The following is a 56,698-nucleotide window of genomic DNA, read 5'->3' as shown; positions in this document are numbered from 1 at the left end:
GGCCGCGGGATGATGGGCGGGATGGGGATGCCCAGTTTCGGCGGTGGTGGTGGCGGTATGCCCACCGGCGGTGGCGGTGGCGGGATCCCCGGCCTCAACGCCTTGGCCGGCCTAACCTCACTCGGCCGCGGCCAGAATGGTCACCGCGGCGCATCCGGTGCCGAACAGCAGGTCAATGCACTGTTCGGCCAGGGTCGCGCGCCCAACGGGACCATCGAGCGAGCCATTGCGTTCGCCAAAGCTCAGCTGGGTGAGCCGTATCGTCTGGGCGCGAATGGTCCTGATGTCTGGGACTGCTCGTCGTTGGTCCAAAAGGCCTATGCGAGTGCGGGGGTTTCGTTGCCGCGCACGACATATGAGCAGATTGGTGTTGGTATGCCGGTGTCGCGCAGCGATATACGAGCCGGGGACATCATCCTGCAAAATTTCTCGGCGCCCGGCGTTCCTGAGCATGTGGCGCTGGCCGTATCGCCGACGATGCAGATTGAAGCGCCGAATTCGCGCGAGGTAGTGAAGTACTCGCCGATACCCTCGGGCCCCATCGTGGTCAAGCGGGTCGCCTGACACCGATCAGCCTCGGTCACTGGGCGCAGTGATCGGGCGGGATTCGATGGATTTTGGTGTGGTTGAGGGTGCTGGCCACCGTTAGTTTGGGGATACGCGAATGCGTTCGCCTGGGCGGACGGGGAGGTAGACGGGGTGGCTGAGCAGCAAGAACCGGATCAGAACGCGACTTCAGGTGGGTCGCGGTGGCGGGGCCGCGGGCTGGGCTATGCAACTCGTGTGCAGGTGACCGCGCACCAGTTCAATGCGCGGCGTGCCGTCACAGCATTGACCCGCTGGTATGTCGGTATGGAGTCCGATCAGCATCGCAGGCAGTCGATGGCTCATCTGGCCGGTGCGACCGTCGTGGTGGTGATCTGCCTGGGTGCCTTGTTTTGGTCGTTTCTGCGGCCAGCGGGATCGGCGGGGCAGTCCAAGATCATTGCCGACCAGAACACGAACGCGCTGTATGTGCGGGTCGGCGACACCTTGCGTCCTGTTCTGAATCTGGCGTCGGCGCGGTTGATCGCGGGATCTGCGGACAATCCTGTGCGGGTCCGCAACAGTGAGATCGAGTCGCGGCCGCGGGGAACACTGGTGGGTATCCCCGGCGCCCCGGACCAGCTGGCTGTGACCTCGCCGCCCAAATCGTCGTGGCTGGTGTGCGATGCGGTCACGAAGGCGTTCGGCGCCGGCGCCCCAGAGCCTGTGACTGTGACCGTGATTGACGGTCAGCCTGACCTATCTGACCGCCGGCGGGTGCTCGACCCGCAGGATGCGGTGCTGCTGCGCTATGACGACGGTGTGTGGCTGATCCGCGACGGCCGCCGCTCCAAGGTTGACCCTGCCCAGCGCCCGGTCCTGCTGGCGCTGGGGGTGAGCGCCGACAACATCTCCTCGGCGCGGCCGATGAGCAAGGCGTTGTTCGATGCGATCCCGGTCGGATCGGCTCTGTCGGTGCCGATGATTCCCAAACTCGGTGAGCCAGCGGGCTTTCCGAAGGCCCCGGGCCCGGTGGGAACGGTGGTGTCGACTCCGCAGGTCGGCGGTGACCTCACGTACTCGGTGGTGCTGGCCAACGGAATGCAGACCGTCTCGCCGGTGGTGGCGCAGATCTTGCAGAACGCGAACGGAACGGGCGCGGGGATGCCGGTCCTGGCCGGCCCCGCGCTCGCTGACCTTCCTGTCACCGACAGCTTGGATGTCTCGGCCTATCCGGATCAACGGTTGCGGCTGGTGGACACCGAGGCGAACCCGGCTACGTGTTGGTGGTGGCAGAAGACGATCGGGGAGGGCCGTGCGCAGACGTCGCTGGTGTCGGGCCCGACGGTGCCGATCGCGGCCGACAAAGTGGACAGGGTCGTGGCCAGAGCCAAGCCTGATCCGTCCGGCGCATTGGCCGACAAGGTGTACTTCGGGCCGGATGCGGCGAACTACGTGGCCTCCACGGGCAACGATCCCGCCGCGGCAACCGTGGAAACGCAGTGGTTCATCTCGGAGTGGGGTGCCCGTTTCGGGGTGCCCCGCGATCAGGAGACAGAGCGCGCGCTGGGATTTGGCACAGCGACCATCCCGGCTCCGTGGGTGGTTCTCAAGTTGTTGACGCTGGGCCCGGTGTTGTCGAAAGCGGATGCGGCGGTAACCCATGACATTTTGCCGACAGATCAGCAGCCAGGGGAATTGAGGCAGCCGAAGTGAAAAAGAGTTTTGGTCGCGAAACGGTTCTTGAGGCCCCGCGCAAAATCACGCCCAGGCAGATCAATCTGCTCGCTCCGTTGAAAGTACCTGTGCCCGAGGGCAAGCCGTGGTGGCTGGTCGTGGTGGCCATCGGCGTCATCGGCTTGGTCGGTGGCATCGTGGTGGTCTCGTTCGCTAGCGGTGCAAGAACCTTCAACGGGGTAGGTGCGCTGTTTCCGATCATGATGGTCGGCGGCATCATCGCGATGCTGTTCGGTAGCCGGTTCGGCGGGGGCAACCAGATGTCGCGAGGCAAGATGGATGCCCTACGCGCCCAGTTCATGGTGAAACTTGATGACCTGCGGCGCGACTCGGACCGGGCCGCAGATGATCTGGATGAGAACTTCCGCTGGTATCACCCGCCGACGTCGACGTTGGAAGCCGCACTCGGTGGACGCAGGATGTGGGAACGCAGCCCGGCCGGACGCGATACCTGGTTCGGCGTCATTCGGGTGGGTGTGGGTATGACGTCGTTGAAGCAGGCGCAAGCGGTGTCCTTCGCCGAGCCGGCCGACATGCCCACCGATATCGAGATGGAGCCCGCGACCGGGGTTGCGCTGCAGGAGTTCGTTCGCGCCCAGCAGGTCACCTATGGAACACCGGCGTTGATTTCACTGCTCGTCGAGCCGGGTTGGCGGCTGGATGGCGATCGTGAGCGCGCGCTGGCGTTGATGCGGGCCATTGTGTGCCAGATGGTGTTCTCTCATGGGCCCGATCACCTGCAGCTGATCGCTGTCACCGATGACGTCGAGGAGTGGGATTGGCTCAAGTGGCTTCCCCATGTCGCCGACAACCGCGTCCAGGACGCCGCCGGCGGGTTGCGGATGGTCTACCCGTCGGTGCGGGACTTCTACGATGCGCAATACGGTGCTGTTCTGCAGGGCCGCGACCGGTTCAATCCGCGCCACGGCGCGGCCAAAGATCAGATCCAGCCGCTTCCGCACACAGTCATCATCAGCGACGTGTCCGATGGGTCCACGTGGAGCTCGTTGATCAACCCTGATGGTGTCGCGGGTGTCACGGTATTCGACCTACGCGGCGTGGTGCCCACGAGCGCAAATCCGCAGCGGCTGCTGCGGGTGAGTCCGACCGGCGATGTCGACGCGGTCCCGCGCGATCTCAACACCTTCGCCCCCGAACTCGACAACGAGCCGACATTCTTCGCCCGCGCCGACCAGATGAACCGGGAAGAGGCAGAGAATTTCGCGCTTGGCATGGCGCGGCAGCGGCTCTCTCAGGCGTACGAAATGATCGATGTCGCTGAGGATCCGAGCAACGGGCCGGCTCGCGACATCCTCAGCTACTACGACATTGATGACCCCGCGAACATCAACTTCAACGCGTTGTGGGGTTCGCGCAGAGACATCTTGTCCGAGGACCGGATGATCGCCCCGTATGGCACGCGAGCAGACACCGGGGAGCTGCTCACACTCGACATCAAGGAGACTGCCGCTGGCCCACACGGAATCATGGTCGGCACAACAGGGTCCGGCAAGACCGAGGGCCTGAAAACGTTCCTGCTCAGTTTGATTCTGGGTCACTCGCCGGAGATTTTGCAGCTGGTTCTGGCTGACTTCAAGGGCGGGGCGGGTGTGAAGCCGTTTTTCGGTGCACCTCACGTGTCATGTGTGATGACCGACCTTGAAGATGACCAAACGCAGCTGGGCCGGTTCGTCGACGCCCTGTTCGGCGAGATCGCCCGACGCAAGAAGATGTGCGATGACATCAATGCCGGAGATGCGGAGGACTACAACCGCCGTCGAGCCGACGCGGCCCGCAACCCTAACGGTCCTCAGCTGGATCCGATGCCTCGATTGTTCGTTGTGGTCGACGAGTTCACCGAGGGCTTCAAGATGGACCCGAACTTGCCGGTCATCTTCGACCAGATCGTGCGCCAGGGCCGCTCGCTGTGGGTCCATCTTCTGCTGGCCAGCCAGGAAGTGGACTCCCGAGCTGACAAGCTGACGACCAACATTCGGTATCGGCTGGCTCTGCGAACCGACTCAACGGCCAGTGCAGCTGCGTCCGGAGTGCCGGCGTCGGCGAACCTGCCGAACAAGAAGGGACTGGGCTATCTGCGTGTCGGGCTGACGGACGATCTGACCAAGATTCAGTTCGAGTACATGTGGCGCGACTACCGCAAACCCGGCGCGGTCAAGGATGACGACGGCGATACCGATCTGTCGACGAGCTCGCTGGAATACTTTGAGCCGCAGCTGTTCACGGTGGCACCGATCATTGTCGACGAGCCCGCCGTGGACGAGGGTACGGCGCAGCTCGTCGAGACCGACATCCCGCCGTCGTCCTCTTCCGACGACGACAGCGCTATTCGTAAGCCCAAGGTCGGTGAAGTCATCATCGACCAGCTCCGCGCGATTCCGTTCGAACCCCATCGGTTGTTCGGTCCGCCGTTGGACAAGCCGAGCACGATCGACGAGGTCGTCGAGATGTATCTGGGCCGACCGTGGGACGAGCGCTACGCTGCCCAGCCCGACCTGGTGTTTCCGATCGGCGTCATCGACAGACCGTTCAAGCAGGACCAGCAACCCCTATTGGCAGATGGCACAGGCAATTTGATGGTGCTGGGTGGACAGAGCTCAGGTAAGACCACCACGCTGGTGGACCTCATCTGCGCCGCGGCGATGACGCATACGCCAGAACAGGTGCAGTTCTACGTTCTGGCCTTGTCGGGCACCTCCCTGGCGGCGAGCGTGCGCGACTTCCCGCACGTGGGCCGGGTCGCGACCATGCTGGAAGAAGACGCCATTCGACGGACTGTGGCAGAACTTCTGGAGCTGCTTACCGTGCGTCGTCGCGGATTCCTCGAGTGGGGTGTGACCTCGATGGAGGAGTTCCGCAACCGCAAAGCCGCTGTGCGCCGGCAAGCGGGGGAGCAGGCCTCCGACGATCCGGTGGCCCAGGACCGGTTCGGCGATGTCTATTTGGTCATCGACAACTTCGCAGCCCTGACCGATCAGGCGTCGACATTCCGCGGCAAAGAGGTTCTCGTCGACGAGATCAACAAGTTGATCCGCGAAGGTGGCAGCTTCGGCATCCACGTGGTGGTGGCGGTGAGCAAGCCCCAGGAGTTGTCGCCCCAGATGCGTGACTTGTTCAACGAGGGTCGTATCGAGTTGAAGGCTGACGAGACGAACGTGCGGCTGGTGAAGTCCTCGGAAGCCAAGAAGGTTCCCAGTAACCGCCCGGGCCGCGGCATGGTTCAGCAGAACTATCTGCGAGAGGGGTGGGATGTGGTCGGCCTGCACACCATGATGGCGCGCCCAGCGTTGCGCGGAACTGGAGAGCGGGTGTTCGAAGCACAGAGCGTGGTGGCGAGGGTGTCCCAGCTGGCCGAGGGTTACCGGCCTGCCCCGCGTGTGCGCCAGCTTCCCAATCGCGTCGAGCTCGCGCAGCTGCGCAAGTCCGCCGCATCTCATAACCATGCTGGTGCGGTGTGGGCGGTCAACGAGTTCTCGCTGCCAGTGGGGTTGGATAACGCTCGCTCGCCGTTCCTGGTGGTCACGGGCAGCCGGCAATGTGGTCGCACGACGACATGTGCGGCGATCATGTCCGAGATCGGCCGGGTTTATGCGCCCGGTTCATCGAAAGCGGTGCGGGCTGCTGACGACACCCGGCCGTCGGCGCAGGTCTGGTTGATCAGTCCGAGTCGTGAGCTGCTGCGGGTGCTCGATGACAGCTATGTGGAGGTCTTCTCCTACCGCACCGACACCACTGGACAGCTGGCCGAACGTCTCAGCACGGTTTTGGCTGACCGGCTCCCGCAGGCTGACCTGGCGATGGATGCCACGTTCGAGAAGTCTTGGACGGGCCCGGAGATCTTCCTGGTGATCGACGATGCCGAGCGCCTGCCGGCGGGTTACAACCACGTGTTCACGCCGTTGATGGAGGCGGCGAACGCCGCCGAAGATGTCGGACTTCACATCATCTACAGCCGTCAATTCGGTGGCTGGATGAGCGTGGCGGGACGCGATCCCCTGCTAGCAACAATGATGCAAGCAAACGCAGATTTGCTGGTGATGGATTCCGATTCGGACGAAGGGTTCGTCCGCGGAAGGTGGAAAGGTCATCCGATGCCTCAAGGGCGCGGATTCTTGATGGGTACCGGCGGATCGGGATCATACGTGCAGGTGGGATGGGTTCCGGTGGGTACTGAGAATGGTTGATTTTGGCTACGGCGCAACCTGCAGACCGCCGTTATGCTGAGTCTCACATCGTGACGTCGGGAGGAAATTCATGTTTGTCAACACCAGTCCGGCAGCAATGCTGGCAACCGCCGGAGAACTGCAGGGACTCGGCTCGACCATGACGGCAGCCAATGGCGCCGTCGCCGCTCCGACCACCGGTGTTCTCCCGCCGGCGGCCGATCCCACCTCGGCGCTGCTTGCGCTGTCGTTCGCCACTCATGGCGGGGTGTACCAGGCGGCAGGTGGGGTGGCGACGGCGGTCAATGAGATGTTCGTGACCACGATGGGTGTGGGGGCCGGCAGCTATGAAGCCACCGAGGCCCTCAACGTTCTTGCGTCGATGTAGCAGCGGCGAACCTTCGATCTGACTAGCAGATGACTGATTACGGTGGTCTTCCTCCGGAGATCAACTCCGGCCGGATGTATGCCGGACCTGGTTCGGGCGCGATGGTCGCGGCCGCGACGGCCTGGCACACTCTGGCCGCGGAGCTGGGCAGTGTCGGCGCGGCTTATCAGGCTGTCGTCGATGCCCTGCTGACCACCTCCTGGCAGGGACCGTCGTCACTGTCGATGGCGACCGCGGCCGCACCGTACGTGACGTGGATCTTGGCCACCGCGGCACAGTCAGAGGCGGCAGGTCTGGCCGCAACTCAGGCCGCCGCGGTGTTCGAAACCGCCCGGGCAGGAGTGGTTCCACCAGCGGCGATCGAAGCCAACCGCAATGCCCTGCAGACCCTCATCGCCACCAACTTCATGGGCGTGAATAGCGGCGCGATCGCGGCCACCATCGCGGCTTACGACGAGATGTGGGTGCAGGACGCCACGGTCCTCTACGGATATTCCGCGGACGCCGCGGGGGTGTCTAGTGGTCTGGCGGCGACGCCGTTCATCCCACCGCCTCCGAACACCAACCCGGCGGGCCTGGCCGCGCAGGGCTTGGCGGTCACAGAGGCGGGCGGGAAGGCGGCCGGCAACGCCAGCGAGAAAGTCGCCAACGCGAGCCTGCAAACCACCTCGATGCCAGGCAACATGGATGCCCAGTCCATGCTGTCCATGGGCCCACAGTTCATGAGCATGATTCCGCAAGCGCTGCAAGGGCTTTCCCAACCTGCGACCGCACCGCTGCAGAGCATGGGCCAGTTTCAATCGCTGCTGAGCCCGCTCATGGGGGCGATGAACAACCCCGGCTTGACCAGCGCCGTCAACGCCTCAGGCATCACCGCCGCGCCTACGGGCGCCCTTTCGGCGCTCAGCGGCGGGGGTGGGGGCCTGGTCAGCGGGGGCGCGGGTCCGGTGTCAGCGGCCCTTGGGCGCGGCGGCAGCATCGGTGGGCTGTCGGTGCCGGCGACGTGGGCGGCCGGCACCCAGAACGGTGCGACGACGAACACCACGGTGGTACCAGCGTCGGCGACCACACCGACCGGCGCGGTGCCAGCATCCGGGAGTACCGGCATGGCCGGCGCCCCGGTGGGTGCGATGGGAGGCCGTGACGGCCAGGGGGACGGCGGGCAGCCCCGCTACGGGTCGGTGGTACGGGTTCTGCCGGATCCGCGATGACGAGCAGGCAAACTCGATCCTATGTGATTGACACAAAGAGGGGGTCAAAGATTTTTCCAACCAATTTCTTTTGACCGTTGCAGTGGCATATCCCGCCACTAGACTTCGAATTGCGGACAGCAAACACGAATTTGAACTGCCATTTCCGACAAGGAGATACACATGAGCACGGTGGCAAACTTCCTCAGCGATCCCGCGGCGATGCGCGACTACGCCGGCCGGTTCCACGGAAACTCCCAGACGATCGACGCCGAGTCGAAGAAGGCCTGGGCTTCGGCGACCGGGATCACCGGCGCAGGCTGGACGGGCAACGCCAATACGACGTCGACGGGGACGCTCGAAGAAATGATGCGGGCATTCCGCAACATCGTCGACATGACGCAGGGCGTCAGCGACAAGCTCAATCGCAGCGCCGACGAGTACGAACAGCGCGAGCACGAGTCGACGCAGATTCTGTCGAGCTAACGACAACCCGGCATCCCTGAGGAGAAATCAACCATGTCACAACCGATGAAGTACGGATTCGAAGATGTCGACCATCACGGCATGACCCTGGCCGCCCAGGCCGGGCAGTTGGAGGCGGTGCATCAGGCCATCCTGCGTGACGTCGAAGCGTCCGCGGAATTCTGGGGCGGCGCGGGCAGCAACGCTTACCAACAGTTCGTCACCGAGTTGGGCCGCAACTTCCAGACCATCTACCAGTCGCTGAGCGAGCACGGAAACAAGGTGCGCACAGCCGGCAACAACATGGCGCACACCGACAGCGCCGTCGGCGGTTCGTGGATCTAGGCCCACGCCCAACGACTCATCGCGGCGAGAAGCGGCGGCACCCTGCGACATGGGTGCCGCCGCTTTGCCGTATTAACGACATCGAGAAACGAGAGCAACAATGAGCGCGACACGCGAGTCTGCGGCCGACGTGACCGTCAACATGCCAGCCCTGTGGGTGCTGCAAGCGATGCTCGGAATCCCACGTCTGGCACCGGAATTGGAGGCGTGGCCCTACGGCGCCGCCCGCAGCGACGAGTGGCTCAACGGCCATCCCGCGGTCGAAGGCCTACGCGAGCAAGGCATGGTCGGCCCTGACGGACGTGTCATCGAATCACTGGCCCGGCGGCTTCGCGTTCTGGCGGTTCCCGACGTCGAGGTGGCAGTTCAGGTGGGCCCGGGCGCGCGGCAACAGTCCATTCCCGATCTCGACGATCCGAGCACATGGCGATCGATCCCGGACGGGGAGTTGAGGGTGGTGATCGCTCGACAGGACGGACACTGGGTGTCGGCCGTTCGCGCTGGCGACGACGTGACGATCGACGACGTCGACGGCGGCGGCGATGCTCGATGGCTGGCCGGCCTGGTCGTCGGCCTGCTCGACACTGTGCATCCTTGTGGCCCGTCACGGATGACCGCGATCAATGTGCCGTTGGAGGAGATCCTGACGGCCGCCGCCGAACGAGCCGGGCTTGAAGCGGATTCGCCGCAGCGTGACACCGCGTTGCGCACCATGGGCGTGCGGGCGGCCGACCTCGCCGAGCTCGGCGAGCTCATGGATGCGCCGGTGGCCGAGGCGGTGCTGTATGCGCGCGCCTACGACGAAGCGGCAGTACACACCAGTTCCTCCACGCTGGACGTCCGCGACAGCGATGCTGGCAGGGTTGTGCTCTATCAGTTGCCCTCGGTCCGCGGGGCTGCGGAGGAATGGATGACGATCGCCCCGGGCAGCGCAGCCCAGATCGAGCAGGGGGTTAAGACGGTGCTGACAGGGGTGGGGGTTCGGTCATGGGAGACGCATCGCCGCGCATGACATGCGAGCGGATAACAGCTGGTCATGGTGGACAAAGCACGATCGGGCAAATGGATCACGGAAAGTCACGGTTGACCGTCGCTAAGCGGTATTTGCGGGCCATAGGATTGGTGCAGAGCCCGTCACAGTGAGCAATTGGGGTGGATTAAGAAATGGACAACCAGGATTTCGCAACGCGCTATTTCAGCGATCAAGCCGGTAGCAGCGACAGCGCGGACGAGGCGGCCGAGGGGAAGAAGGATCCGTTGACCGAACCCGCCCTGCCTCCCGAGCCCGAGGTCAGCGAGCCCAGTCGGCCCGTTGTCGACGACCCGACGATCGTCGGCCCGATGCCGGCCGAGGTCGCTGAGGTGATCGCGCGGCACGCGGCTCAACCAGACGCGGCCCGACGAGCCGACCAACGGCAGAACGATGCTCCAGCGAGCCGGCATCTACCAGCGCCATCTGCCAATGCCGAGGCTGCCCCGTGGCAGTACCAGCAGCCACCGGTGCAATATCAGCACCCGGGCCAGCACCAGCCCGTCAACGGGCAGCAGCCACAGGCGAATCAGAGCTCCCAGACCGGGCAACAGTGGCACGCACGACAGCCGTACCCCGATGCCCACGGTGTTGCGGTCGCACGGCCCGGATCCGACAGTGAATCCTCAGCGCCGCTGCAGATCGCGAGTTGGGCGGCGGCCAGTGAAGGATCACTGACGCCGGCCTGGGCCACCGAGGCAACCCGTCATCTTCGTCACGACGATCTGGTCAAGACCCGCCGGATACCACCTGAGGAGGGCTGGCGGCACGCGGTGTACGTCGGCAGCGGGCACGTAGTGAATCTCGGAGCGGGGCCGGCCGAGCGACTGCAGCTGGAGCGCCAAGCCCAGATCGCGGGCAACATTCCGGGCAACTACCAAGTTGCGGTGCTCTCGATCAAGGGCGGTGTCGGCAAGACACGCACGACGGCGGGGATCGGCACGGTGTTCGCGACGTACCGCAATGAGCCGGTAATCGCCATCGATGCCAATCCGACCTACGGGGCGCTCGGCCGCGTGGTCGATCCCCGTGCCACCTCGACCATCCGCGAGTACTTCGCCGACGGCGAGGAGATCGCGAAGCGCAATTACACCGACACCTATCCGCAGTCGCGCGCACGCACAGGCCAGAACCCGCAGGGTCTGGAAGTTCTTGCCGGAAACCAGAATGTAGCCAACCCGTTGGGGTTGACCTCGGACATGTTCAACACGACGCTCGCTCGTACGCGCCGGTTCTATCAGCTGGCGTTGATCGACTGCGGCGCCAATGTCGAGCACCAGGTGATGCCAGCGGTGTTGCGTGCGGCCAACGCATTGGTGATCGTCGGAACGGCGAACTTCGACGGTGCCGCGGCCGCCGAACAGACCATCGACTGGCTCACCGCCAGGGGTAAGCATGACCTGCTCCGCCGGTCGGTGGTGGTGCTCAACGACCTATACGACTGCGCTGAAAAGAAATTCGTCACCGCCGTCACTCACTCGCTGGAACAGCGGGTCGGTGCGGTGAAGTTCGTTCCGTTCGACGAGCACCTTCGTGACGGGGCGGTCCTGGACTTCGATGCCCTGCGTAAGCCAACTCGGTTGGCCTACACCGAAATTGCCGCATGGGTGGCGGAAGGCTTTCCCACTCCCGGTGGGGTGAGCCCGCGATGACGGCTGTGCAGCCACACGTGAGCGGGGTGGCGGCCGACCCATCGCCTTCGGCCAACCGGGTCCAGGTGGCGTTGATGGTCGCCGACGTTCAGTTCGGGGTCGTGCTCGATGCGGTGGCCCCGGTGTCGCGACACATGTCGGCCCTAGTTGATCTGTCCAACCAGCGACTCGACCAGATCGGACGTCCCAAGCTGCAACCGGCCGGCGCGACCGACGGCAAAGGAAAGGTCGTGCGGGGCCGGTGGGCGCTGTGCTGGGTTGACGGCACCATGCTGCGGCCGTCGCGTTCACTGGCCGAGCAAGGCGTGGTCGACGGCACCAAACTGTGGCTGCAGTTCGTCGACGACACCGAATCCCGCACCCCGGTTATCGAGAATGTGACCACGGCCGCGGCGACCGAGCTGCGCCGCAACCGGCAGAAGATCACCCCGGGCCTGGCCGCCCGCATCGGTGTTGGGTTGCTGTCGGCGAGCGTGTTCGTGGTGCTGGCCGTGCTGGCGCGCTGGCGCTACGGCCACGACGGGTTTGTGCCGGCGGCGGCTGCGGCCGTGGTTGCGCTGGCGCTCCTGGTGGCTGCAACCGTGCTGGCGATGCGGGCTGGGGTGACGCGGCGGGTGCTCGTCGAAGACGACTCGTCGGATCGGCACGCGTGGTCGGAATGGCAGACCGAGGTCGCCGTGGCCGACACGTTACGGCTCACTGGCTGTGCTGCTGCAGCTGTCGCGGCTGCTCTGGTGGTGCCCGGTCCGCTTGGGGCTCCTCACGGTGCGCTGGGGGCCACGGTGGCGTTGGCCGCCGCCGGACTTACGTTGCGGTACACGGGCCGTCACGTCTCGTTGTGCACGGCGGTGATCGTTCTTGGGCTGGTGGCGTTGGTGACCGGGGCGGTGCGGATGCTGTTGGTGACATCGGCTCCGGTGCTGCTGGCCAGTGTGCTTCTGGTGGCCATGGTCGGGATGAAAGTCACCCCGGGCCTGGCCCGTATTGCTGGCAAGATCCGGTTGCCGGTCATGCCGCCTCCAGGGCGGCCGTGGGTGTTTGAGACTCGGCCGTATCTGCCTAGTGAGGTCGTGGTGGTCGTGGGGGGCCGCCCGGTGCTGGAAGGCCCGGAGTCGGTACAGCAGGTGGCGCGCAACACCGAACGGTCCCGGGTCTACATCACGGGCATGTTGATGGCCTTCAGCATTCTTCTGGTGATCGCTTGCCTGGGGCTGTGCGATCCACAGGCTCCCCGGCGGTGGCTGATGGTGGCGCTGGCCGGTGTGGTGGCCGCTGCGGTGCTGCTGCACGGCCGGTCGTACACCGATCGGTGGCAGTCGTCGATCCTCGCAGTGACCGCCGTGACGATCATCGTGGTGGTGGCGCTGCGCTCCGTCTTGCAGCTGTGGTCGCTTCCCGCACTGCTCGTCGGATGCGGGCTGATCGTGGCGCTTCCGACCGTCGGCCTGATCGCCGCCGTGATTGTCCCGCGCAGCACCTACACGCCGGTGTTCGAGCAGTTCGTGGAATGGATTGAGTACCTCCTGCTGGCGGCGGTGTGGCCGCTGGCGTTCTGGGCGATGGAAGTGTTCTCTGCGATCAGGTACCGCTCATGAACCGCCGCAGTCGGCTTCTGGCACCGATGGTTTCGGCCGTCGCCGCGATGAGTTTGGTGGCCACCTCCACGCTGTGGGGTGCGCCGACCGCCTGGGCGATCGAACCGCCCAGCGTCGACCCGGGCGCGTTGCCGCCTGACGGTCCGCCCGGGCCGCCAGAACCGATGCGCCAGGGCGCCTACTGCACCCGCGTGGCCACGCTTCCCGACACCGACTACAGGGTGCAGCCGCGTTACATGGACATGCTCAATCTGCCCGAGGCGTGGCGGTGGGGGCGCGGCGCCGGCGTCAAGGTCGCCGTGATCGACACCGGGGTCAGCCCACATCCTCGCCTGCCCAACCTCATCGGCGGGGGCGATTATGTGATGGAGGGCGGTGACGGTCTGTCGGACTGCGATGCGCACGGCACGTGGGTGGCATCGCTGATCGCCGCGGCACCGATGGACGGCAAGACCCCCTTGCCGCCGCCGCGCCAGCCCCGCCGGCCGGACACGGTTCCGACGAGCGAAGCGCCGCCGCCGCCACCGCCGCCGCAAACGGTGATCGTGCAAGTCCCATCACCACCACCGCCGCCGCCGCCGGCGCCTGCTGGCCCGCCCCCGCCAGGGGAACCGGGTATCGCGCCGTCGGCCTGGCAGCCGACAGGCACGACCGTGCGGGTGCAAGCGGTGAGCAACCGATTCAACATCCCGCAAGAACCGGTCGACGATGTCGAGGTGCCGGCCGAGCCAGCCCCGCCGCCGCCACCACCACTGCCGCCGGCCGACGGATTCTCCGGTGTGGCACCGGATGTGGAGCTCATCTCGATCCGGCAGTCCTCAAAAGCGTTCAGCCCCAAGGATGCATTCAGCGGCGATCAGGATCCGGCCACGCGGAAGAAGGCCGGCGACATCCAGACGATGGCTCGCGCGGTCCGTCACGCCGCGGACATGGGCGCCCAGGTGATCAACATCAGTGCGGTGTCGTGCATGAACGCGTTGAATGTGATCGACCAGGGTGCGCTGGGTGCCGCCCTGCGCTACGCCGCGGTGGAGAAGAACGCGGTGATTGTGGCCGCTGCCGGCAATACCGGGTCGGGTGGCAACACTGACTGCGAGCAGAATCCGCAGTACAACCCGATGACACCGGATGATCCGCGCAACTGGGGCCAGGTCAAGACCGTGGTGACGCCGGCGTGGTTCGACCAGTACGTCCTGACGGTCGGGGCGGTGGACTCCGCGGGCAATCCGTTGACCGATCTGAGCGTCGCGGGCCCGTGGGTGGGTCTCGCCGCTCCCGGCACCGACGTTGTCAGCCTCTCGCCCCGCGACGACGGGCTGATCAACGCCACGGAAGGCCGCGACAACGCCATGGTGGCGCCGGCCGGCACGTCGTTCTCCGCGGCGATCGTGTCCGGTGTCGCGGCGCTGGTGCGAGCCAAATTCCCGGAGCTCACAGCTCATCAGGTGATCAATCGGCTCATCAGTACGGCTCGGCCGCCGGCCCGCGGCGTCGACAACCAGGTCGGTCACGGCATCGTCGATCCGGTCGCCGCACTGACGTGGGACTTGAAGGATCCGGGCGCTCGCGTTGGGCCGGAACGTCTTTCGTCGCCACTGTTCATCCCGCCTGCTCCGCCACCGCGGAACATGACACCGGTGTGGGTCGCTCTCGGCGGGATCGGTGGCGTGCTCGCACTGTGCGTGATCACTGTGGGGTTGACCGCGATGCGATCGAGGAGGGTCCGATGAAGCCGATGTTCGCACTCGGTGTGCGGGCGAGCTGGGCGCGGCTGGCCGTGGCGTTCCTCGCCGCTGTAGTGGTTCTGGCAGGGGTCTCCTCGACCCTGGCCGGTCCGGCCGCGGTGTGGGTGTCGATCGGGGTCGCCGTGGTGGTGGTCGCCGCTGTCCTGCTGACGTGGCGTCACGAGCATGTGTTGACCCTGGTCGGTCGTCTCCTGCGGCGACGGCCGGCGACGGGGTTGCTGGCGGTGACTGAGGCCGCTGATCACACGACGCAGTGGCCTCCGACGTCGGCGGCGGTGCGTGCCCACGGCGCAGAGCTGATCGCGGTGGTTGCGGTGGACGGGCGCTCACACACTCCGTCGGTGCTTGACCACAACCGCGTGCAATCACCGGCCAGTCTGCCGATCGCGGTTGTCGCCGAGGCCCTGCGGCAGTTCGATGTGACGCTGTCGGGGATTGACGTGCTCAGCGTCGGTCGGCGCCGGGCACCCAACCAGCACCACCCCTATGCGGCGACCTACTCGAGGAAGGTGGGCGATCACGGTGCGATGGGCAGTCGCCGCACCGTCTGCGTGCTGCGGATGAACAGCCATGACAACGTCGACGCGGTCCGGTGCCGAGAATCTGTGGCCGCCACGTTGACTGCATGTGCGCAGCGGTTAGCGGCCGAGCTGACCGCTCAGCACTGCCCTGCCCGGGTGGTCGATGCCGCCGAGCTCGCCGACATCGACACCGTATTGGGCGCCGGCATTGGCGAACCGTCGCGCCCGGGCTGGACGGGCCTGCATCATGATGGCGGCTCCGTCACTGCGTATTGGGTGTCCCCGCAGGACATTTCGAGCGAGACACTCGACCGGGTCTGGGTTTCCGACTGCGACTACACCGCCACCGCCCTGCAGCTGCGGCCCGGGCCGGAACAGTCCACCGAGGTCGGGCTGTTGGTGCGCTACGCCACCGGAGGTCCGCTACGCGAACCACCCATCCTTGGCCTCAACCCTCTGTCGGGGAGGCATGACCTGGGTGTGCGGGCAAGCGTGGCCGACGCGCCCACACCGCGTCTGAGAGTTCCCCATCGGCTCCTGCGCGCCGGCGAGGATCTGCGGGCACCTATCGGCTCGACGGGCGTCATCATCGGTTCCACCATGAGCGGGCACCTGCTGCTGGTCAGCCTCGCCAACGCGGTGCCCGCATCAACGGCCAGCGTCACCGTGGCCAGTGAAGTCGCCCAGATGCTGCAACTGGCGATGAGCCACGCGGCGATCGGCTACCAGGTATTGGTGCGTTCGTCGCGGCCGGACATGTGGCGCGATGCCACCGGCGCAGGTTTGCATGTCGTTCCCGGCCTGCCACCGAAACTGCCGAACAACGGCGACGGGGTGATGGTGATCTACGACGATCCGCGCTCCTCGGCAGGATCCAGCGCGGCCCGCGCTGCCGCCGGCCCGCGCGCTGCCATCACGGTACGGTTGGTGCCGGCGCGGACCGCCAGCGTCGCTGACGTTCACCTGGAACAGGACTCGGAAAATACGTGCGTCCTGCGCACCGCTGAGTTCACTCACCGGTTGAACTCCGACCTGAGCACCGAGCGGAATCTGATCCGGACACAGAAGCGGGGGCGGGTGGCCTGATGACCGTGGCGAACATGCAGAGCGCAGAGGCGGCCCGTCAGGCGCTCACCCGAGGGCTGTTGGCCTCGGGCGTGAGTGTGAACAACATGATGCCCAGTAACAATCCCGAGGTGGCGGCCAAGTCTTTCCGGATCGCCACCGACACCGACCCGTCGATGTGTGACGCCTGGCTGGCGCGCATCCACGCCGGCGACGACTCGGCCAAGACATTGGCGGGAGCCTGCGAGGCACGGTCAACGTTCGGGTGGGAATTTCAGCGTCTCGGTATCTTGCAGTCCTCTTTCTGCCCAATGGTTTTCGATGGACTGTTCGTGAGTCTGGAGATCACCTCCCGCGATTCCTTGCTGACCGGCTATGCGACGGCGCTGGCCCGCGAAGGCCGCTACGCCGATGCCAGCGAGGTGCTCGACGAGTTGTCGCCGACCGATCCGTTCGACGCCGACCTGCACGCCTACGCACAAGGGGTGCTGCATTTCCAGGCCAAACGATGGCCCGACGTCCTGCGGTTCTTCACCGTCGACAAGGTCTGGCGCAAACCGGTCTACGGCGCCGCGGCCGCAGCGATGGCCAGCACGGCGCTGGCCTCATTGGGGGTGTTCGAGGACGCCTATCGCCGAGCTCAAACGGCGATCGACAACGAACTGGTGCCGCACGCGGCCACGATCGCGCTCTACACCCAGGCCATGTGTCTGCGCCATCTGGGCAAGCACGACGACGCTGCGCAGCTCTTGCGGCGCGTGTACGCACGCGACCCGAAGTTCGCACCCGCACGCCAGGCGCAAGACGACAAGGACCGCCGGCTCACGATCACCAACCCTGAAACGATCGAAGCTCGTACCGACCCGTGGGATCCGAACACCGAACCCACCCCAGAGACCGAGCAGGCCGACCAGCAAGCCGAGTTGCTTGCCGAGGCTGAGGCCGAACTGGACAGGCAGATCGGCCTGGTCGAGGTCAAGCGGCAGGTGCACAAGCTGCGGGCATCTGCGAAGGTCAACAAGGTTCGGGAGGAGCGTGGTCTGCCGCTGATCGTCCGCAGTCACCACATGGCGTTCACCGGGCCACCCGGGACCGGTAAGACCACCATCGCCCGTGTGGTGGCCAACATCTATTGCGGCCTGGGGATTCTGCCCACGCCGAAAGTCGTTGAGGCCAAACGCGCTGACTTCGTCGCCGGCTATCTCGGGCAGACCGCCGAGAAAACCGACAAGAAGATCGACGAGGCCTTGGGTGGGGTGTTGTTCATCGACGAGGCCTACACGCTGATCCAGGAAGGCCTGTCGGGCGGGGACGCCTTCGGCAAGGAGGCTGTCGACACACTCCTTGCCCGCATGGAGAACGATCGGCATCGGCTCATGGTGATTATCGCCGGCTATGACGACGAGATCGACCGCTTCCTGGCGTCCAACGAAGGTCTGGGAAGCCGGGTACCGCGGCGGATCCGGTTCGCGTCCTACATCCCGACCGAGCTGGGTGCGATCGCGGCTTCCATAGCGGCCCAGAAAGAGTCGACCATCGACCCGGTGGCCAGCGAGCTTCTGGAGCGGGTGTGCGCCAAGCTGGCCGAGCACCAGGTGGAGACAATCGACTCCGACGGGCAACCCGGTAAACCGCGGCGTGTTCTCGACGTCGCCGGCAACGGCCGCTTCATTCGCAACGTGATCGAGGAGAGCTTCGACGAGCAGATGCTGCGTATCGCCGAAGAACTCGACACCGGCGAGGTCGATGACACGACCATGACCACTATCACCGAGCGCGATATCGCCGCGGCTTTGCGAACAGTTCTGGCCACCGCTGTCCCGGGGGCCGTCGATCTCGACTCGGTCATTCCGACCACAGCCTGACCCATTCCGAGCCGCAGACACCGCCCGCTCATGTCGCCAGCGCCACACCTGTTGGCAGGGCTGTTTCACAGCGATGTGCGACTCAGGGTGCTTCAGCACAGGATTGAGGGTAACGATGTTTGCGAGGCAACCTACGCAAGTAGGTTGACGACGTGCATATCGATCGTGTGGACGTCGAGCGGTTCCTGGGGTTTGAGCGGCTGAGTATCGAAGTCGACCCCCAGCTGCAGCTCATCGCGGGTCCGAACAACGCCGGTAAGTCCTCACTGCTCCGTATGCTTGAGACATTCTTCGCGGACCCGTCAAGCATGGACCTGCAGCGGCTGAAACCGCTACACGACTATTACGTTCACGGCGGACCGCGCATGATGTCGAGCATTCAGGTGCAGTTTGCTGGCCTAACCGAGGAAGAAGCAGCTGACTTCTCCGATGCGGTGGTAAGGAGAAACGGAACTTTCTGGGTCAAGATCTCTTGCACCCGGGGCGGGACGATCAGCTACCACACGAGCCGCAATTCGCCACGCGCCCGCGACATCTACCAACGGGTGCTGGAATCCTTCAGCTTCGTCAAGATCCCATCTGTCCGTGTGAGCGAGACAGGCAAAGGGGAGAACGACCAGTCGCTGCTTCGTCTGCATGAGACCCTCGAAGGCGTTCTGGTGCGCTCAGGCGGTTCGCGCAAGACCCAGTTGCAGAAGGAGTTCGAAGACGCGATCGCTCCGGTCGAGGAACTCGTACACAGAGTGCTAAGCGACTCGATCGAGGCAGTCGCTTCCGAATTGCCGTTCCGGGAGCGCGATCTCGGTATAAAGCTGCCAGACTCCCGGCACGCGCTGCGTGGCATGCTCAGCGAAGCCGTCATCACGAGCAGAGACGAGATCGAGGTTTCCATCGCCGAGCGCGGTACGGGTTTCCAGTCTGCAATGGTGCTCGGCATCCTCCGGTATGTCGCATCGCGGAGCAACCAGACAGCGGGCAAAGTTGTGTTCGTCATCGAGGAGCCTGAGGCGTTCCTCCATCCACAAACTCAGCGTGCGATGGCGAAAATCCTCCGGGATATATCCAGCGACGCACAGCTTCTCGTGACGACCCACAGCCCGGTCCTCGTGGACTCCTTCTCCGTCCGCCGCATCGTCCGACTGCCGCTGAGTCCGTCCGGGACCAACTACGAGGCGAAACGGCAAGAGCTGTCGGAGGCCGAAGAGGGGCGGCTGTCGCGAGACTGCGACGCGACCAACAGCGAGTTGATATTCGCGAGCGCAGTGATTCTTGTCGAGGGGCACGGCGACAAACTGCTCGTTGACTACCTACTGGAGAGAATCACAGGCGGGGCCGGCGGGCACTATGCCATCGGCATCACCGTGATCGAAGCGTCGAGCATCGACAACATTCCCCGTCTGCTCCGCCTCGCGCAGCTCTTCGGGGTGCAGGCCTACTGCATCACCGACAAGGACGGGATGCACAAGGCTGGCGACGGCAAGCGCAAGGTGCTGGGGATCCTGAAGGCGAAGGATTCTCCACCGTCGCAAAGCGAGGTCTCACAGCTGTGTGTCCTGGCCGACAGGCATGTGTCCAAACTGACGGCAGCGTTAGAGCAGCAGGAGGAGCTGAACGCCAAGCTCAATGCGTGGGATGTGTTCGTGCTTGCATCTGACCTAGAGGGCCTTCTGCTTGACACCGTGGGGCAGAAGCGCCTTGCGGAGAAGCTCGGTCCAGACGGTGTGAATCAGGTCGACAGAGCAACCGCGACACGGTTCGCCGAAGGGGGCCAGGGCAAGGAGGAACTGGCTTCTTGGCTTGGTTCCAAGGGCTGGAACTCCACCAGCAGAAAATCCGGCAAGGCGAAACCCCATCTGCCGTCGGCGCTGCTGAGGGAACACTTAAGCGAGCGGACATCAACCCGCGCTATCCGTCCACTGGAAGAATGGCTCCGGGGCATTGTCTCGGAGCATGAGCGATCACCACTCTGAACCCCGCCTTCCGTCCGGGTCCGCGGCCGATTCCGAGGTTCATGCCGACGCGGGCCCCGGCAATTGAACAGGTGGTTGGTGCCTTGGCTGTTGGGGTGTTCGTCCTGCTGCACGCCGGCAGTGATCCGGTGGTGCTGCGCGCCGGCTGCTTGAGCATGAACGGTTCGACGTCTATCGAGGCAATGTGGCCCAGATGGTGGCCGATCTGGGGTGGCCATCACCTGGGCCTGCCAGGGAAGAGACCGACACTGGGGCCACGAACCCGACAAACTGACCACAAAAGGTCAGCGCTGCTGGCCTCTGCCGGGTGCTGGTGGCTCATTCCAGTAGTCGTTGGTGTCGGTGTCGAATATGGGCTGCTGCTGCGGCGGCGGTGGAGGTGGCAGCGTTCGTTGTTGACTATTCGCCGGCTGATTGGTGCGGCCGTCGGCCGGAGCCTGGGAGCCGTAATCTCCTGGCACCCAGGAATGTTGGGGACCGTTGGCATCGATGACCGGGGGAGCGTCAGGCGAAGGCCTCCCGTTGCCGTTGCCACGGGGCGCGGAGTGTTGTTTGCGGCCACCTTGCACCTTCTCGGCTACCGCGAGACCCGCTACAACTTCTGGAGCGACCACAGCTGCTGCACCGCCGGCCGCCGAACCGCCCGCACCGGCCGCTGCACCACCTGCGGCACCCTCGCCCGCCGCCGGCAGGGCACCGCCACCTCCACCGCTAGGTACAGGTAGCGATTCAGTCAACCCACCAGCACCGCCGCCTCCAGCGCTTGTCGATGAGGGCTTGTTGACGCTGGAACGTCCTTGGACGGGCTGCCCAGTGAGTGGTTGATCGTCCGCGTCGTCGCTCCCACCGCCGCCGGCTGCTCCTTTGTCCATCAGCCAGTCTCTGCCGCGTTGGGTGGCGGACATGCCTTTGTCGACGGCTGCCTGGCCCTTGTCGTATCCCGCACGGGCAGTGTCGATGACTTGGTGCACCGCGTGCACGAGGTCTTGGCGGGTGTGGTCGTTGAGTTCCTTCTTCATCCACCAGAACAGACCGATGGCCACCGCCGACATGATCGCGATCATCACGAGCTGCGCAACGGGGTGGGTCATGCCGACCTGTGACGCATATCCGCCCGGCGCAACGGTTTTCAGGATGATGACTGCGGTGAATGAGATGTACACGACGTAGGCGAAGACGAGGAACGCGTGCTTGAAGAATTCCTTGATGCGGCGCTTTCCACGCTCGCGCGGCTTGCCATCGATCATTGCGGGCCCCGCGCCGAAGAGCGCAAGTATGCAATTGAGAAACGCTGCGCCGCAGACCATCACGTAGCTGTACGTCACATAGCAGATGAAGAATGTGAAGAGCAGACCGAGGATGCAGAACCCGACGCCGACAGCGAAGCTGCCGAAGTCGAGTTGTTGGGCGTGTGCGAGCGCCTGGGGTGCTCCGCATTTGGCCATCGCGTGGGCGGGGCCGGAATGGTCTCCACCGCCCAGGAACGGCAGGACGTCGGTCGCGGCCGACGCCGGCGATCCGGGCATTCCGACTGGTGTCGGCAGCGTTCGCCTATCCCCAGCCATCAGTGCATTGGAGTAGGCGCTGGCGCAGGTGCCCACGTCGTCGACGACCATGCCGAAGTTCTGAATCTGCAGCGGATGGCGCAGGACGGCCGTCGCGGTCACGCCGGTCAGTTGGTCCAAGTTGGCCGCATTGTCTCCGCCAGGCACGAGGGAGCCGTTGTTGACGGCTCCCTGGGCGGCTGTGAAAGCCAGTGTGCGGGCTTGAAACAGCAGTCCGTGATCCCCGGACAGCTCGCCGAGGGGATCGCCTTGGAACACGAGGATCATGGCGATCACGCCGATCGCCAGGCTACTGAGCATGATGCTCCATCCGAGGCCGCGTCGGCCGTGCCACACCATCTGATAGGCGCCGTAGCCGAGGGCCAGGAGGAGGCAAATCGGGAATACCCACAGGTCGATCAGCAGAGTGCGCAGCATCTCGAACAGGGGTCGGAACCAGGTGGCCAGCCAGTACAGCCAGGTTGATGACATGGCGAACCGCAGCAGCCACAACGCGACGGTGATCATGAAGACGTAAATCGACACTTGTGCTTGCAGCCAGCTGACGACGGTGTCATGGCTGACACCGGTGATGATCGCGTTGCCGAGCCACCGCGCCCAGCTGGCCGGGTTGATGGACAGATCGGGGCCGGCTTCTGTGATCGCTTCTCCGGCCGAGACCACTGACAGGTAGTAGCTGCCGAGGGGAACGCCGTAGCTGTCCTTGATACCAGTCCAGTTCAAAACGCCGGCCATGGTTGAGGCGAACGCCGGTGGTGCGGCGACGACCGACCAGAGTGCGAGAACGTGGCCGACTGACCAGAAGACGCTGACGCGCCGGATTCTCGGGTGCGTGGCCATGAAGTACCCGAACCGCTCGGCAGGATGGACCTTTTCCGTTTTGGTGAGCGTGCTCATGCTGCCTCCTGACCTGGCGTGGTGTCGTAGGCGGCGTGGATGCGCGCGTCGGGTTCGTGGGCCACGACGATGGGGGCCGGTCGGCGGAATTCGTCGATGAAGAAGGCCTTGCCGATCCGAGAGCCGCGATTGGGTCGACCGGTGCCCTCGTCTTCGTCGTCGTCGAAGTCGGTCGGTTCACGCATGTCTTCGGGATCCGGGTCGGCGAGGAAGTACTCTTCAAGGTCGTCGTAGTCGGCAGCGCGCAGTCCGGCTTTACGCGCGACTTCTTTTGCCAGTTCCTCGTTTTCGAACGGGACGATGAGTTGTTGGGTGATGAACTTGTCGCCCATCAGGGTGAGGTCGGCTACCGGATCCTGGGTGATGATCAGCAACCCGGTGTAGTGCTTGCGAGCGCGGCGGCTGATGAGGTGTGCGTCGGCGGCGCCGGCGCGGGAGTTGAGCAGGCCTCCGGCTTCTTCGAGGATGATGAGGCCGAATCGGGACTTGTTGGCGAAGAAGGTGGTTCGGGCGAGCCGGACGAGCATGCCGTAGATGGCGACGGAGGCCTTCTTGCGGTCGCTGAGGTCGTTGTACAGGTGGGGTGTGCTCATTTCCTCGGCGTCGGGCAGGTCGAGGCTTTCGGTGAGCCAGATCGTCAGGTCGAGGTTGGCCAGGTCGGGGATGGGCAGGGTGTCGTCGAAGATGGCGCGGGTGAAGTCGTATGTTGACCAGGACTGCAGGGCAACCAGGATCGGGTAGAGATCCTCGGCAAGCCTGGTGACCTGCTCGGACCGTGTGTCGGGTTGGTCGATCGGTGCTTGGATGCTGGCGATGTAGGCCATGAGCGCCGCCGTGCTGGGGATCTTGAGTTGTCGGCGGGCGCGCGCGGTGAGGATGGTGCGCAGTCGTTGCACGGCGACGCTGCGTGAGTCCAGGCCCATCATCGGGATCATGTAGTCGAGCCAGTAGCCGCCGGCGACGCGTTCGGGGAAGATCCGTAGCGGGTCGCAGCCGAAGTTGTTGCCGGCCATATCGATCACGGCCTTGCGGTCGGTGGGGACGTCGGCGAATGCCTTGGCCCATTCGATGCCGGGGTCGACGATGAACAGTTGGGCGCCGCGCTGGTATTCGCCGCGGGCGATGCGTTTGGAGGCATAGGACTTGCCGTATCCGGGTGCGCCGCTGCAGACGAGGCAGGGGTTGTGGTTACGCCGTGCGGTGCCGGGCAGGTCGATCAGGACGGCGCTGTTGAGTGCGTTGGACGTGTTGAAGCCCAACAGTGTTCCGTTGGTGTTGCCGACCTGCGATGAGGTGATTGGAACGAACCGGGACCACTTTAGTGCCGTCGTGCGGTAGCTGAACTGCTCGACGGAACTCTTGTGGGTGGGGACACCGGAGTTGAATGCGGCCCAGAGTTTGGCCTGGGCGCCGCGGTGGTGGCGTACGGAGACCTGACCGGAGGATGCGAGCTGTTCTTTGAGGCGTTTCACGCTGTGGTCGAGGGTTGCGGGGTCTTTGGCCCCGACCGCGATGACGAAGGCGGTCTCCATCGGACGTTCGTCACTGTTGGAGGCGAGTAGGCGGTTGTATTCGGCGAGCTGGCGGCCGGTGTCGCGTAGTTCTCGGTCCCCGTCGCGGGCGTCGTGCCGTTGCTTGAACTGGTCGTCGAGGTTTTCCTTGGCGCGGTCGTTGCGCACGAATTCCAGTTCCCGGTTGTGGGCGACGAGGTTGATGGCGAAGTCGAATTCGGCGCCGGTGTTGAGGTCGTCGAGTGCGTCGAGGAACTCCGACCCTGGAAATCGGATACCGGCCTTGGGCATATCGGTGACCGGCAGGATGGCTTGATAGCTGTCGGGGTAGAGGCCGTCGGGGCAGCTGATGCGCAGCACTTTTTTCCAGGACGGCACCCGCCGCACACCGGCGCACCACAGGGCGAGGAGGCCGGCTGTGGTGAGGCCGAACAGTATTGCGGGGGCGACGATGACAAACACTGCGGTGAGGATGGCCAGGGCGGCCATCACGCCGGCTGCGGGCAGCATGGGCAGTTTGCGGCCGGAGTTGTGTAGTTGGTCGCCGTCGTCGAACTCGGCCACGGGGAAGTTGCGGGGTGCTTGTCGAGCGGTCCCTTGGCGGCGTCGGGGGAGCGGGTTGGTGAAGGTGCCGCGCCAGGCGGTGCGCCGCCAAAACCAGTCGACCATGTCCTCGGTCACCGGCACCGGTGAGAAGTCTTCCGGCAGCGAGGTGACGATGTCGTGGGCGAGGGTGCGGTAGGCGGCAAGGGACTCGTCGGAGTCCTTGTCGCGTCCGGCCAGCCAGTCTTTGAGTTTGGTGGCCTGGCCCAGGGGCGTATGGCCTTCTCGGCCGGCGTCGACGGGAAATCGCAGCCAGTACAGGCGGGTCCGGGGGTTCTTCTGCGCGAGCTGGCCGACGAGTCCTTGGCAGGTGGCGATCCATTCGGGCTTGTCGCGGTGACCGTGCAGCATCGCGCGCAGCAGTTGGCGCTGGCTTTGCGGTACCGACATGCTGTAGATCCATGCGCCGGCGGGGACTTCGCGGGCCAGGTTGCGGTGCCGTTCGGCGGCGCCGAGGCGGTGTTTGGTCGGCTGCAGGTAGTAGCGCAGCCCGGACACGAGGTAGTTGGCGTACACGCCGTGCTTGGTGAACTCCAGGTGGCCGATGACGTCGTCGGGCGGGGCCAGGATCATGCTGTCTCGGCTGGATTCGTTCTTCGGTCGTATCGCTCGCCAGATGCTGCGGATCCGGAATCCGAGGCTGGGTTTCCCGTACGGGATCATGGCGCCGATCCCGGCGGTGATGAGCGTCAGAAACAGGGGAACGAAGAACAGGGTTTGTGCGTGTCCGGAATCGAGGAACAGCAACGGCAGTGCGATGGTGACGGTCCCGCCGAGTGCGAGCGGAACCGCCACCCCGATGCGCAGTGACTTGTTGAACAGCAGATCGGTGTAGGTGGGGGTGTCGTGCACCCCTTTGAACACCTGTGCGGATTCGACGGCCATTTAGCCGAACTGTCCTGTGGTGATGCCGCTTTGGTCGACGGTCTTCTTCGTGGATACGTAGATCGCGTAACCGGATCCCACGATGACTGCGACGATGACCGACAGCAGTGCCCACAAGATTGTTTCGCCTTTGCGGCCGCCGAAGAATGCCGCCGTGGCACGGGCGCCGCCGCCGATCAAGATGAGGATGACGAAGACTCCGATGAGGATGGTGTAGAGCGATCGCGATCCCGACGTCAGATCGGTCGCTGCGAGAATGGTTGTGGTGGTGCCCGGTTCGGAGAGGGCGTTTGCGGTGAGGGCCGTGAGATGGCCGGTAGTGGGGAGCATTGGTTTTCCTTTCGGGGGTTAACTGGTGCGGGTTGATCGATCGGATGCGTTTGGCATCACGGCTTTCCAGTTGTCGGCGCGGGGACGACGGGTGTGAGTTCGGCGTCGGTGGCCAGTTGCGGGGCATAGTCGATGCCGGCGACCATCCAGCGACCGTTAATGACGGTGAGGCTGAGGGCGTAGTCCTCGCGCCGCGGCGAGTACTGCCGGGTGACGGAGTCGACTGTGGCGAACGCATGGATGGTGGTGCCTTCGGCCGGCATGGCATCGTCGGGGACCGCACGGGTTGATTGCAGTTTCTTGACGCGAGGACCGCGGCCTTTGGCATCGCTCTCGGACAGATAGTCGGGGACGGCGACGAGCCCTGACTTGTCGGTGATGTAGCGGTCCAGGCCACCAGCGTTGGTCAGGTAGCTCTCAAAAAAGCCTGTCAGCGTTTGGAATACCGGTGACTTGGGTGACAACGTGGTGGAGTACCCCAGGGGCAGGGTCGCTCCGGCGCCGGCGCAGTCGGCTTTGCCTGGTCGGCTGGTGGCCTGCAGGCCGTAGCTGCTGTAGAGGACGGGGATGCGGTAGCACTGTTCGGTGGCCGGCGCGGCAACGTAGGGCCGCTCGGACACCGAGACGATGACGCTCCATTGTTGGGCGTAGCCGAGATCGTCCTCGAGGGTGACCGCGGCGACTCCGGTCGAGCTGATCACGGCGCCTGGGTTTTTCGGCAGGGGCTGCTGCTGATCCTGGTTGGCCCAGCACGTTTGAAGCGATGCGCGCTGATCGGCGGTGACGGTCAGGGCCTTCTCGACGCATTGCAGTGCGAAATTGCCGACCAGTTCGGTGCGGTTGATTTGCTTGCGCGCCGGGCCGTCCACGTCGGTGGGCTCGTTGAAGATCCATCCCCAGATCGTGGAGATCGCAACGATGGAGCAGGACGCGACCGCCACGACGAGGAACGCGAGGCCGATCCAGCCGCCGGTGGTGTCGATGCGACGTTGCCAGGTCTTGGTGGGCATTGGTTGTGCCGCCTTCCTTGATGGTTAGGAGGGGATGGGTTGGTGGCCTTCGACTGTGATCGAGGACACGGCGAATGTGTTGTCGACTGGGTCGGTTTCGGTCGGGCTTCCCGGCATTCCAGGGAAGCCGGGAAGCGGGGCGGTGGAGGACTCTGGCGGCGTGCCGAGCGGAGCCCCGAGAACGTCGTCGAGCAGTCCACCCGGGCCGGGCGCTGCGGGGCCCTGGTCGGGTGGTGGAGCGTCGGTCGGGGGCCGTGAGGTTTCCTGGACGATCATGGTGATCGTGGAGGCCAACACGCCTTGTCCGGGCATCGGCTGAGGTGCTTCGCCGTGGACGTTTCCGGTGTGCTGAGGAACGATTGTCGGTTTGTTGCCGTGGTCGGTCAGGATCCATGACACGCGGGTCACCACGCGGTGTTGGAGCCACTGGTCGGCTCCGGATGCGTCGGGGCCCACCCAGCCGGGGGTGATGCGGATGGCGGTGACTGCCATGGTTCGGCCGAGTTCGATGGTGAGAACCTGGCCGTCGACACCGCCGCGCACGCAGACCCAGGCTTGGGTGGGGTCACCGCTGGCGACCGCTTGGGCTGCGGTGGATCCGGGTAGGCATCCCGGTGCGCTCGCGGTGAACGGGATGCCTGCGGGGCCTCCGGTGGCACCTGGCGGGGGCGGCGGCGGTTCTGCCGGTGCGGCAGTGATTCTCGTGACCGCCTCGGACTGCTCGCCCTCGGTCTCGGGGCCGTTTTTCATGCCGAGCAGGACACTGGTCACGGCGATCGTGGTCACGGCCACGAACGCGACGAATCCGATGGCCAGCGGTTTGTTGAAGCGAGGCGCTGGCGCTGGGGCGTCTGCGGTTTCGGCAGTGTCAGCCGCGACGTCGTCGTTCCCCGTGTCGTAGATGTCCGCGTCGTCGACGATCGCCACGACTTCGTCATCGCTGTCATTCTCGGCGCTGGCGGGTGGGGCGAGCTCGTAGTCGTCGATGTCGTCGGGTGCCGCCGCGGAGCTGTCGTCGTCGGGATCGTCATAGTCCGGCTCGTCGCTGGGTTCGTAATCCTCTGGGTTGTAGTCAGATTCGTTGCCGTACCCCGTGTCATCGGGATCTCGGTCGAGATCGGCAAGCCACTCCTGGGTTGCCGACCATGTCGGTCCGTCGTGCGTGGCGTTGTCGGGGTGGGTCATCAGACGACCTTTCGCGTGTGAGCCGTTGGTGCGCGGTGAGCGCCGGCCGGGCGGCCGACCGTGACGGCAGCGGGCCCGTGGCGGCGCGGGGCCGGCGACAACGCGGGCAACGGCGACCGAGCGGCGGCGCGCCGGCGCCGGCGATCGAGCAGCCGGTTGGCAAGCGTTGCTGTGATCACGAGGGCGGTTGCCACGCCGATAGCAAATCTGTGTTCGAGGATGTAGGCGACGGCGGTGGCGAGCAGCGTCAACCAGAACGCGATGGTGCCGATCGCGACGCCGAGAATCGTTCGCATGGGTTCTCCTAGTGAGTTCACGCTGAGGCTAAGGGGTGGCAATACAGTTTTGCGATAGCTGTCGCTAAACGTGATGAGCAATTGCTACGTTCTGCGTTGTGAGACCAATACCGCAGGACGGACCGGCCCGGCTGATGTTTTTTATCCAGCGCAGACTGGTGCAGTTGGGCTGGACTCGTGAGGATCTCTTCGCCCACGGTGGCCCGTCACCGTCGACCCTGTACAAGGCGTCCCGGCTCAACCGTGAAATGGATGAGCGGGTCATGCATCGCCTGGAGCTTGCCGTGGGGTGGGAGGAAGAGTCCTGCAGGATCACCCTTGACGGGGGTGAGCCGACCATTCGACTGTCAGACCAGGTCGATACGGTGAAAACCCGTGTTGACGCCGCAGTGGCGCTGTCTGAGAGGGTCGCCGTCGGACGTACCGCAGCAGAGTTGCGTGACTTTCTGATGGGTGTCGCTGAACAGCTGCGCGAGTTCTATTCTGATGATCAAGCACCCCGCCAGGAGGCCGCTGATGTCGGCGCCCACTGATCGGTTCGACGAGGTCCGACGAAAGTGGATTGCACGGCATCAACACACGTTCATATTTCAGAAAAGACGACAAGAAATTCTTGCTCGTCAAATTCGCGACCGCGCACAGGAAAATACCGGTGCGCGGGTTGACCCTGCCGACGATGACATTATTCATCCGATATGGGCACGGTCCCCGGAAACCATTTATGCGGCGGTGGACTGGGTGATTGTTCTGACCGCGGCAGTGTTCGCACCGATCGGCTGGGCCGTCGGCCGCGGCGTCTACTCGTTTACCGTCCAGCTAATCCCAGAGAACCTGAGGTCGTATCCGATCGCGGCGTTCATGTGGAGTGCGGTGGCGGTAGGTGCGCCACTGCCAGTCATCTACTGGCTGGCGTATTCCGGCAGCGGCACGTTCGCCTCGACGGTCGTTGTGCCATGGATTGTCGCCCAAGTGCCGGCCGCGCTGCTGGCAGCCGGGATATACGGAATCTTGGAGGGCTGGCTGGCTGTTGACGGTTCGCGCGACTGGTGGCCGATGCGGCCGCCCCAGGACCACGACGAGGTCGACTTCGGTTTCCACACGGAGATCGAGATGCTGCCGAGCGTGTTTCGCACCCGTTCGCGCCAGCCAGTAGGGGAGCGCACCCCGATCAAGCGAGATCGCGATGGCCTATAAACCGCCCCCGACGCCGTACTGCGGGTTCGTGCTTGACGAGGAAACCAACCGTCGCACGGTCGCGGAATCTGCTGCCCACGTGCTGGTCTCAGCGCCGACCGAGACCGGTAAAACGCGTCGTATCTTGGCTCCGGCCGCCGTGCTGTGGACAGGGCCTGCGGTTGTAGTGAGTCCGAAAGACGATCTGATGCAGCTGGTCATGCAGCGGCGCTACGGCCCGAGCGCGCTGATCGACTTTCGTCCCGACTACGACGCCGACTATCCCGACGACATTTCCCTGCTGTCGTTCGATCCGACCAAGCTCATCGGCACGCCAGATCAGGCTGTGACGATCGCGAACACGATGATGCAGATGTCGGCGGTGGGCATGGGTTCGGGCGCAGACCAGGTCAGCGACGCCGGAATCTGGGAGTCGAACACTGAGACTCCGCTGGCGGCGATGCTGTACGCAGCCTCACCGCGCGGAAATAAGGCAGGGATCGGGTGGGTTCTGCTGGCTGTCAACAACACCCGCTTGACTAAGCAGGGCCAGCAGAAGTCGACAGATCCTGGTTGGGAGCACGCTGCTGACATCGTGGCCGACATTCCGCTGTTCAGAGATGCGTTGATGGCGACGTTGGCGATGGATCCCAAGCAGCGCGACAGCATCGCGTTGACGATGCGAAAGTCGGTGACGCCGTGGATGCGTCTGCAACTGCGCGGGAATCTCCCTCCGGCGTTTGATGAGTCGATCCTGGAGGATCCGACGTCCACGCTGTATGTCCTCACCCCGGCTGAAGGCTCCATCGCCGGCGCCGCGGTAACCCTGATTGACCACCTCGTACGCGTCTGCCGAGCTAAGACGGCACGCAAGGAGATGCGGCACCGCCTGCTGATCGTGATCGACGAGGCTGCCAACACCGCCCCGATGCCGGCACTTCGCCGCTACATCAGTGAGGGCCGAGGGCTCGGCGCGAATCTCGTGCTGGCTGTGCAGGCCAGCTCCCAGTTGGAAACTGTGTACGGGACCGCCTACATGAAGGAGCTCCGCGACACCTTCCCGTCGGCGTTGATCATGTTCGGCGCACCGGAGATGGAGATCTTGCAGCGGGCTGAGGAATGGGAAGGGCAGACCACTCGGCGCCAGGAGACATTCGATCAGGTGTCCAGCCACAAAACGCTGTCCTCGCACCTGGGCAGCACGCTGGAGTACCGGCGGCTGCTCCCGCCGAACCGTGATCATGCCCGGCTGGTACGCCTCGGGACCGCCGGCGTGTTGACCGAGATCCCGGACTGGTCGAAGTTTCTCGCGATCTATGACCGGGCGATCAAGAACGTCCTGGACGAACCGGCGGCGCGGCGGCGCGACAGTTTTTGGACTCGGCTTGCTGAACTTCATCAAAGTGCCATGGCACGAAGCGAAGCATGATGAGCGGCCAGGCGCTGAATGCTCGCCAGGCGGCGATTCTCGACGTCCTGCGATCCACGAGAGGGTTCCTGAGCACGACCGAGATCCGCGAGCAGGTCAACACGATGGCCGGCGTGGTGCTGGTGGCCGAGCAGGTTTACCGCGCCCTGCTGATTCTGGAACGGCGCGGGCTGGTCGAGCGAGTCCGGGTTGATGGATCAGTCAAAGCGCATTGGGGGCGGGCGGGCCGGCACATCGACGTCGGGCCCCGAGAATCCAGCAGCAAACCAAGGGAGACTGCATGATGGCGACAAAGAAGGCCCGAAAAGGGCCGTGGCTCAGTGGCTTATTGATTGCACTGCTCGGCGCGGTGTGGATGATCGGTCAGGTCACCGCCGGAATCGTCGGACTGATCGCGAACCTTTTGTCAGCACCGGTCATCTGACGACCAACTCTCACCGCGAACAGGAGTTCTGGCCATGACAGCGCAATCCATGTTCCAGGTTGCCGGCAACCGGATTGACGATGTACACACACCGGCGGCCCAGGAGGCCCTTAGTCGAGCCAAAGCTGCCCAGTTGCGCCCGCTGTGCTTGTGCCAGTCACCAGGGGTAGAGATGTACATCGCGGCCGCCGGACGCGATCTCATCGTCAAGCGGATGCCCGGAACCGCAGTCGCACACGACCATCGGTGTCGATCCTGGCTGCCCCCGGGCGAACTTTCGGGCTACGGGGCAGTCGCCGAGCACTCAATCTTCGACAATCCGGCCGATGGCACAACCGCTTTGCGGTTGGGATTTTCACTGTCGAAGTCCGCAAACCGGGCTGCTCCTGAACCGTCCGGTTCCCCGTCAGACACTGTCCAGACCCACGGAAACAAGTTGTCGCTTCTGGCTGTGCTGCACTACTTGTGGGACGAGGCTGAGCTGACGAGTTGGCATGCGCGTTTCGCCGGGCACCGCTCCTGGGCGGTTGTCTACCGACGTCTGCGGGCGGCCGTGGACGGAAAGCTGGTTCGCAACAATCCACTCACCGCGTCTCTCTTTGTGCCCGAACCGTTCTCAGCCGACCACAAGACCGGCATCGAGCAGCGCCGGATCAAAGCATGGGCTCCAGCTCGACATCAGCCAGGAAAGGCAACGAAATTACTGATCGGGGTGGGCGAGATCAAGGCGATCGAACCGGCCGGCCATGGCTTCAAAATGCAGGTGCGGCACCAGCCCGGCCACCCCTGGTTTCTCAATGAAGACCTATACCGCAAGCTCGCGAAACGGTTCGCCATGGAACTGGAACTGTGGCAGATGGCCGAAGCTGGAGATGTTCGGCTGTTGGCTATCTGCACCTTCTCGGTTTCTCGGGCGGGATACGCGAACGTCGATCAACTGTCGCTGATGACAACGGATCGCAATTGGCTGCCTTTCACGGGCGACGCTGATCGGACTCTGCTCAGCACCGCGATTAGCGAGGAGCGCTCGTTCCGCAAAATGTTGTCGTATAACGGCGGCGCGGCCCCGATGGCGTCCTTGATTTTCACAGACACCGCTCCGGCGATAGCCGCGTTCATCGACCGTCCTGCCGGTGATGTGGACGGGGACGATGCCTCGCTGATCGCCGGACTGCCGGTATGGAACTGGCGTACGGACGAGGATATGCCGGATCTGCCGTCGCCAATGTCCTAACGAAACCGCGGCCCAGCGCGGACGGCAGCTGTCCAGTTGTCCGGGTGACGAAGAACGGCGGTCCGACCGCTACCGTGGGCCACCGTGACCGGCGCGCCAGCTCTCAGCCCTGATTGCTTGGGGTGGGCACGGACGGCCGGCTTCGTTCATCGGACTGACGACGAGGCCGGCATTGTCGAGCTCAGGTCGGAGGTCGGCGCGCCGACTCGATACGTGATCCGGCGGCCGGCTGTGGGTCGTGTGGAGCTCGTCGAAGTCGATGAACTGGGCGATGAGCGCTTGGTGCTGTTCGTGGCTGAGATGAAGGTTCTCGAGCGCTACTTGTTCGGAGTGTTTGGTGACGATATCCGCGCTGAGGTCGACCTTCCGTTTGTGGAACTCCGTTGGGACAGAGACTCATTAGCCGCGGGGTATGAGATCGACGATGCGAGCCCGGGATACCAGATCCTCACGGCTATCGGTCGTGGTCCGGTTGCGGCGGTTCCCCGTTCGGAGGTCGGTCTGCTGGCGTTGGTGCCGCTGTCGCATTTCCTCGGCTGGAGTTTGGCGGCGTTGAAGCGGTCGTTTCTCGATGAGCGTTTCAGGCCGCTGTTGTCGGCGGACGGTAGCTATGCGAAACCGGATCTACGCGAATCCACATAGTTCTGGGCCAGGTAGCGCGCTGCGAGCTGCTTAGCATTGGTCATGCCGAAGTGCACAGCACCAGTGAGAGGTCACAAGAGTGCCGCTGCCAGAGCAGCTTGCCCTGTACATGGCACACAGGCGTGGCGAGTGAACGCGCCGACACCGCCAACAGTCACTTCTCGCGCACGGGGGGACACGGGTCGATCGAGGGGCGGTGCCAACGGCCTCGTGACGGCGGCCGAACGAAGCGCCCGCCAGACAGGAGCTGCGGCCGGGGCGGACTTCATTGCCTGGATCGTCTTGGCAGAGATGGTCCGAGACCACCTCTGGCTTCTGGTCCTCGGAGCGATCGCCATCGGTGTGCCGGTGGCACTGGCGGCGCGGTGGACCTATCAATGTTCGGCGTGGATCAACGACGGCACTGCCCGCTGCCGCCGGCCGCGCGCCGGCTTCTTGGAGCGCTGCCACAGTCACAGTCAGATCGTGATGACGCAGTACGATGCCGCCGCAGCGGCCGCCGTGATCGTCGCGGTGATCAACGCTGTCATCCTCATCGCCGCTCTACAGCGCTAAGGCCCCTAGATACGACAAACCCCCGGGGGGAGCCCGGGGGCGTCGCCACCTCTTGTCGCATGGCCGACTGTCGTACCTTGTCCCGACGCCCGAACCTGGGGCGGCGGCGACTGCCGGCGAGCGTGTCCACCTCGCGGAAGCTAGTGATCAGCAAATCCATTTGGCGAACCAGCGTGTCTTGAACACTACCTCACAATGAGCGCCACAACCTATGACCCTCCGACCATTGATGTCGTTTGCACCCGGTATACCTCTACGTTAGCGACCGGTACTATGTAATTACCTCATTAGTGATGCAATCGCGCATCTCAAAAAAGCGCAGGTGAAAGCAATGACTGGACAGCTCGGCCAATCACGGGCCAACCTGCGCGTGGCGCAAACATTCGCGGGCAACACAGCGCACCACGGCGCTCCCGTGCGCCGGGCGTTCGTCAGGCGGTCGGGCGTCAACCCGAGTCCGCTCGAAGGCCTCATGCGGGCAGCCCGTGGGGGTGCCGGCGGTGGACGCGGCGGCCGCACGCGACTGGCACTGCTACTGAGCCTGTGGTGGGTCAACTCCACACCGCCCTACTCGTCACAGAGGCCGGCGAGTTGGTGGGCCGAACTGATTGGCATGGACGATCCAGTGAAGGGCCCTCGCACCGTCGCGGCCAATCTCCAGGAGCTGGCTCGGCGCGGCTTCATCGACATCACAGCGGGCGAACCGGGGATGGCCAATATCGTGACCTTGCTCGATGAGCTCGACGAGTTTGGCCCCGCCTATGTGCGGCCCGACGGCCAAAGCGGCGGATCGTTCTTCCGTGTGCCGGAACAACTTTGGACTACTGGCGCGATCGGGCGATTGAGCGGCCCAGGACTGGTGATGTACTTGATGGTGCTCTACTATCACCACCGCCCGGACGGCGTTGAGTTCGTCCCGGGCGTCGGTCTACGTCTGCCGGCCGCACCGCCAGTGTGGTTCTCACCCAAAGCGTTCAGCGAGCGGCATGGCTTCTCTGAGGACACCCGGTTGGCGGGAATACAGAACCTCCGTGACGCGGGCATGGTTCAGGTCGAAACCGAACTCGTCGATATCCAGAACCCGTCGGGCTCCGGCCATCGCCGCTTTCGTCGACAGCTGTTGACCCTGGACGCTCCGTATGTGCCACCGCCTCCGGGCAATGCTCCCGCTAACGACGCCTAAGCCGGCCGCGTTTGTGAGTTTGTGAGGGGGGAACCGAGCCGCGCCCGGCGACGTCTAAACGGTCATGGACTTCGAGGAACGGCTCGCTCTGATCAATGATGGTGTGGATCCCGATGACCCTGCGGTGACGACTGCGCTCGACATGGTCCGCTGGGAGCTGCAGCTGCTCAGCACTGACTAGAGGCCCAAGCCGACGTCGGTGCCGCGGCTGCGATCGCGATCGGCGTCGACGGCGCGGGCCCTGTAGTGGGTGATGTCGTGGTAGGTGCGACCCAGCTCGTCGCGGCGAGTGAGCAGGTCGGAGGCCTCCTGCGCCGCTTCACCGGCGGCCGTGGTGCTGGCGAGGTGGTGCTCGACACGGTCGATCGCGGTACGCGCGGGCCGCTCGGCGGGGTCGGCGAGCCGGTGCGACCATGGCAGTTGGTTGTTGAGCATGTCGGTGAGACTTGTTTCGCGCTGGTTGTCGGCGCTGGTGACCAGGAGCAGCTTGGCGTTGGCGTCGCCGGCAGCCTTCGTGAGGGCCCGCAGCTGGCGGGGGTTGAGTTGGTCGGCGTCGTCGACGACGAGCAGGGTGCCGGTGGGCAGTTTCCATTGCCCGTTGTTGAGCCGCTCGATCGCTTGTTCGGGGTTGGCGGTGGTGTCGGCGTAGCGGTGTTGTCCGGCATAGGTTTCGGCATTCTCGCTGGCCGGGATGGCCAGGATGCGGTGCTGGTTGCGTAGTGCGGTCGTGGCCAGGGCGCCGAGGACCGCGTCCTTGTCGGCGTTGGCTCCCAGGTGGAGAGGTTGGACGGTTTGTGCGCTGCCGGCGATGTCGGTGACCGCGGCGGCTGCGGGTTGGTCGAGCAGGTCGAGGTCGGCGTCGCGCGTGGCGTACATGGCGGCGGGGCTGCGGACGCCGGCCTCGGCGAGCATGTCGACTTCGCGGCGCAGTGCGGGAAGGTCAGCGACAAGGTCGTAGTCCACGCCGGGCCGGGTGCCGAATACGCGGGCGGCGGCGAGCTCGGCGCGCATGAGTTGGTTGTCGAGGTCGGTGGCCTCGATGCGAGCTTGCCGCAGCTGTTCGGCGTCGGCCCGCATGGCGGCGCTGCGGCGCTGCTGAATGTCGTGCTCGGTGACCACGCCTGAGGGTCCGCCGGCGATGTTCATCAAGGCCTCCTGAGTGGTGTCGCGCTGGTGGGCGGCGTCGGCGACCGCGGCAGCGACCGCCGGTGTGTGTCGGGCAAGTTCGGCGCGGTGTTCGGTGAGGACCGCGGCGAGGTCGGTTTTGTTGTCGCGTTGGGCGGCGGTGATCTGTTCGTCGATGGTGGCGAGCAGGCGGTGGTGGGTTTCGCTGGTGTGCTCGGAGCGGACCCAGTCGGCGTGAGCGTGGGTGTAGGCGTGGGCATAGGGCCGCTGTTCGTCGCGGCGCCGGACCAGTTCGGCGAGCTCGGCGGCGAGGGCTTGTTCGGCGGGCCCGCCGCCGGTGTGCAGGATGGCGTGCTGCAGCTCGTTGACCCGGTCGCGTGCGCGATCGCGCGCGATGCGCAGCGCAAGGATGTCGGCGGGCCGGGTGGGAGCGGGCCGGTAGGGCAGCAGATCCTCGAAATCCCAGTCGCCTAGGTCGTCTTCGACGTATCCGTAGGCATAGTCGGCGGGATCGGGGGGAGCGTCCTGGTCGGCGTAGGCGGCCTCTTCGGGGGACGGCTCGGCGAGCAGATCGAGCTGGCTGCCGGCAGCGGAGGTTGCCCATTCGGCGGGATGCGGAATGTCGGTGTCGACCGTCGCGGCGTGCATGAGCAGTTCGATGCGGGTGGTGAGCAGACGGGCGTATTCGTCGGGGCGGAGGCCGCCTTCGGTTTCGGCGATCTCGCGCAGATGTTCACTGGCGGCTGCCAGTAGGTCGGCCGGCGGCCAATCGGATGCGGTGACGGCGGCGATGAGCCCAGGCCACGCCGGGTCTGCGATGACGGTTTCGGCGAGCTCGGAGCCGAGCAGATGGTGCAGTTCTGGGGTCCAGTCAGGACGCAGGCGGGGGTTCGAGCGTTCCAGTGTCGGCGGGGCCAGGGTGCCTGACAGTCGCCACCACAGGGCCGCTGCGGGCAGTTCGTCGGGTAGCGGACCGTGGGCGGCCATCGCGGAGGCGAGCATTCCCGCGACGTCGGCACCGGCCCGGGCCGCGTCGTCGATGTGGGCGGCCAGCCGCGGCCAGTAGGGGTCGTTGGGAATGTGCGGGTTGAGCATCGCGGCCATGGTGCGCCAGCGCGAGACGCTGTCTTGGCTGTGCAGGATCGCGGCGTCGACGCGGCTGTGCAGAAGTTTCTGGAAGGCTGCGGAGCGGTTCGCGTGTTGCTCGCGGCCGGTGATTCGCGTGTCGGCGGGATCGACATCGTGGGCGGCGCGGAACACGGCGATTTCGGCCATTAACTGGGGTTGTCCGTTGAGCAGTGACCGCGCCCAGGCCGGCGTGGTGGCCGGGGTCCACTCGCGTACGGTATCGCGGATTTGGTCGGCCAGTTCGGTCACGAGTCGCGCTCGGCCGCCGAGGTATTCGGCCCATTGCGGGTTGTGTTGGACGGCAGTCGGGATGGCCGGCAGCCAGCGCAGCGGTCCGACATTGGCGGCTGCGGAGCCTTCGGGGGTGGGCAGGCGCCAGTCGAGCACCGCGGCGACGTCGGCGGTGTCACCTAGCGGCTTGGCCGCTGCGCGCTGCAGTGCGGCGACGGGGTCGTGTCCGTCGAGGGCGAGCAGGGCTAGGTTGCGCCGCAGGACGGGCCAGGCTTCAGCGTCGGTGATGTCACCGACGATGGCGGTGGCGGCCTGGTCGATGCGGGCCATGGTGGCCGGCCCGGCGAGAACTTCGGCGGCCGCGGTGAGGGCGTCGGCATACATGCTTGCCGCGCCGTGGAGCCGACCGAACGGGTCGAGTTCGGCTTGCGCTGCGGTGGTGGCCGAGACCTGGCGGCCGTCGCGGCGAAGGATCGTCGAGAGGATGTCGACGGCGGTCGGGGGGTGGGTGGCTTTGGGCGCGAGGATGCGGTGCGGGTCAGCTTCGGATGTCGAGAAATAGAAGTGGTTTTCGTCGCGGGCTCGGGTGCCGGCGACGTAGAGCTGCTGGCGGGTCAGGTGATCGGTGGCGACGATATGGCAGGTGCCTTTGATCTTCTGGGTGCCTGCGGTGAGGCCCTGGGCGGCGTTGATGGTGGATGCGTAGCCGAGGGTGGTGTTGGCCGTGACGTAGTCGGCGGGGAGCCGTATCGTCTTGGCCCGCCGGTCGGCGCCCAGGCGCGCGACGGTGATCGATCCGTCGCGGTGCACAGAGCGGATTTCGTAGCGGTGTCCGTTCTTGATCCAGGCGCCGTTGGGCAGTCGCAGCCAGCGGGCGTTCTTGCGGGTGATGATCCAGTCCCCGGCCGATGCGGTCAGCCCGTCGGCCAGCGTGACGGTCCGTGAGGTCTTGGCGTTGGCATTGCGCAACCGGTCGAGTCGGGCGCGTTCGTTGAGTTCGGCGACCAGGTCGTTGGTGGGCGCCAATAGGACACTGCGGTGTCCGGCTTTGATGTCGTCGGCCCACGCTTGGTAGGCCATGTCGGCGGCTGTTTGGTCGGCTCCGACGTGAACGCGGCCGTGGTCGATGTAGTAGGCGATGCCGGCGGGATCGCCGTCGCGGATGGCCAAGCTGGCCGCGCTCTGGGCGGGGTCGCGGAAGCGGACCACCGTGGAGAGCGTGAGGGTTTCGGGGCGGGTGGACAGGTCGGTGATGACGCCGCCGGCTGAGATCGACGCCAGCTGTTGATCGTCGCCGACGAGGCGCACGCTGGCACCTCGTGCGAGCGCGTGGGTGATCATTTCGTCGAGGTCGAAGGTGGAGGCCATACCCGCTTCGTCGACGATCAACAGGGTGTCGGGACCGATGGTGCTGAACCACTTGAGTGCCGGGTCGTTGGCTGCTACGGGGTGATCGGTGGGGGCGGACAGTTGAACGAATTTGGCCATGGTGTCGGTGGTGATGTGGGCGTCTTCGGCCAAGACTTCGGCAGCCGCCGCGGTTGGCGCCAGGCCGATGACGTTGCCGCCGCTGTTGATCCACGCGGCAGCGAGAACGGACATGGCGGTGGTTTTTCCGGTGCCGGCCGGGGCAAGTGCCAGTTGCAGCCGGGCCCCGGACGTGGCCATGCCGCGCACCAATGCTTGCTGGGCTTCGTTGAGCTGCAAGCCGCTTTGGGCGTGCTGTTCGAGCATCGCCAAACCGATGCTGGTGTCGTCTGCGACACGGCCGCCACACTGTTCGGCCGCGGCCAGGATGCGGCGTTCGGCGGCCCGGATGGCCTCGCTGGTGTAGCGGGTCGAATCGTGGCGGGTGTAGACCGAGACGCCATCGCGGCGGCGCAGCACCGCGGGTTCGTTCATCTCGGTGTCGGCGTGGGTGGTGATGGTGATGCTGCAGGCGCCAAGAGCATGGTTGACGATCCGGTTGAGGATCTCGGGATCGCCGTGGCGGTCGGTGCCCCGCAGTACCCGCTGAGCCTCGGCCCGGACATGGTTGATGCCCCATTCGGCCCGGTCGTGTGAGACCCGGTCGATGACTGCTTCGGCTTGTTCGGCAACCCATTCGGAGGTGATGGCGGGCTGGCGGCGGGGCCTTGCGCGGTGAGTGACGTCGGTGATCAGCCGAGCCAGTTTGCGGTGGCTGCCGATGAGTTCGATGGCCTCGGTTCGCCACGTCTGCCGCTGCTCGCCAAGGCTGCGCGGCTCATGTTTGGCCTGCCGAGTGTCGAGGGTGGCCTGCTGCGACAACGCGAGCATCTCCACGGCGCTGGGCTCACGGCCGTGCTCGACCTGGAAGGCCTTCGCCAGGTCTGCGACACGGTGCTCGATCGCGGCGCGGCGGGCTGACCAGCGCTCGATGAGTTCGACCGGGATTCCGTCGATTTCGCGCACCGGCCGTTTGTCGTTCTTGGCGCGGGTTTCGGCGAACTGCACACCGAGTGCGGCCATGAGGTGGGCCTCGAGTCGGGTGTTGTAGAGCTCGGAAGCGGCGACGGCGGCCTTGTGCAGAGGGTCACCGTCGAGGGCCAGCCAGCGGGGAATTCCGTCGGCCCCGATGACCCGCACCTTGTTGCTGATCGCGACGTGGGTGTGCAGGTTGGGATCTCCGGCACGGGAGTCTCGGTGATCGAACGCGGCGGCGATGAATCCGGTGGTGTCGACCTGGGCGATTCCGTTGGCCCCCATGCGGGAAAACGCTGCATGTTCTTCCAGGAACGCGAGGGCGTCGGCGACGGCTTGGTGATGCGCGGCGAGGATGGTTTCCGAGATTTCCCGAGGCGCCACAGCCCACAGCACCGACACCGACTTGACCGGGGTGAACGTGAGGTCGTAACCGGCGACGGCTTGAGTTTGGGCGCGGGATTTGCGGGCGATGAAGCCGGTCAGTTCTCGCTCGTCCGCCGGTGGGCGACCGTACTGCTCGGCGAACATTTCACGGGCGACCGCTGTTTTGATGCGGGCACGTTCGTCGGGTTCGAGGGAGGCTTGACGGTCTCGGCCGAGGGCGGCGTTGAAGTCGGCATAGCCCTCCCGAAGGCGGCGCATCCATTCGTTGTCGGTCTTGTTGACGCGGAACGGCCGGCCCAGTCGAGCGGCGGCGATGGCACCGTTGTGCCCGAGTCCGAATCCGGTGAGCCGCTCGGTGATTCGGTCGGCGTTGGGGTGCATGCCTTCACCGAAGAGGGCCTTCATCTGGTCCTCGATGACCTCGGATCCTTCGGGGACCGACCACAGCTCGGCGACCATCGGATCGGTGGCGTCACGGCCTGCGGGCTCACCGAGGCCAGGCAGGCCGCTGCCCATCCAGCGACCGGGGGTCTCGCCTTTTTCGCTGTAGTAGTCGGCCAGGCTCGATTTGCCGCGGTGGGTGTCGTCGGACGCAGCGACCTGGCGAATCAGGTACATATACCCGTCGCCCGCGCTCAATTTGTGCAAGCCCATCACCGCGTCATCACCCGGGTCTGAGCCAAAGGCCGGCCGGGGAGTTATACGACAGCCGTTACCAATTTGTGACCTGAATGCAAGAGGTGTGATGTGCGGTAGTGGGGTGGAGGTTATTGGGAAGGGCGGCAGGGCTGGTGTGGCTGGGGACGGGACTGAGGCGATAGGAGCGATGGAGGGCGAAGGAAGGAAGTTGAGTTTGGGTGCGGCATAAGGCGTAAGCGGGGGGCATGGTGGGCGGCATGGCGAACAGTCGAGTTTCGAAGGCGGCACGTAAGGCGGCTCGCGAGGCTGCAGCTGCGGCGCAGGAAGAGCAGGCGCGGCGACAGAAAGCGAACGTCGAGGATCTGGCGAGATTCTTTACGGCCAAGCAACGCGTCGACGACGTCGACGACTGGCTGGCCGAAAGGGTCGAGGAGCTGAAGGCGCGTGCGACGCAGCGCCGCGACGAGGAGCGCACCGCGTGCGGTGTCGCGCTGAAGGCGATGCAGGACCGCGGCGAAAGTGTCCGCGAGATCGCCCGCATGGCCGGCGTCGGCGAAAAAATGGTCCGCGAGCTGATCAAGCTGGCGGTCGAGCCGACCGCGGAGCCGACCCCGCCGGCGCAGCAGGACGGCAAGACCGAAGCGGAGCCGGTTGTGGACGCGAGGCCGCAGGCCGACGCGGACGAGACGAGCGGCTTTGAGGTCCGCGCGGCCGGCTGACCGCACATGTCGGTGGTGACCTTCACAATGGTGGGCGCAGATGTCGATGTCGCGAGGCGGGACGCGGTTCGGTACGAACCGGAGTTCGGCCGGCGCGTTAGGGTGACAGGAGACCTTGACCGCCGTGGGGGTTTCGCAACCACTACGCCTGGTGGTGAATCCGAAGATTCACGCCGACGAATTGGAGCGGTTCGAAGCCGAGATCGTGCGCGGCCCGGGCCCGGAAGACTGCGCGATCTGGACGGGCGCGATCGGTGGCGATGGCTACCCGAGATTCTGGGTGCGACGTGACGGCGGCGACCGGATCATGCTGCGAGGCAACCGCTACGCCTTGGCCGCAGCGCGGCCAGGCGTGCCACTGGAACCATGGGAACGAGCGCTGCACGGCTGCGACAACCCGGTCTGCGTGCGCGTGAGCACGCACGGTGAGGTCGGTCTACTGCATCTGGTGACCGGTTCGCAGCGAGACAACATGGAGATGATGGGCCGGTCGGGGCGAGGCGGGGGCAGAACGACAGTTCGCCGCGGCGAGCACGGCGTGGCCGACCGGCGAGCGCGCGCGGTAGCGCTGCGCGAAGCGGTACGGCACGGCTGGGACGCAGAAGCGGTCGCGGCCGCGCTGCTGGGATCACCCGAACCGACGCTGTGGTGAGACCGCGGGCGCGCGGCGCAGGCGACACGCCGGCCGAAGGCCTGGCGGAGCCGCGGCGAGTCGCCCGCCACCGGCCGACCATCGAACGATGGGCCACGGCCGTCCGCCGAGTGTGAGGGTCGCGTGGGCGCGGCGCGTGATGGTTCCGGGCCCGACCCGAGTTGCGAGCCGGGCCCGGAACGTTGAGCGGAATCGTCAAGCAACACTTGCCGCCTGGGTCTCGACGGTGACGGCGTGCCGTGTGGCGGCGTCGATGTCGACGTTGGCGAGTAGGACGTGCAGCCCGCGTGCGGGCGTCCAGGAGCTCAGCGACCAGTGCGCGTTGTGAGGGTCGCGGCCGGCGACCCAGTCGTGGTTGAGGAAGTACTCGGCGGTCCCCGCGGCGGTGAACCCGATGCGGTTGCGCGGCACCGTCTCGGGCTGGGCAGGGTTGGCAGTGCTGCGCTGCCACCAGTGCGCGGGTGGCGTGATGGCCCGTTTCCAGAGCAGTCCGGCGCTGCGGAACTGCGCGATGTGGGAGTCGATGACGCCGCCGTCGATCGGGGTGGAGGCGACGGCGGATGCGAGCACGTGAGTGGCGTCGTCTCGGGCGACGACGAGGACGTCGTGCTGGCCGTCGCGCAGGCGATGGCGGGCGGTGGTGATGAGGCCGGCCTGGGGGCTGGCGATGCGGTGGGTTCCGAAGACTCGGAGTTCGACGTTGTCGATGGCGAGTGCTTGGAGTTGGGCGGCGAGCCGGTAGGTGTGCGACATGGTTTTTCTCCGTTCGTGTCGGGAGTGGTTGCGCCCGTTGGCGTGTGGATCAGGGGGACCGGCAGGGTGGCGCGGTCAATCCCCGAAGAGCGCGCGATGGTGGGAGCCGGGGTTTCGGCCCGCGAGCGGCAGCGAGCTTTGATAGGGCCGAAACGGTCACTCGGCCGGCGGACACCAGTGCGCGTGTGGGTTGACCGTGACGGGTCCCGGCCGGTCAGACTGAGCCACGCTGACAGGCAAATAAAGGTGAGCGGGCACCCAACCCCGATGGCCACCGCAGGTGGCCACAGCGGCCGCACCTAGTGCGCCGCCACCACCACACCGGAAGACGAAAATGGCCGGGCCGACCCCGGTTCTGGTGGGGTCGGCCGTGGTTGAGGGCAGGGCGAGCTGCCCCGCCGGCTGTGGGAGCTGGCGGGGCCTGCTCACGAGCGGCTAGTCGATCGTGTAGCCGGCGCCCTCAAGTGCCGCGGTGGCGGTGAGGATGCCGCGTCCTCCGCCGACGTCGTCGGCGTCGTAGAGCAGGCCTTCGCCTTCCAGTCCGAAGATGAGGGTTTCGGGACCGAAGTCGGTTTGTTGTCCGCTGCGGTCGGTGCTGGATACGACCACGGTGGTGTATCCGCGTAGCGCGGGGGTGAGCAGGTACAGGTCGGCCTGGCCGAAAAAGTCGACGACCGTGCCGTCTGACTTGCGGTGCACGAGGTTGCGGGCAGCGCCCAGGTGGCGGGCACGGCCGGTGGCGGCGTTGATGGACATGGTCTCCCCTTTCGGTTGTGCGCTGCTGGTCAGCGCTGGGGGTGCGGTCAATCGGTCGGGTGGCGATGTCAACCCCGAAGAGCCCGGGGTGGTGGGAGCCGGGGTTTCGGCCCGCGAGCGGCAGCGAGCTTGATAGGGCCGAAACGGTCACTTGGCCGGCGGACACCAGTCCGGGCGTGGGTTGACCTCGACGGGCCCCGCCCGATTACGCTTGGCACCCCTGCTGACGGCTAAAAAGGTGAGTGGGCTGCCAACCCGAAAGCCCGCCGTAGGTGGGCTATCTGGCGGTCGCACCTCGTGCGCCGCCACCACCCCAACCGCCGGATCAAAAAGAAAGCCCGACCAAGCCCCACGGGGGAGAACCTGGCCGGGCTCGATGACTAGATATTTTCGCGGATGGGGTGTGCGATCGCGTAGGCGGCGCGGACGTTGCGCAGGCTGTCGTTGATGAAGCTGGCGACGTCGGCACCTTGAGGTCCTTCGAGGTAGGCGCTGTCGTTGATGGTCTTGTGGGTGAGCACTGTGATGGATCGAGCGGCTCGGTAGAGCGCGGTGAGCGCGGTGTCGAGGGCTTCGTCGAGGGCCATCTGGTGTGTCGTGATGGCGAGCTGGCGTTCGGTGGGGGACATGGGTTTTCTCCGTTCGGTGTGGTGGGCCCGCGCCGGGCTGGGGTCGGCGCGGGCCCTGGGTTGTTGGCTAGTCGAGGCCGGCGGTGTGGATGCGCTGGCGGATGAGGTCGAGGTCGATGGTGTTGTTGCTGCGCCGTGCCCAGTGCTGCCAGCCGTCGAGGGCTGCCGCGATGTCGTCATAGGAGACGTCGGCGCGGCTGATGGGCAGGGTGTCGCCGTGGTCGGCCCGGGCGGCGGCGGCGATGACGGCGATGAGTTGACCGGTGATGGCACCGGAGGCCAGGGGCTGGTTCTCGTGGCGGAACCGCAGCTGGCGCGGGCGGTCGTAGTCGCGGGGGTCGGTGAAGTTCCATGCGAGGGCGAAGTCGATGTCCATTGGTGTTGCCTTTCTTGAGGTTTGTGTTGGGCGAGTTGGGGTGTTCAGAGCGGGTGGACGGTGAAGATGACGCCGTGCCCGGGGATGGGTGCGCTGCTGGCGGTGATGCGGTACCAGCCGCCGAAGTGCGGGTGATGCTGGGGAATGAGTGCGGCGAGGTCGGTGTGGTCGACGCAGAACCGTTCGTGCTCGGCGGTGTCGGCGATGATGTCGGCGTCGTGGTGGCAGTGCAGGACACCGCAGGTGTGGCCGCCGGTGACGTGCCAGGTCTGGGTGTCGGTTTCGACGATGGTTTTGGACATGGTTTTTCTCCGTTCGTGTCGGGAGTGGTTGCGCCGGTTGGCGTGTGGATCAGGGGGACCGGCAGGGTGGCGCGGTCAATCCCCGAAGAGCGCGCGATGGTGGGAGCCGGGGTTTCGGCCCGCGAGCGGCAGCGAGCTTTGATAGGGCCGAAACGGTCACTCGGCCGGCGGACACCAGTGCGCGTGTGGGTTGACCGTGACGGGTCCCGGCCGGTCAGACTGAGCCACGCTGACAGGCAAATAAAGGTGAGCGGGCACCCAACCCCGACGGCCACCGCAGGTGGCCACAGCGGCCGCACCTAGTGCGCCGCCACCACCCACACACCGGAAGACAAAGAAAGCCCGGCTAACCCCGAGCGGGGCCGGCCAGGCCAGGTGAACTGTTAGGGCTGGGGCGTGAGCTTGTTCATCTCGGCTCGGATGTCGTCTTCGGTGAGGTTGACCCAGACCAGTTCCCCGCGCTCGTCGAAGGCGTACTTCGGGGGGAGCTCCTCAACAATTTCGCGGGTCACAAGGAGTTCACCGATCGAAGTGAGGCAGCGGCCACATCCGGCGGTATTCGGCGCCAGTGAGTCCGTCGAGTTGCGGGTTCAGGTGGGTCTCGGTGCGGGTGACGGTGCGAGTGATGTAGCGGAGCATGGGTTTTCCTCCCGATGGCGTTGTGTTGGAGTGGGCCGGGCCACCGTGTGTGCGGCGGCCCGGCCCCTTGTGGGTTATGCGGCGTGGAGCAGCTCGGTGAGGGCCTCGTCGATGTCGTGGTGTGCGGTGGGCTGGGCGATGTCGGCGGTGAGGGTCCAGGTGTCGGTTCCGGGCTGGGCGGTGAGGGTGTAGGTGTGGCCTTCGACGGTGGCGCGGAAGCTCCAGGTGTCCACGGCGTGGAAGGTGTATTCGCCGGCCCGGACGTGGACGATCCGGGTTACCGGGGCGGTGTCGAGGTCGGGGGCGGTGGCCTCGATGGCGACCATTTGGCCGTAGTCGTCGGCGGCGAGTAGGACGAGGTGGTGTCCGGTTTCGCGGGTGTAGTTGTGGACGGTGGTGAGCAGGATTGGTCCGTAGTCGTGGAAGAGGATGTGGGTGATTCCGTACTGCTGGTGGCCGATTCGTTCGGCGGCCTCTTCGAGAAGTGCGAATGCGAGGTCGAATTCGTGGTCCATGGTGTTGTCCGTTCTGTGTGGTGATTGGCTGCGCCGGTCAGCGCTGGGGGTGCGGTCAATCGGGTGAGGGTGGGCTGTCAACCCCGAAGAGTCCGCGGGTGGTGCCGGCGGATTTGTGGCCCGCGAGCGGCAGCGAGCACGGTTGGGCCGCAAATGTCCTCCGCCGCCGGCGCCGGCCACGGGCGTGGGTTGACAGGTCGGGCCCCCGGCCGATTAGGCTGCGCGCCCTGCTGACGGCAAGTAGGTGAGTGGGCACCCAACCCGAAAGCCCGCCGTAGGTGGGCTATCTGGCGGTCGCACCTCGTGCGCCGCCACCACCCCAACCGCCGGATCAAAAAGAAAGCCCGACCGGGCAGCTCGGGGTGAGGGTCCGGTCGGGCTCGTGGGAGTTCTGGTGGTTACGGGGTCAGGTGGCGATGGTGGGTACCGGGCACGCTGGCGCCGGGGTACTTGGCGGTGACGGCGTCTTTCTGCTCGTTGCTCAGGAAGAGGTACCAGTCACCGCTGATCGGGTCGTAGTAGCGGTGATCGTGACGGTCGACGATGGCCCATCCGCGGCCGATGTTGTCGGATCCGTTGGAGACGATCCGAAAGCCCTGGGATGCGACTGCGTCTGCGAGTTTCTGTTCGGTCATCTCGCCGGTGACGGTCACTGGTGCGTAGATGAATCGGTTGGGGTCGTGGTCGTCCCAGTGGGTGACGACCTGGTGGCGATCGCCGTCTTTGCAAATGGTGGTGGTGTAGTAGCCCATGATGGCCTCCTTGATGGTTGTTTGACTGTGCTGGTGTGGATTTGGTGGTGCGCCCGGGGCCGCGGATTACTCGGCGCGGCCCCGGGGCCCCGGGCACCGTGGGTTCAGGGGTTGGCGATGATGGCTTCGGCGGCGGCGAGGTAGTGCTCGGCGTGGCGGAGCTCGTCGGGATTGGCGTCGCCGGCCAAGAGCACGGTGACGGCGTTGTCTCGTGCGGAGAGTGCGTACTGGTTGCGCCGGTGGGGATCGTCGATCGCGGCGTTGGCGGCGTGGATGTCGGAGCGAGCCTCTTCAAGGGTGGCGGCGGCGTTGGTGGCGATACTGATGGGGTCGTGGTCGGTGGTGGCCCAGGGGTCGGTGATCTGTGCGGGCATGGTCAGTCCTTCCGTTTGGTGTGGTGACTGGTTGCGCTGGTCAGCGCTGGGGGTGCGGTCAATCGGCTGGGTGGCGATGTCAACCCCGAAGAGCTCGGGGTGGTGGGAGCCGGGGTTTCGGCCCGCGAGCGGCAGCGAGCTTGATAGGGCCGAAACGGTCACTTGGCCGGCGGACACCAGTCCGGGCGTGGGTTGACCTCGACGGGCCCCGCCCGATTACGCTTGGCACCCCTGCTGACGGCTAAAAAGGTGAGTAGCTACCGTCTTTCGGGCCACCGCAGGTGGCCATCTGCCGGCCGCACCTAGTGCGCCGGCACCACCCCAACCGAGCGACGAAAAGAAAGCCCGACCAAGCTCCCACATTGGGTAGAACCTGGCCGGGCGGCCAGGCTCGGGGCGCGCAGCGCCTTGGGGATTCTCACGACCGTTGGGCCGAAAGGGTCACTCGGCCTGCGCAGCCCGGCCCGGGTGTGGGTTGACCCACGGTCGGCCCCGACGATTACACTGCGGCACCTGCTGACAGGCATAAAGGTGAGTGGGATGCCAAATGCCAACTTGTAAGCCCGCCGTCAGGTGGGCTATTCGTCGGTCGCATCTGGTGCGCCGACGCCACAGAGCCGCTGGGTCAGAGAGATATCTCGGCCACGGCCGCTAAGGATTTTGTGTGGTGAGTCGTTCAGGCGACGAAGGGGTTTCGCGGGTGCGCCAACTGGTCGAGTATGTGCGTAGCGCCGACGTGATCGGGTAGGCCGGCCTCGTTGACTCCGGTTTGGATGATCGCGACGAGATGGCCTGCCTGGCGCAGTTCGTAGCGCGGCAGGCCGGCAGCGGTCCCGGCCGCGGCGGCACGGATTCGGCATCGTGCGGCGCCGGCGAGGTCGCCGCGAGCTCGAACGGGATTCTCGCTGGATCCGATGATGACGTGTTCGCTGTTGTCGCGTTGCGTGGTGATTGTCCAGGTGACCATGTGGGTATGGTCGCGGCTGTTTGCTGAAAGGTCGAGGGGCCGCAGCTCTCCCTGTGGATAACTGGGCCCCTCGGCTCGTAGCTGTGGATTACTCGGTCGATTGGTGTTGTGCGGCGTCCCAGTCGCGGTAGGCGCGGCCGCGTTCGCGTCGTGTGGTCGGCGGTTTCACCGCGAACTGGTAGTCGTCTCGGGTGGGGTCGGCGCGATGCTTGCCGCCGTCGAGGCAGACTGTGACCGCGGTCTGGTGGGCGAGTTTGAGGATGTCCATGGTGGAGTGGTAAGCCGCCCTGTCGAGGATCTGCAGAGTGACGGTGCCCAGGTAGACGTCAGTCCAGCGAAGTGTTCGGCGGTTATCGGGTGTGAGGGTTGAGCGTTCCATCACTCCGTAGGAGGGGCGGCGGGTCCAGTCGATGGCGATGGTGGGCCGGTCGTAGGGGTCTTCGTCGCTGGGCTGGGGTGCTCCGAGGTCGACGGGGAGGTGGACCAGGGTGGCTTTGGCGGCGGCGAGTGCTTCGCGGACACCTTGCGCGGCTTCGGCGTTGCGGAAGGTCATCAGCATGCCACCCCAGTTCAGGCTCACGCGGACTTCCTCGGTGCGGGCGTGGAAGACGGTCAGGTCGGCATGCTGGGTGCTGCGCAGCCGGATGAAGGTGTTGGAGATGATTGCGCTCGGCAGTGCGCGTTCGGCGGGGGTGATGATGGTTTTGGACATGGTTTTTCTCCGTTCGTGTCGGGAGTGGTTGCGCCCGTTGGCGTGTGGATCAGGGGGACCGGCAGGGTGGCGCGGTCAATCCCCGAAGAGCGCGCGATGGTGGGAGCCGGGGTTTCGGCCCGCGAGCGGCAGCGAGCTTTGATAGGGCCGAAACGGTCACTCGGCCGGCGGACACCAGTGCGCGTGTGGGTTGACCGTGACGGGTCCCGGCCGGTCAGACTGAGCCACGCTGACAGGCAAATAAAGGTGAGCGGGCACCCAACCCCGATGGCCACCGCAGGTGGCCACAGCGGCCGCACCTAGTGCGCCGCCACCACCCACTTATCTGGGGTCACATTCTGATGTTCACTGTTGTTACCGCTGAGGCGAGCTGGCTGGCTTGGACTGATCGGTAACAGGCTGGGCCGCCGGTGTTTCCGGTTAGGGGTTGGTTGGTGCGGTCTGGCTGGCGCGATGGTTCGGGAGCCCATCGCTTCGTCGCCGCCCATCATGGCGGGGGTGCCGTCGGTGACGAGTGCGGTGACTTGTTCGGCGTGGGCGCGGGTGTTGGTTCTTAATGACGGGTGGCTAGTTGTGGTGGTGTGGAGTGGGTGGTGGCTGTCGGGCTGCGGGTGGCTCGTTGGGGCCACCAGCTGGCTTCGCGTAGGAGTGTGGCGATGGCGGGGACGGTGAGGGTGCGCACGAGGAAGGTGTCGAGTAGGAGTCCGCAGCCGATGATGAGGCCGGCTTGGATCATGATGGCGATCGAGCCGACCATGAGGCCGAACATGCTGGCGGCGAAGATGAGTCCGGCTGAGGTGATGACGGAGCCGGTGTTGGCGACGGTGCGCAGTACGCCGACGCGGATGTTGTGTCCTGATTCTTCGCGTAGTCGTGAGACGAGCAGCATGTTGTAGTCGGCGCCGACTGCGACCAGGATGATGAACGCGAGTAGTGGTACTGGCCAGGCGATTTCGTGTCCGAGTCCCCATTGGAAGATGAGGACGCCGATGCCCAGTGAGGCCAGGTAGTTGAGCACGACGGTGCCGAGCAGGTAGAGCGGGGCGAGCAGGGCGCGCAGTAGTAGTACGAGGATGAGTCCGACGATGAGCAGTGTGGCGAGGGCGAGTTGGGCGAAGTCGGCTCGCAGCAGTCGTTGGATGTCGGAGTTGACGGCGGGGAACCCGGCAACGGAGACGGTGGCTTGGTGCAGTGAGGTGTTGGGGCGTGCGGCGTTGGCGACGTCGGTGATTTCGTGTGCGAGGCGGGTTGCTTCGGCGCTGTAGGGGTCGTGGCTGGTTTCGATGGCAAAGCGTGCTGTTTTTCCGTCTGGGGAGAGGAATTGTTTTGCCATATCGGTGAATTGGCGGTTTTGGAAGGTGTTGGCGGGCAGGTAGAAGCCGCTGGAGGAGTCCGAGTTGGTGGTGGCGCGGGCGGCGTTTTGGAGTTGGGTGGCGATCTGGCTCATCCCCGACAGCATTTCGATGTTGGAGTCGGCCAGTGCGTGGACGCCGGTGGCCAGGGCTTGGGCGCCGGAGGCGAGTTGGCTGATGCCGTCTTGGAGGCGTCGGATGTTGCCGGCCAGGTCGGCGGGGTCTCCGAGGGTTGCGAAGGCTTTGTCGAGGGTGGTGACCGCGGTTTGGACGGTGGCCAGGGTGCCGGCGACGGTGGCGTTGGTGTCGGGGTTGTAGCGATCGCCGAGTTCGGCGATCTGGGTGAACAATCCGCTGTCGCGCAAGCTCACCAGTGTCTGGACTTGGTCGCGGATCTGGGCGCATTGGGGTGTGGTGGCACACCACGGTGAGGTGTTGAGGGCGCCGGTGAGGGGGTCGAGGACGGCGATGGCGTGTTGGGCTTGTTCGGCCAGGGGTCGCAGTCCGGGACCGGATTGGATGGCGCGGTCGACGCCGGGGGCGGTGGCCGAAAGTTGTTGCAGCAGGGGCCGGAACTGCTGAATCTGGGTGCCGGCGGTCTGGGCTTGGGTGAGTGTCGCGGTCAGTGGGGTCAGGGCGGTGCGTACGGTGGTGTCGAGTTGGGCCAGGCCGCCGGCGAGTTGGTCGGCGCCGCTGGTGAGCTTGGTGAGGTCGTCTTTTCTGGCGTTGCCGTCGGCGACGGCGCCGGCCATCTTGTCGCCGATCTGGCCGTTCTGCCAGGAGAGTTGGGCTTGTTCGAGGCGGGCTCCGGTGGGGCGTGTGACGCCGGACACTGTGGTGACTCCGGGGATCTGGGAGACGCGGGAGGCCATTTCGTCGAGGTCGGCCAGCCCTTTTGCGGTGCGCATGTCGGTGGGGTTTTCCACGACGAGGAATTCGGTGATGACGATGTCTTTGGGGAAGTGGCGGTCGAGGAGTTGGTAGCCCTGGTTGCTGGCGGTGGTGGCGGGCTGGCCTTTGCGGTCGTCGTAGCTGATCTTCATCGTTGTGGTGGCCGCGGCCAGGGTCAGCAGGATGACCAGGCTGGCGATCAGCAGGGGCACGGGTCGGCGGACCACCGCGACCGCGACGCGGTTCCAGTAGCGGCGGGTGCGGTCGGGTTTGGGGTCGCCGATGCCGCGTCTGGCGGCCAGCGCCAGCACCGGTGGCAGCAGCGTCACGGTGGCCAGGAATCCGAACAAGACGGCAACCGCGCAGGCTGGCCCGAGGGCGGCGAACACGCTCAGTTGAGCGAACACCATGGCCAGGAATGCGCAGGCGACGGTGGCCGCCGAGGCCAGGATGACCCGGCCGATGCTGGCGGTGGCGTGCACGATGGCCTGATCGGGCGGCACCTGTGCGCGGCGCTGCTCGTGGTAACGGCTGATCAGAAACACCGTGTAGTCGGTGCCGGCTCCCAGCAGGATCGCGGTCATGAACGCCACGGTGAATTGCGAGACCGGCATTCCCAGCTGGCCCAGGGCCGAGAGCACACCGCGCCCGACGACCAGGCTCACCGCGATCACCAGCAGCGGCAGCAGCGCGGTGAACACCGAGCGGTACACGATGAGCAGGATCGCCGCGATCAGGCCGGCGGTGGCGATCGAAATCAGCACCAGGTCGTGTTCGGCGGCCGCGATCTGGTCGCTGAACGTGGCGGGCGGGCCGGTCACGTACGCGGTGATCGTCGAGCCGGCGAACACCTCGGCGGCGATGTCGCGCACCGCTTGCACGGATTCAGCGGCGGCGGGATCGCCCAGGGTGCCGGCCACCCCGACCGGCAGAAACCAGGCCTTGCGGTCCGCGCTGACCGCCTGCGTCGCGGTGATCGGGTCGGCCAGCAGATCCTGAACCAGCAAGACGTGTGCGGTGTCGCCGCGTAGCCGCGCCACCAGGTCGTCGTAGCGCTCCCGCGTCGACGGCGTCAGCCCGGCGGGGTCTTCCATCGCGACGAACACCATTGTCTTGGAACCTTGTTCGCCGAACGCCGCGCTCATCCGGTCCACTGTCTGAAACGACGGCACATCATGTGGGAGCAGCTCCGCCGATTGCTGCCGCACCACGGTTTCCAATTGGGGAAACAGCAGTGCCAGCACCACCGCGACGCCGAGCCAGGCTCCGATCACCAGCGCCTTGTGCCTCACCGTGAACCTCGCCAGCGCCGCCAACCGCGCGCTGTACTCGCTGGAATCCGCCGGTTCGGCCGAACGGCGGTATCGCCGCCGAACATTCATCGCGGTGCCCGAACCATCCGGATCGCTGTCGGTCACTACCCCTCCACCCGAGAAAAGGAACTATCGGTATCGCTACGCTACTAGCAGTACCACAGTGGTTGGCGCGGCGCGTCCGAGGGTGCCGCGCGGGCGCGTCTTGGGGGCCGCTAGCGACCCGCACCGACGCCGGCGTCGGTGTCGTCGTCGTCGGGGATGTCGTGGCGGACCACCCGGACCCGGCCACGCGGCAGGCAGGCCATGTATCCGTGCCGTTTGCCGTAGAGCTCCCAGGCTGTGGCGTGCGCGTCGGCCTCGACATCGATGCGGTGTCCGCGGGAAAAGCCCAGGTGCAACGCGCCGTCATCGCCGTATCGGGCGTGCGTGCACACCGCGCCGGCCAGGTCGAGCAGCGGGCGTTCGTGCACCGCGACCCGGTCGGGGTCGATGAGCACTTCCTCGGCCGGAAAGTCCCCGATGGGCGGCAGTGTCAGCCGCAGGGGGCGCGAAATCACCAGCTCGCTGTAGCCATCGAGGTCCAACACCAACCCGTCGCGCAGCGACACGCGTTGCACGACGCAGTCTTCGATCCATTGGGTGAACATGGCGCCTCCTTCGACACGTCTTTGGGTCGCATCTGAAGGGTACGGTAAGTATCGCTGCGATACTATTAGTATCGTTAACTGTCGGGGGTGAGGGTGGCCAGGCGATCCACGATGCGCCGGCTGGCCCGATCGATGCGGTCACGGGTCTGGGCCGCCGAGGCCCGCCGGCCGATGAAGGCGGTCAGGTTCGCCAGCCAGATGTCGGCGAGGAGTTCGGCGACCGGCTGATCGAGCGGCCCGGGCGTGTCGCCGCCCAGGGTGTGGGCGAGCAGGCGTTGGATGACCGCGGCGGCCTCGTCGAGGGCGGCGGCGGTGGTGCTGTCGGCGGCGACGAATGCCCGTGTCATGGCGTCGGTGAGATGAATGTCGCGCTGCCAGTGTTCGTGCAGATAACCGGTCAGCCGATCCAGTCGCTGCTGAGGTGTCGTGCCGGTGGCGGCCCAGTCCTGGGCGGCCTGCAGCCGCCCGAATTCTCGGGCCAGCGCTGAGACCAGCAGGTGGGTCTTGGACGGGAAGTAGCGGTAGAGCGTGCCGACCGCGATACCGGCCCGATCGGCTACCGTGCGCATCCGCACGGCCTCATACCCGCCCGCGGCGGCCACCGTCAGTGCCGCATCCAGAATCGCCTCTCGGTGTCGCGTCGGCGTGCGCGGACGCGGCGGCGCGCTCGGGTGTGGCGCCACCGGCGGCGAATCCGACTGGGATTGTTGCCTTGTGGGGTGGGCTTCGGTGTCGGTCGCGGTCACGGTGCCGGGTCGTGCGGGTCGGCGTGGGCCCGCTTGCTGCGGGTGAACTGTTCCAGGAGGCCATCGAACGCCGCCAGATCACCGTGGGCGGCGAAGTGGTCGGTGCTCACCACGACGAACACCGCGCTCGCGGTGAACCGGGTGACGCCGTCGGTGTCGGTGCCTGTCGCGCGGATATGCAGGGCGCGGCCGTTGCGCTCGGTGATGTGCGCGGTGATCCGGTGCGGTTGGTGCAGTGGCACCGGCAGCAAATACTCGACGGTCAGACGGCGCGTCACCGCCGGTGTGCCGGCGATCCACAGCGTGAAGCCCAGTACGTCATCGCAGGCGGCCGCCACCGCGCCGCCGTGCGCCAATCCCGGCGCCCCGATGTGGCGTTCGTCGAAGGTCGCATCGGCATACACCTGCTCGCCGCAGCGGTACACCACCAGCTGCAGGCCGTGAGGGTTGTCCGGGCCGCAGCCCATACAGTTCGGGGTGTGGGCGGGCAACGGTTCCGCGGGCGGCCCAACCTCACGGTCACCGTCGGGTACCGCATCCCGACACGGCACGTGCTCGGACACCCGATACCTCCAGTACGATCAGTTTCGCTACGCTACTGTTGGTACCATAAGTGTCGGGCGGGCGGAACCGTTGGCCATAAAGGGGGAAGCGGCGAGGAGAGTGAGTGTGAGCAGCAGCCAGCCGGATCGAGTCCACGACGAAGACGACGATATCGACCCCCGCCGCACCCGGTCCCGCAATCGCTTACTGGACGCCGCGGCCGCGCTGCTCAGTACCGGTGGTGTCGAGGCCGTCACCGTCGAGGCGGTCACCAAGGCCTCCAAGGTGGCCCGAACCACCCTCTACCGCCACTTCGGCAGTTCGTCGCACCTGCTGGCGGCCACCTTCGAACGGCTGCTACCCCAAGTCACCCCGCCGGCACCGGCCAGCGGGACGGTGCGCGAACGCCTCATCGAACTGCTCACCCGTCAGGCGGCGCTGTTCGCCGACGCCCCGCTACACGTCACCATGCTGGCCTGGCTGTCCCTCGGTCCCACCGCAACAGCCGACCACACCGGCGGTGAACACGCGGCCGGCACGCTGCGGGCACGAGTCGTCGACCAATATCGACAACCCTTCGACGCCATTCTGCAAAGCGCCGAAGCCCGCGTCGAACTCGACGACTTCGACCTGACCCTGGCGTTGTGCCAACTGATCGGGCCGCTCGCCTTCGCCCGCATGACCGGACTGCACACCATGACCCCCCACGACACCACACGCATCGTCGACGACTTCCTCGCCACGCATCAACGCAAAACCACCCCCACCGCACCCACACCGCCCGGCGACAATGCCGTGGCGGTCACCGCCGACTAAAGCCGGTCCGCCGCCGACGGTTCAGCGACTGGCCGATCGGCAGACACCGACACGCCCTGGATAGATCTCCCCACCACAGCCCGACGGGCCAAATCCCGTCGATGACCTGGCAATCGGGCCGACGGGCACCTCACGAGCTGGCCCAGGAGGCCAGGAAGGTCTCACTCATGGCCCGGCACCGGCCGTCACCGTGACCGCTCGCGAACGCCTCCGTAGCACTGGGCTCAGGGGGTCTGTTCCTGCAGGGTGTCGAGTTGGCCGTAGAGCAGCTCGATGGTTGATTGTTGTTCTGCGACGGTGGCTTTGAGTGCGGCGATCTCTTTGTCCTTGGCGGCGAGTGTGTGGCGCAGCGCGGCGTGGATGCTGGTTTCGCGGCCAGTCGATGCCGGTTCTCGGTCGGTATGCCGGCCGCGGTATTGCTCGATGACGGTCACCAGGTCGTCGTGTTTGTAGATGGTTTTGCGGGACACCTTGGCGCGGCGGGACACGGTGGAGAAGTTGATGTCGGCGTTGGTCTTGCGCAGGTAGGCGATCGCCTTCTCGATGTCGCGGCGCTTCTCATCGCTGCGGGCCCGGCGGTATTGGTCCAGCGCATCGAGTGCCTTCTGGGTGGGCGGTGGCGGCTTGGGGCGGCTCATCGCGGCGTGTCCGGATCGGCCTTGCGCAGCACGGATTCGTGACTTCCCCGGGTCGCGGTGCGCAGGGTGGGTGCCCGGTTGGCGGTACCGGCACCCGCGACGCTGTTCGCGCCGTCATCGGTCACGTCGTCGCGGTGGAGCCGGTCGAGGATGGCATCCAGCGAGGCGATTTCGCGGCGACGCTCGTGGATCCACACGTTGTCGTCGGTGAGCTCGCGCCCGGTGCGTGCACGGTACTGCTCGCGGCGGACGTCGATCAACGTCAAGGTCTTGACGCGTTGGTCGACCAGTTCGTCGAGGTGGGTGGCGTCGGTGGCGAAATGCCCACACGACAAGCAGGCGTTGCCCTTGTCGCAGGTGGCCACCGGCGGCAGCAGGCACACGCCGTTGGGCAGCACCCGGTCGGTACGCGCCGAGAGCTGGGTCATGTCATAGACATCAGACGGGCTGATGGC

Annotated in this window: 50 protein-coding genes (1 of these 50 running past the window's edge); 26 read left to right on the top strand and 24 right to left on the bottom strand. The window is 65.7% G+C overall.

The window, feature by feature from the left end; translation table 11 throughout:
* The 14 genes from ACZY08_RS29620 to ACZY08_RS29555 form a co-directional block, all read left to right on the top strand.
* A partial coding sequence (locus tag ACZY08_RS29620; RefSeq protein WP_463748162.1) for a C40 family peptidase occupies nucleotides 1–564 on the top strand: 564 nt, incomplete at its 5' end.
* A gap of 135 nt (nucleotides 565–699) precedes the next feature.
* Entirely contained in the window at nucleotides 700–2,241 is a 1,542-nt protein-coding gene (gene eccB, locus ACZY08_RS29615) for a type VII secretion protein EccB (RefSeq protein WP_124713175.1), read from the top strand.
* Entirely contained in the window at nucleotides 2,238–6,464 is a 4,227-nt protein-coding gene (gene eccCa, locus ACZY08_RS29610) for a type VII secretion protein EccCa (protein ID WP_463748161.1), read from the top strand. The genes eccB and eccCa overlap by 4 nt, the downstream gene beginning before the upstream one ends.
* A 70-nt stretch (nucleotides 6,465–6,534) precedes the next feature.
* Nucleotides 6,535–6,831: a PE family protein gene (locus ACZY08_RS29605; protein ID WP_124713177.1), complete on the top strand. Its 297-nt coding sequence runs from the start codon at nucleotides 6,535–6,537 to the stop codon at nucleotides 6,829–6,831.
* A 29-nt stretch (nucleotides 6,832–6,860) separates the two neighbouring features.
* On the top strand, nucleotides 6,861–8,042 hold the full coding sequence (locus tag ACZY08_RS29600; protein WP_124713178.1) for a PPE family protein: 1,182 nt from the start codon (nucleotides 6,861–6,863) through the stop codon (nucleotides 8,040–8,042).
* A gap of 162 nt (nucleotides 8,043–8,204) precedes the next feature.
* A complete protein-coding gene (locus tag ACZY08_RS29595; protein ID WP_463748160.1) occupies nucleotides 8,205–8,507 on the top strand; it encodes a WXG100 family type VII secretion target in 303 nt (100 codons plus the stop codon).
* Between the two features lie 33 nt (nucleotides 8,508–8,540).
* The gene (locus tag ACZY08_RS29590) at nucleotides 8,541–8,831 is read left to right on the top strand and encodes a WXG100 family type VII secretion target (RefSeq protein ID WP_082941557.1); all 291 of its coding nucleotides are present in this window, start codon (nucleotides 8,541–8,543) and stop codon (nucleotides 8,829–8,831) included.
* A gap of 100 nt (nucleotides 8,832–8,931) precedes the next feature.
* A complete protein-coding gene (locus tag ACZY08_RS29585) occupies nucleotides 8,932–9,843 on the top strand; it encodes an ESX secretion-associated protein EspG (protein ID WP_463748159.1) in 912 nt (303 codons plus the stop codon).
* Nucleotides 9,844–9,995: 152 nt separating this feature from the next.
* Nucleotides 9,996–11,513 carry a MinD/ParA family ATP-binding protein gene (locus ACZY08_RS29580; protein WP_463748158.1) on the top strand — a complete coding sequence of 506 codons (1,518 nt, stop codon included), beginning with the start codon at nucleotides 9,996–9,998 and terminating at the stop codon, nucleotides 11,511–11,513.
* Nucleotides 11,510–13,108 (top strand): type VII secretion integral membrane protein EccD, encoded by a 1,599-nt coding sequence (eccD, locus tag ACZY08_RS29575; RefSeq protein ID WP_463748157.1) that lies wholly within the window; start codon nucleotides 11,510–11,512, stop codon nucleotides 13,106–13,108. The genes ACZY08_RS29580 and eccD overlap by 4 nt, the downstream gene beginning before the upstream one ends.
* Entirely contained in the window at nucleotides 13,105–14,838 is a 1,734-nt protein-coding gene (gene mycP / locus ACZY08_RS29570) for a type VII secretion-associated serine protease mycosin (protein ID WP_463748156.1), read from the top strand. The genes eccD and mycP overlap by 4 nt, the downstream gene beginning before the upstream one ends.
* Nucleotides 14,835–16,460, top strand: a complete 1,626-nt coding sequence (gene eccE, locus ACZY08_RS29565; RefSeq protein ID WP_463748155.1) for a type VII secretion protein EccE — start codon at nucleotides 14,835–14,837, stop codon at nucleotides 16,458–16,460. Before mycP ends, eccE begins: the two co-directional genes overlap by 4 nt.
* Nucleotides 16,460–18,304, top strand: a complete 1,845-nt coding sequence (gene eccA / locus ACZY08_RS29560; RefSeq protein ID WP_463748154.1) for a type VII secretion AAA-ATPase EccA — start codon at nucleotides 16,460–16,462, stop codon at nucleotides 18,302–18,304. Before eccE ends, eccA begins: the two co-directional genes overlap by 1 nt.
* A gap of 152 nt (nucleotides 18,305–18,456) precedes the next feature.
* Nucleotides 18,457–20,274, top strand: a complete 1,818-nt coding sequence (locus tag ACZY08_RS29555; protein ID WP_463748153.1) for an ATP-dependent nuclease — start codon at nucleotides 18,457–18,459, stop codon at nucleotides 20,272–20,274.
* A gap of 284 nt (nucleotides 20,275–20,558) precedes the next feature.
* Here the strand turns inward: ACZY08_RS29555 and ACZY08_RS29550 are convergent, their stop codons facing one another.
* Genes ACZY08_RS29550 through ACZY08_RS29525 form a run of 6 tightly spaced genes read right to left on the bottom strand, consistent with a single transcriptional unit; the run spans nucleotide 20,559 to nucleotide 28,556 of the window.
* Nucleotides 20,559–22,736 (bottom strand): hypothetical protein, encoded by a 2,178-nt coding sequence (locus ACZY08_RS29550; protein WP_164480962.1) that lies wholly within the window; start codon nucleotides 22,734–22,736, stop codon nucleotides 20,559–20,561.
* A complete protein-coding gene (locus ACZY08_RS29545) occupies nucleotides 22,733–25,735 on the bottom strand; it encodes an ATP-binding protein (RefSeq protein ID WP_463748152.1) in 3,003 nt (1,000 codons plus the stop codon). The genes ACZY08_RS29550 and ACZY08_RS29545 overlap by 4 nt, the downstream gene beginning before the upstream one ends.
* A complete protein-coding gene (locus ACZY08_RS29540; RefSeq protein ID WP_064884969.1) occupies nucleotides 25,736–26,065 on the bottom strand; it encodes a hypothetical protein in 330 nt (109 codons plus the stop codon).
* Nucleotides 26,066–26,121: 56 nt separating this feature from the next.
* On the bottom strand, nucleotides 26,122–27,075 hold the full coding sequence (locus tag ACZY08_RS29535; RefSeq protein WP_463748151.1) for a hypothetical protein: 954 nt from the start codon (nucleotides 27,073–27,075) through the stop codon (nucleotides 26,122–26,124).
* 24 nt (nucleotides 27,076–27,099) lie between these two features.
* Nucleotides 27,100–28,260 carry a hypothetical protein gene (locus ACZY08_RS29530; RefSeq protein WP_463748150.1) on the bottom strand — a complete coding sequence of 387 codons (1,161 nt, stop codon included), beginning with the start codon at nucleotides 28,258–28,260 and terminating at the stop codon, nucleotides 27,100–27,102.
* Complete coding sequence (locus tag ACZY08_RS29525; protein WP_463748149.1) at nucleotides 28,260–28,556, bottom strand: hypothetical protein; 297 nt, start codon at nucleotides 28,554–28,556, stop codon at nucleotides 28,260–28,262. The genes ACZY08_RS29530 and ACZY08_RS29525 overlap by 1 nt, the downstream gene beginning before the upstream one ends.
* Before the next feature lie 98 nt (nucleotides 28,557–28,654).
* On the opposite strand from ACZY08_RS29525, the gene ACZY08_RS29520 reads away from it, so the two are divergent.
* The 9 genes from ACZY08_RS29520 (at nucleotide 28,655) to ACZY08_RS29480 (ending at nucleotide 35,196) form a co-directional block, all read left to right on the top strand.
* Entirely contained in the window at nucleotides 28,655–29,089 is a 435-nt protein-coding gene (locus ACZY08_RS29520; protein ID WP_463748148.1) for a hypothetical protein, read from the top strand.
* Nucleotides 29,073–29,750, top strand: a complete 678-nt coding sequence (locus ACZY08_RS29515; protein ID WP_463748147.1) for a hypothetical protein — start codon at nucleotides 29,073–29,075, stop codon at nucleotides 29,748–29,750. The genes ACZY08_RS29520 and ACZY08_RS29515 overlap by 17 nt, the downstream gene beginning before the upstream one ends.
* On the top strand, nucleotides 29,740–31,158 hold the full coding sequence (locus ACZY08_RS29510; protein ID WP_463748146.1) for a type IV secretory system conjugative DNA transfer family protein: 1,419 nt from the start codon (nucleotides 29,740–29,742) through the stop codon (nucleotides 31,156–31,158). Before ACZY08_RS29515 ends, ACZY08_RS29510 begins: the two co-directional genes overlap by 11 nt.
* On the top strand, nucleotides 31,155–31,442 hold the full coding sequence (locus ACZY08_RS29505; RefSeq protein WP_463748145.1) for a transcriptional repressor: 288 nt from the start codon (nucleotides 31,155–31,157) through the stop codon (nucleotides 31,440–31,442). The genes ACZY08_RS29510 and ACZY08_RS29505 overlap by 4 nt, the downstream gene beginning before the upstream one ends.
* Nucleotides 31,439–31,582 carry a hypothetical protein gene (locus ACZY08_RS29500; protein WP_463748144.1) on the top strand — a complete coding sequence of 48 codons (144 nt, stop codon included), beginning with the start codon at nucleotides 31,439–31,441 and terminating at the stop codon, nucleotides 31,580–31,582. The genes ACZY08_RS29505 and ACZY08_RS29500 overlap by 4 nt, the downstream gene beginning before the upstream one ends.
* A gap of 34 nt (nucleotides 31,583–31,616) precedes the next feature.
* Nucleotides 31,617–32,816 carry a DUF1173 family protein gene (locus tag ACZY08_RS29495; protein ID WP_463748143.1) on the top strand — a complete coding sequence of 400 codons (1,200 nt, stop codon included), beginning with the start codon at nucleotides 31,617–31,619 and terminating at the stop codon, nucleotides 32,814–32,816.
* Between the two features lie 84 nt (nucleotides 32,817–32,900).
* A complete protein-coding gene (locus ACZY08_RS29490; RefSeq protein WP_463748142.1) occupies nucleotides 32,901–33,458 on the top strand; it encodes an Imm61 family immunity protein in 558 nt (185 codons plus the stop codon).
* 210 nt (nucleotides 33,459–33,668) lie between these two features.
* Entirely contained in the window at nucleotides 33,669–34,013 is a 345-nt protein-coding gene (locus tag ACZY08_RS29485; protein WP_463748141.1) for a hypothetical protein, read from the top strand.
* A gap of 613 nt (nucleotides 34,014–34,626) precedes the next feature.
* Nucleotides 34,627–35,196: a hypothetical protein gene (locus ACZY08_RS29480; protein WP_463748140.1), complete on the top strand. Its 570-nt coding sequence runs from the start codon at nucleotides 34,627–34,629 to the stop codon at nucleotides 35,194–35,196.
* Between the two features lie 177 nt (nucleotides 35,197–35,373).
* Here the strand turns inward: ACZY08_RS29480 and mobF are convergent, their stop codons facing one another.
* Complete coding sequence (mobF, locus tag ACZY08_RS29475; protein WP_463748139.1) at nucleotides 35,374–41,163, bottom strand: MobF family relaxase; 5,790 nt, start codon at nucleotides 41,161–41,163, stop codon at nucleotides 35,374–35,376.
* 242 nt (nucleotides 41,164–41,405) lie between these two features.
* Here mobF and ACZY08_RS29470 point away from each other — a divergent pair, with 242 nt between their 5' ends.
* The gene (locus ACZY08_RS29470; RefSeq protein WP_463748138.1) at nucleotides 41,406–41,867 is read left to right on the top strand and encodes a hypothetical protein; all 462 of its coding nucleotides are present in this window, start codon (nucleotides 41,406–41,408) and stop codon (nucleotides 41,865–41,867) included.
* 124 nt (nucleotides 41,868–41,991) lie between these two features.
* A complete protein-coding gene (locus ACZY08_RS29465; RefSeq protein WP_236734827.1) occupies nucleotides 41,992–42,519 on the top strand; it encodes a hypothetical protein in 528 nt (175 codons plus the stop codon).
* A 195-nt stretch (nucleotides 42,520–42,714) separates the two neighbouring features.
* Here ACZY08_RS29465 and ACZY08_RS29460 read toward each other — a convergent pair whose 3' ends face one another.
* From ACZY08_RS29460 to ACZY08_RS29390, 15 genes are all read right to left on the bottom strand, one after another.
* The gene (locus ACZY08_RS29460; RefSeq protein ID WP_463748137.1) at nucleotides 42,715–43,272 is read right to left on the bottom strand and encodes a hypothetical protein; all 558 of its coding nucleotides are present in this window, start codon (nucleotides 43,270–43,272) and stop codon (nucleotides 42,715–42,717) included.
* Between the two features lie 435 nt (nucleotides 43,273–43,707).
* Nucleotides 43,708–44,028: a hypothetical protein gene (locus ACZY08_RS29455; protein ID WP_064885003.1), complete on the bottom strand. Its 321-nt coding sequence runs from the start codon at nucleotides 44,026–44,028 to the stop codon at nucleotides 43,708–43,710.
* Between the two features lie 380 nt (nucleotides 44,029–44,408).
* Entirely contained in the window at nucleotides 44,409–44,657 is a 249-nt protein-coding gene (locus ACZY08_RS29450) for a hypothetical protein (protein WP_463748136.1), read from the bottom strand.
* Nucleotides 44,658–44,724: 67 nt separating this feature from the next.
* Complete coding sequence (locus ACZY08_RS29445; RefSeq protein WP_463748135.1) at nucleotides 44,725–45,033, bottom strand: hypothetical protein; 309 nt, start codon at nucleotides 45,031–45,033, stop codon at nucleotides 44,725–44,727.
* A 44-nt stretch (nucleotides 45,034–45,077) separates the two neighbouring features.
* Nucleotides 45,078–45,335 carry a hypothetical protein gene (locus ACZY08_RS29440; RefSeq protein ID WP_463748134.1) on the bottom strand — a complete coding sequence of 86 codons (258 nt, stop codon included), beginning with the start codon at nucleotides 45,333–45,335 and terminating at the stop codon, nucleotides 45,078–45,080.
* A gap of 383 nt (nucleotides 45,336–45,718) precedes the next feature.
* Nucleotides 45,719–45,847 (bottom strand): hypothetical protein, encoded by a 129-nt coding sequence (locus tag ACZY08_RS29435; RefSeq protein ID WP_463748133.1) that lies wholly within the window; start codon nucleotides 45,845–45,847, stop codon nucleotides 45,719–45,721.
* A 201-nt stretch (nucleotides 45,848–46,048) separates the two neighbouring features.
* A complete protein-coding gene (locus ACZY08_RS29430) occupies nucleotides 46,049–46,489 on the bottom strand; it encodes a hypothetical protein (RefSeq protein ID WP_463748132.1) in 441 nt (146 codons plus the stop codon).
* 398 nt (nucleotides 46,490–46,887) lie between these two features.
* Complete coding sequence (locus tag ACZY08_RS29425; RefSeq protein WP_463748131.1) at nucleotides 46,888–47,241, bottom strand: hypothetical protein; 354 nt, start codon at nucleotides 47,239–47,241, stop codon at nucleotides 46,888–46,890.
* 104 nt (nucleotides 47,242–47,345) lie between these two features.
* Nucleotides 47,346–47,615 (bottom strand): hypothetical protein, encoded by a 270-nt coding sequence (locus ACZY08_RS29420; protein WP_064879471.1) that lies wholly within the window; start codon nucleotides 47,613–47,615, stop codon nucleotides 47,346–47,348.
* A gap of 676 nt (nucleotides 47,616–48,291) precedes the next feature.
* On the bottom strand, nucleotides 48,292–48,582 hold the full coding sequence (locus ACZY08_RS29415; RefSeq protein ID WP_463748130.1) for a hypothetical protein: 291 nt from the start codon (nucleotides 48,580–48,582) through the stop codon (nucleotides 48,292–48,294).
* 88 nt (nucleotides 48,583–48,670) lie between these two features.
* Nucleotides 48,671–49,294, bottom strand: a complete 624-nt coding sequence (locus tag ACZY08_RS29410) for a hypothetical protein (protein WP_463748129.1) — start codon at nucleotides 49,292–49,294, stop codon at nucleotides 48,671–48,673.
* 553 nt (nucleotides 49,295–49,847) lie between these two features.
* Nucleotides 49,848–52,919 carry an MMPL/RND family transporter gene (locus ACZY08_RS29405; protein WP_207545017.1) on the bottom strand — a complete coding sequence of 1,024 codons (3,072 nt, stop codon included), beginning with the start codon at nucleotides 52,917–52,919 and terminating at the stop codon, nucleotides 49,848–49,850.
* A 146-nt stretch (nucleotides 52,920–53,065) separates the two neighbouring features.
* Nucleotides 53,066–53,500: a DUF6188 family protein gene (locus ACZY08_RS29400; RefSeq protein ID WP_064884959.1), complete on the bottom strand. Its 435-nt coding sequence runs from the start codon at nucleotides 53,498–53,500 to the stop codon at nucleotides 53,066–53,068.
* Between the two features lie 74 nt (nucleotides 53,501–53,574).
* A complete protein-coding gene (locus tag ACZY08_RS29395; RefSeq protein ID WP_064884957.1) occupies nucleotides 53,575–54,246 on the bottom strand; it encodes a TetR/AcrR family transcriptional regulator in 672 nt (223 codons plus the stop codon).
* Nucleotides 54,243–54,713 (bottom strand): PaaI family thioesterase, encoded by a 471-nt coding sequence (locus ACZY08_RS29390; protein ID WP_064884955.1) that lies wholly within the window; start codon nucleotides 54,711–54,713, stop codon nucleotides 54,243–54,245. The genes ACZY08_RS29395 and ACZY08_RS29390 overlap by 4 nt, the downstream gene beginning before the upstream one ends.
* A gap of 202 nt (nucleotides 54,714–54,915) precedes the next feature.
* On the opposite strand from ACZY08_RS29390, the gene ACZY08_RS29385 reads away from it, so the two are divergent.
* A complete protein-coding gene (locus ACZY08_RS29385) occupies nucleotides 54,916–55,605 on the top strand; it encodes a TetR/AcrR family transcriptional regulator (RefSeq protein WP_064884953.1) in 690 nt (229 codons plus the stop codon).
* Between the two features lie 224 nt (nucleotides 55,606–55,829).
* Here ACZY08_RS29385 and ACZY08_RS29380 read toward each other — a convergent pair whose 3' ends face one another.
* Entirely contained in the window at nucleotides 55,830–56,243 is a 414-nt protein-coding gene (locus ACZY08_RS29380) for a DUF6262 family protein (RefSeq protein ID WP_064884951.1), read from the bottom strand.
* On the bottom strand, nucleotides 56,240–56,698 hold the 3' portion of the coding sequence (locus tag ACZY08_RS29375) for a tyrosine-type recombinase/integrase (RefSeq protein ID WP_079632868.1). It continues 1,782 nt past the right edge of the window; only the last 459 of its 2,241 coding nucleotides appear in the window; its start codon lies off the right edge, out of view — the gene reads right to left on this strand; its stop codon occupies nucleotides 56,240–56,242. Before ACZY08_RS29375 ends, ACZY08_RS29380 begins: the two co-directional genes overlap by 4 nt.

The organism is Mycobacterium sp. IDUB_9 (assembly GCF_055419505.1).
The sequence above is the reverse complement of the archived record's forward strand: the minus strand, read 5'-3'. Positions and strand labels throughout refer to the sequence as shown.

Excerpts from the sequence above, each read along its gene's own strand:
- ACZY08_RS29445 (WP_463748135.1), bottom strand. The coding sequence starts at position 45,033 with ATGGACATCGACTTCGCCCTCGCATGGAACTTCACCGACCCCCGCGAC.
- ACZY08_RS29545 (WP_463748152.1), bottom strand. The coding sequence starts at position 25,735 with ATGGCCGTCGAATCCGCACAGGTGTTCAAAGGGGTGCACGACACCCCC.
- ACZY08_RS29590 (WP_082941557.1), top strand. The coding sequence starts at position 8,541 with ATGTCACAACCGATGAAGTACGGATTCGAAGATGTCGACCATCACGGC.
- ACZY08_RS29540 (WP_064884969.1), bottom strand. The coding sequence starts at position 26,065 with ATGCTCCCCACTACCGGCCATCTCACGGCCCTCACCGCAAACGCCCTC.
- ACZY08_RS29470 (WP_463748138.1), top strand. The coding sequence starts at position 41,406 with ATGGCGAACAGTCGAGTTTCGAAGGCGGCACGTAAGGCGGCTCGCGAG.
- ACZY08_RS29425 (WP_463748131.1), bottom strand. The coding sequence starts at position 47,241 with ATGGGCTACTACACCACCACCATTTGCAAAGACGGCGATCGCCACCAG.
- ACZY08_RS29480 (WP_463748140.1), top strand. The coding sequence starts at position 34,627 with ATGGACGATCCAGTGAAGGGCCCTCGCACCGTCGCGGCCAATCTCCAG.
- ACZY08_RS29400 (WP_064884959.1), bottom strand. The coding sequence starts at position 53,500 with ATGTTCACCCAATGGATCGAAGACTGCGTCGTGCAACGCGTGTCGCTG.
- eccA (WP_463748154.1), top strand. The coding sequence starts at position 16,460 with ATGACCGTGGCGAACATGCAGAGCGCAGAGGCGGCCCGTCAGGCGCTC.
- ACZY08_RS29535 (WP_463748151.1), bottom strand. The coding sequence starts at position 27,075 with ATGCCCACCAAGACCTGGCAACGTCGCATCGACACCACCGGCGGCTGG.
- ACZY08_RS29495 (WP_463748143.1), top strand. The coding sequence starts at position 31,617 with ATGACAGCGCAATCCATGTTCCAGGTTGCCGGCAACCGGATTGACGAT.
- ACZY08_RS29460 (WP_463748137.1), bottom strand. The coding sequence starts at position 43,272 with ATGTCGCACACCTACCGGCTCGCCGCCCAACTCCAAGCACTCGCCATC.
- eccD (WP_463748157.1), top strand. The coding sequence starts at position 11,510 with ATGACGGCTGTGCAGCCACACGTGAGCGGGGTGGCGGCCGACCCATCG.
- ACZY08_RS29505 (WP_463748145.1), top strand. The coding sequence starts at position 31,155 with ATGATGAGCGGCCAGGCGCTGAATGCTCGCCAGGCGGCGATTCTCGAC.
- ACZY08_RS29550 (WP_164480962.1), bottom strand. The coding sequence starts at position 22,736 with ATGAGCACGCTCACCAAAACGGAAAAGGTCCATCCTGCCGAGCGGTTC.
- ACZY08_RS29530 (WP_463748150.1), bottom strand. The coding sequence starts at position 28,260 with ATGACCCACCCCGACAACGCCACGCACGACGGACCGACATGGTCGGCA.
- ACZY08_RS29450 (WP_463748136.1), bottom strand. The coding sequence starts at position 44,657 with ATGTCCCCCACCGAACGCCAGCTCGCCATCACGACACACCAGATGGCC.
- ACZY08_RS29410 (WP_463748129.1), bottom strand. The coding sequence starts at position 49,294 with ATGTCCAAAACCATCATCACCCCCGCCGAACGCGCACTGCCGAGCGCA.
- ACZY08_RS29585 (WP_463748159.1), top strand. The coding sequence starts at position 8,932 with ATGAGCGCGACACGCGAGTCTGCGGCCGACGTGACCGTCAACATGCCA.
- ACZY08_RS29440 (WP_463748134.1), bottom strand. The coding sequence starts at position 45,335 with ATGTCCAAAACCATCGTCGAAACCGACACCCAGACCTGGCACGTCACC.
- ACZY08_RS29600 (WP_124713178.1), top strand. The coding sequence starts at position 6,861 with ATGACTGATTACGGTGGTCTTCCTCCGGAGATCAACTCCGGCCGGATG.
- ACZY08_RS29390 (WP_064884955.1), bottom strand. The coding sequence starts at position 54,713 with ATGGGCTGCGGCCCGGACAACCCTCACGGCCTGCAGCTGGTGGTGTAC.
- ACZY08_RS29580 (WP_463748158.1), top strand. The coding sequence starts at position 9,996 with ATGGACAACCAGGATTTCGCAACGCGCTATTTCAGCGATCAAGCCGGT.
- ACZY08_RS29525 (WP_463748149.1), bottom strand. The coding sequence starts at position 28,556 with ATGCGAACGATTCTCGGCGTCGCGATCGGCACCATCGCGTTCTGGTTG.
- ACZY08_RS29595 (WP_463748160.1), top strand. The coding sequence starts at position 8,205 with ATGAGCACGGTGGCAAACTTCCTCAGCGATCCCGCGGCGATGCGCGAC.
- ACZY08_RS29380 (WP_064884951.1), bottom strand. The coding sequence starts at position 56,243 with ATGAGCCGCCCCAAGCCGCCACCGCCCACCCAGAAGGCACTCGATGCG.
- ACZY08_RS29430 (WP_463748132.1), bottom strand. The coding sequence starts at position 46,489 with ATGGACCACGAATTCGACCTCGCATTCGCACTTCTCGAAGAGGCCGCC.
- ACZY08_RS29405 (WP_207545017.1), bottom strand. The coding sequence starts at position 52,919 with ATGAATGTTCGGCGGCGATACCGCCGTTCGGCCGAACCGGCGGATTCC.
- ACZY08_RS29605 (WP_124713177.1), top strand. The coding sequence starts at position 6,535 with ATGTTTGTCAACACCAGTCCGGCAGCAATGCTGGCAACCGCCGGAGAA.
- mobF (WP_463748139.1), bottom strand. The coding sequence starts at position 41,163 with ATGGGCTTGCACAAATTGAGCGCGGGCGACGGGTATATGTACCTGATT.
- ACZY08_RS29420 (WP_064879471.1), bottom strand. The coding sequence starts at position 47,615 with ATGCCCGCACAGATCACCGACCCCTGGGCCACCACCGACCACGACCCC.
- eccE (WP_463748155.1), top strand. The coding sequence starts at position 14,835 with ATGAAGCCGATGTTCGCACTCGGTGTGCGGGCGAGCTGGGCGCGGCTG.
- mycP (WP_463748156.1), top strand. The coding sequence starts at position 13,105 with ATGAACCGCCGCAGTCGGCTTCTGGCACCGATGGTTTCGGCCGTCGCC.
- ACZY08_RS29515 (WP_463748147.1), top strand. The coding sequence starts at position 29,073 with ATGTCGGCGCCCACTGATCGGTTCGACGAGGTCCGACGAAAGTGGATT.
- ACZY08_RS29455 (WP_064885003.1), bottom strand. The coding sequence starts at position 44,028 with ATGTCCATCAACGCCGCCACCGGCCGTGCCCGCCACCTGGGCGCTGCC.
- ACZY08_RS29500 (WP_463748144.1), top strand. The coding sequence starts at position 31,439 with ATGATGGCGACAAAGAAGGCCCGAAAAGGGCCGTGGCTCAGTGGCTTA.
- ACZY08_RS29510 (WP_463748146.1), top strand. The coding sequence starts at position 29,740 with ATGGCCTATAAACCGCCCCCGACGCCGTACTGCGGGTTCGTGCTTGAC.
- ACZY08_RS29415 (WP_463748130.1), bottom strand. The coding sequence starts at position 48,582 with ATGGTCACCTGGACAATCACCACGCAACGCGACAACAGCGAACACGTC.